This is a genomic window from Staphylococcus sp. MSU001, from assembly GCF_052976705.1.
This window is the reverse complement of sequence record NZ_JBRIKK010000012.1, coordinates 1-57,671: the sequence shown is the minus strand read 5'-3', so window position 1 is coordinate 57,671 and position 57,671 is coordinate 1. Positions and strand designations below refer to the sequence as shown.

Genomic DNA, 57,671 nt, shown 5'->3' with positions numbered 1-57,671 from the left:
TCTTATTTGTTACATCATTCAATCGAATACGACAAAATCATTAGAGCAGATATTGACCGTTTTGTAACATATGAAATGGATGAAATCTTTGATCCTGGTGACAAAGTTTTAGTTAATGTGAATAATGGTGAAGAAGGAAACATTGTAGATATAGTTAAAATGACTGATGAGTTAATGTCTGAATTAGATGATATAAGAATGAGAGAGTTTGTTAAAGATGTCGCAAAATATGACGAAGTATACGGATTGACAAACAAAGGTGAAAAGAATTTTATTATGATTTCAGATGATGACCATAATAAACCTCACATCATGCCTGTTTGGAGTATTAAGAGTAGAGCGCGTAAAGTACGTGATCAAGATTTTGAAGAATGTGATTTAATTGAAATTGAAGGTAAAGTCTTTAGTGAATGGTTAGACAAGTTACGCGATGATAATAAAGCAGTAGCGATTGATTTGAAATCAGGTGTTGTAGGTACTGTTGTATCAGCGCAAAAATTGTCAAATGAAGCAACATTTTAATTGATTATATTAGAAAAAGTCTGCAACATGTTTATAGTATATACACCCCAAAAGTTAGATTTTAGTTTAACTTTTGGGGTGATTTTTATAAACGAATATTATAAATTTGATAGTAAAATGATGTTTGAAGCTAACACTGAGAAAATTCAACGTATAAAGTAAGTTAGATGGTAAGGTAAGTAACAATCAATACCAATTTGCTTCCACTCATCTTCCTATTAGAGGTAAAGTGCTCCTAAAGCGCCTGAAAAAGCACCATTCTCAATATAGTATGGTTTAAATCCTCTTAGAACAGTGTAATTCTCAACAACTTCACGTAGTAATTGATTGTTATTAAATGATGAACCGATATATACAACGTGCTTAGTCTTATATTCACGTGCTAAAGTAATAGCCATAGTTGTTATAACTTCACCAACGACACCAATTGCAGAGGCAAGTTTGTTAGCTGAAGTAAACTGATTATCTAAGTGATGTAATACATTTCCAAAATTTGCTGCTGTTAAATCTCCAGGAATTGGTGGTTCAGTATCTTTATAAATATGTTTTACTTTTAAATCAATGGCATCACGATCACCATTTTGAGCTAAATTCGTTAATTCTTTATAATCTGTTATATTGGACAATAAATAGCCTAAACCTTGTATCATCCCACCTCCGGTACCTACACCTCCAACACGTTGTTGCTCTTTTCCGTCAAAATAGTGGAAAGAAGTACCTGTTCCTACATTAGCAAAAATGTAATGTTCAATTTGATGACCTTGTTCATCCAATAAAATTTCTAAACCTTTTGATGATGCATCGAACTCTACAAATATTTCAGGTGATTGATGAATTTGATCTGCTATTACTCCAGCATTTCCACCTGTAAGCTTTAATGTTTCAATTTCTTCATTGTTAAGCCAATCTATGACTTTTTGGATGTTAGTTGTTAATTCAGTTCTGTAATATCTGCGATTGTCATGCTCTTGTACAATTTTAATTAAAGTGCCTCCAGCATCAATTCCAATCTTCATATGTCTATCACTCCATAACAATTATTGTCACTCATTATAGTATAGTAAATTAACTGAAAAACAAGTGAATATTTATAGAAAGCTCTTATTAAGATACACTTATTTTAATAATACAGTTAATAATAAATATAAGGTAGTCATTATAGTGATGACATACATATTGATAAAATGAGGTTGTAATGAGTTGAATTAGGGTAAAATGATGTTGAGCAAGAGAAAATGTTATGCATAACGAGTCCGATAGTCATAATTATTTAATTCATATATAATATAAATGGTAATTAATAGATAGGGGTAAAGCAATGTTTATAAAAAGGGATTTTGATGATATTACAGTTCAAGTATATGAAGAAAAATATAGAAATGCACTTAACCAATTTGAATTAAGTGAAAGACAACAAATATATTCTTCATTACCTCAAACTGTTTTAGATGATGCATTAAAAGATGAAAATCGAATTGCCAATGTAGCTTTAAATAAAGAAGGAAAAGTAGTGGGGTTCTTCGTATTGCACCGTTATTATCAACATGAAGGTTATGATACACCAAACAATGTTGTTTATGTACGTTCATTGTCAGTTAATGAAAAGTTTCAAGGCCATGGATATGGGACAAAAATGATGATGTTTTTACCAGAGTATGTTCAAGCATTATTTCCTGATTTTACACATTTATACTTAGTAGTAGACGCTGAAAATCAAAGCGCTTGGAACGTTTATGAACGTGCAGGTTTTATGCATACAGCTACAAAAGAAGAAGGACCTATCGGGAAAGAAAGACTCTATTATTTAGATTTAGATTCAAAACATGTGTCTTCTTTAAGGTTAAAAGAGGGGGAGTCAGCATATAGTGATGATATTCATGTGATTAATTTGCTTAAAGATGATGTAAAGGTAGGCTTTATTGCACTAGAACAAAATGATAATAAAATGAATATTTCTGCAATCGAGGTTAATAAGCAAAATAGAAATGAAGGAATTGCAGAAAGTGCTTTACGTCAATTAGCAACGTATATACGTAAACATTTTGAAAACATTGAAGTTTTATCAATTACTTTATATGGCGAACGTAATGAGTTAAAACCATTGTGCTTGAATAGTAATTTTGTAGCAATAGAGGAAACTGAGGATTATACACGTTTTGAAAAATATATTAATTATTAACAGTGATTGCTAAATCACAACTTGTCATTTATAATTTATTTTTGTTACTATTAATAAATGATTATTTGACGTTAATTTAAAGAAAATCCTTTGAAAGGAAGTATTTTTATATGAAAATTCAAGATTACACAAAAGAAATGGTTGATGAGAAATCATTCATCGACATGGCCTATACTTTATTAAATGATAAACAAACAACGATGAATTTATATGATATTATTGATGAATTTAAATCTTTAGGTGGATATGAGTATGAAGATATTGAAAATCGAATCGTCCAATTCTATACCGATTTAAACACAGATGGTCGTTTTTTAAATGTAGGAGAAAATCTTTGGGGTCTACGTGACTGGTACTCTGTAGATGATATTGAGGAAAAAATCGCACCAACAATTCAAAAATTCGATATTCTAGATGACGAAGATGAAGAAGATCAAAACCTTAAATTATTAGGTGATGACGACGCTGATGAAGATGACGATATTCCTGCTCAAACAGATGATCAAGAAACATTAGACGAGTCAGATAATGATGAAGATGATGTTGAAATGAATGATACAGATATCGTTATTGATGAAGACGAAGACGAAGATATTGCTGAAGGTGAAGAAGAAGCCTTTGAAGACGCCGAAGACTTTAATGATTAATCAAGTAACTATATTTTAATTTAAAAATATGTCTCGCTTTATAACAGAAACATTAAAGTGGGACTTTTATTTTTATTTAAAAGGTGGTAGTATTTTATTTGGGCTCCTTTAATTAGGACACGTGTATTAAATAGATACGCTCCCCTTACAATTGCTGTGAGAGGGAGCGATTTTTTTATTTTTAATATTCATAATGAAATGTAAAAGTGAATCAAATTGTTGAGTAATATACCAAATTTATTTCATTATTATTGTTAAATACATAGTTTACTCACAGTTTTTAATAGATTTTATCAATCATTAAATAGTTTACTAAATTATACAGGAGGTCAGACAATGACAAAGTTTATTTTTGTAACAGGCGGGGTTGTGTCATCATTAGGAAAAGGGATAACAGCCGCTTCTCTAGGAAGATTACTTAAAGATAGAGGACTTAAAGTTACAATACAAAAATTCGATCCATATTTAAATGTAGACCCAGGTACAATGAGTCCTTATCAACATGGTGAAGTGTTCGTTACAGATGATGGTGCTGAGACTGATTTAGACTTAGGACATTATGAACGTTTTATAGATATTAATTTAAATAAATATTCAAATGTTACTGCCGGAAAAGTATATTCACATGTGTTGAAAAAAGAGCGTCGTGGTGATTACTTGGGTGGTACTGTACAAGTTATTCCTCATATTACAAACGAAATTAAAGAAAGATTGCTATTAGCTGGTGAGAGTACTAATGCGGATGTTGTAATTACTGAAATTGGTGGAACAACAGGTGATATAGAGTCTTTACCTTTCTTGGAAGCCATTCGTCAAATTAGAAGCGACTTAGGTCGTGAAAATGTAATGTATGTACATTGTACTTTGCTTCCATATATTAAAGCTGCTGGGGAAATGAAAACAAAACCTACACAGCATAGTGTTAAAGAATTACGAGGCCTAGGTATCCAACCTGATTTAATAGTCGTACGAACAGAATACGAAATGACACAAGATTTGAAAGACAAAATCGCGCTATTCTGTGATATCAAAAAGGAAAGTGTTATAGAATGTAGAGATGCAGATTCTCTTTATGAAATTCCGTTACAACTTAGTAAGCAAAATATGGATGACATTGTTATTCAACGTTTACAATTAAATGCCAAGTATGAAACGCAACTGGATGAGTGGAAACATCTATTGGATACCGTTAATCATTTAGATGGTAAAATTACAATTGGTTTAGTTGGTAAATATGTGAGCTTACAAGATGCTTATCTATCAGTTGTTGAATCACTTAAGCATGCTGGTTATCCATTTAAAAAAGATGTTGTGGTAAAATGGATTGATTCAAGTGAAGTTAATGATCATAATGTTGAGGCTTATTTATCCGACGTTGATGGTATTTTAGTTCCTGGTGGATTTGGATTCAGAGCAAGTGAAGGTAAAATTGCAGCTATTCGTTATGCCCGTGAGAATAACATACCGTTCTTTGGCATTTGTTTAGGTATGCAATTGGCAACTGTTGAATTTGCGCGTCATGTTTTAGGCTATGAAGGTGCGCATTCAGCAGAATTAGATCCAAGTACACCTTATCCAATTATAGATTTATTACCAGAACAAAAGGATATTGAAGATTTAGGTGGAACCCTAAGACTTGGTCTTTATCCTTGCCACATTAAAGAAGGTACATTGGCAGAGAAAATTTATAATAAAAATGATATTGAAGAACGTCATCGTCATAGATATGAATTCAATAACGAATTTAGGGAACAATTAGAAAGTAACGGTATGGTCTTTTCAGGGACAAGTCCAGATGGTCGTTTAGTAGAAATTATAGAAATACCTAAAAATGATTTCTTTATTGCATGTCAATTCCATCCTGAATTCTTATCAAGACCTAATCGTCCACAGCCTATATTTAAATCATTTGTAGAAGCGGCGTTAAATTACCAACAAAAATAATTGTTTTGATGCACAAACAATATAAAGCTAAATAAAAATGGTCATTTCCTTAAAAGCAAAAGGAAATGACCATTTTTTAATTGTCCATTAAACTTTATCAGTGTACTTTATTTATCATTATACATTAGATGTTTTGGTTATAATTATTATACGTTCTTGCTTCATCAGTTAATTACACGGATGAAATTATTTTATAGAAAATAATTGAACGACTACACACATATTCTACAAATCCAAATCTCTAGTCATTTCAATCATTTGAGTATAAATATCATAATAAATATAATTTAAGGCCATCGGATGTGGTTGAATGATTTTATCATAATCTTCTGTGTAAACAATGGGCCTAGGTGTTGATAAATTAACATAATGAATTAAATGATTTGGAAAATCATCTCGTTTAGGGTTATTACAAATAAGCACTAAATCGACATCTAAATCAATAAGTTGAAGTACATCACTTTCAACTTCCGAAGTGTAGTATGGTGAAAATAACAGTACCCTATCTGTAGTATCTATATCGTTAAAATTTTGTAAATCTTCAAGTGGTAAACTAGACGCTAATTTTTCATGGCTTTGTAATATGAATGATTCATAGAATTTTAAATCATCGTACCCTTTGATATAGACATGTCCTTCTCCACCAATTGCTTGAATGAGGCATTGAGCTGCCATTTGAATATCTAACTCTTGTTTTTCAAGCCGATTAAAAATACCAGTTAATTGTGTGTTTAAGATTTTTGACATTGTAAACCTCCAATCTCTTTACTGAAATATTGTAAATAATCCTAGGTAGATATGCAATATGTGAACATTTTTCGAAATGTATTCGCTTCCAAAAACGTAAAAACAATTAATTATGAAAAATATCAATATTAAATAAAATATTCGAATGCAATCAGTATATATTTTTGATATAATGACGTTGAAAAAAACGTGCACTGATGCACTCAAGGAGGAACTTTCATGCCTTTAGTTTCAATGAAAGAAATGTTAATCGATGCGAAAGAAAACGGTTATGCGGTTGGTCAATACAATCTTAATAACCTCGAATTTACACAAGCTATTTTAGAAGCGTCTCAAGAAGAGAATGCGCCAGTTATTCTAGGTGTTTCTGAAGGGGCAGCTCGTTATATGAGTGGCTTTTATACAGTTGTGAAAATGGTAGAAGGTTTAATGCATGACTTAAACATCACAATCCCAGTAGCAATTCATTTAGACCACGGTTCAAGCTTTGAAAAATGTAAAGAAGCAATTGATGCTGGATTCACATCTGTAATGATTGATGCATCTCATAGTCCTTTTGAAGAAAATGTTGAAATCACTTCTAAAGTAGTTGAGTATGCTCACGATAGAGGCGTTTCTGTAGAAGCTGAATTAGGTACAGTTGGTGGACAAGAAGACGACGTAGTTGCTGATGGCGTTATCTATGCAGACCCTAAAGAATGTCAAGAACTAGTAGAAAAAACTGGAATTGATACTTTAGCACCAGCATTAGGTTCTGTACATGGACCATATAAAGGCGAACCTAAATTAGGATTTAAAGAGATGGAAGAAATTGGTGCTTCAACTGGATTACCTTTAGTACTACACGGTGGTACAGGTATTCCGACTAAAGATATTCAAAAAGCTATTCCTTATGGTACTGCTAAAATTAACGTGAATACTGAAAATCAAATTGCGTCTGCTAAAGCAGTTCGTGAAGTATTAAACAACGACAAAGATGTGTATGATCCACGTAAATATTTAGGACCAGCACGTGAAGCTATTAAAGAGACAGTTAAAGGTAAAATTAGAGAATTCGGTACTTCCAATCGCGCTAAATAATTTAAATATCTTTGTTATTGGTCATTGAACATAAGTTCAGTGACCTCTTTTTATGCTATAATAATGACAGACAATTACATTTTATGGTTACAATATTCAATATTGGGAAGATTTCATATAATAAAATAGCTTACAAACGAATAATTAACAAAATAAATGATTAACTGAAAAGATAAGTGGTATTAGTTCATTGACTATTCTTAGTCGTAATTAGCAATCTTTATAAAAAGCAAAATGATGCTATAAATAAATTGTATTTATTGTAAAAATAAGTATTTTACAAATAAAGTAAAATTATCTTATAATGCTAATAATGTGATATTTTAAAAAGAAGGAAACAAAGGAGAAAAGTGATATGGCTCAAGAGGTAATAAAAATTAGAGGTGGACAAACACTAAAAGGAGAAGTAGAAATTAGTGGAGCAAAAAATAGTGCAGTTGCTATTATCCCCGCAACTTTATTAGCTCAAGGACAAGTAAAGTTGGATGGCCTTCCTCAAATCTCTGATGTCGAAACTCTAGTAAGTTTGTTAGAAGATTTAAATATTAAAGCAAGATTAAATGGTAAACAATTAGAAGTGGATACTACACAAATAGAGAATGCACCTCTACCTAATAATAAAGTTGAGTCTTTACGTGCTTCTTATTATATGATGGGTGCAATGCTTGGTCGTTTTAAAAAATGTGTAATTGGATTGCCGGGTGGATGTCCACTCGGACCAAGACCTATTGACCAACATATTAAGGGGTTCAAAGCATTAGGTGCAGAAATTGACGAATCTAGCAATACATCCATGAAATTAGTAGCAAAAGAACTTAGAGGCGCTCATATATTTTTAGATATGGTAAGTGTTGGAGCGACGATTAATATTATGCTTGCGGCAGTTCATGCTAAAGGTCAAACTGTTATTGATAATGCAGCCAAAGAACCTGAAGTTGTAGATGTTGCGAACTTTTTAATGAGTATGGGTGCTGATATTAGAGGAGCTGGTACAACATCAATAAAAATTAATGGTGTTGAGGAACTAAAAGGTTCAGAGTATCAAATTATTCCAGATAGAATTGAAGCTGGTTCTTATATGTGTATGGCCGCAGCAATGGGTGAAGAGGTCATTTTACATAATATAGTCCCTAAACATGTTGAAGCTTTAACTGTTAAGTTAAAAGAGTTAGGTGTAGATATTGAAATAGAAGATGAAAAAATTATCATTCGTAAACAAACACCGTATAAAAATGTAGATATAAAAACGCTTGTTTATCCAGGTTTTGCAACTGATTTACAACAACCTATTACACCATTATTATTCATGACAGAAGGGCCTTCATTTGTGACTGATACTATTTATCCAGCGCGTTTTAAACATGTAGAAGAATTACAGCGTATGGGCGCTAATATTAAATCGGACGAGGGAACAGCTGTAATTAAACCTTCGACACTTAATGGCGCTGAAGTATATGCAAGTGATTTACGCGCAGGCGCTTGCTTAATTACTGCAGGTTTAATAGCTGAAGGTGTGACAACAATATTTAATGTAAAACATATTTATAGAGGATATACTAACATCGTTGAACATCTTAAAGCACTTGGTGCTGATATTTGGACGGAAACGGTTTAATTCTTAACACAATTTTTAAATTAACAACATTTATATTTGAGTGATATGAAATAGTGAGTGTATCAGAATTCAAGTTAAATACGTTGTTTCTCTGCAACAAATCCCAAACTTATAATGTTTGTAAAATGATCTGATGAATTAATCTAATTTAGGATGTTTAAATAGAGTACAATAAAGATTGATTTAAGCGCAATTTAAATTTAGTGATTGACTTACTTATAAGTTAAGAAAGTCTGGGACATTATTGTCTCAGGCTCTTTTTGATTCGAAATCAAATTTGAGAAATGTAATTTCATATTTCAATTATAGTAAGCGCATTTTAGTAACTAGTATTTATTTAAATCAACCTGTGAGCAAGTTATGTTTATTATCTGTAAAAATAGGATAGTATATGTATATAAGTTTTCTAAGGAGTGAATATAATAAGATGAGAAATTTCACTAAACAATATATAAACGGTGAATGGGTTGATAGTGCAAGCGGCGAAACTATTGATGTTATTAATCCTGCAACTGAAGAAGTAATGGGTAAAATTGCTAACGGTAACGAAGAAGATGTTAATAAAGCTGTAGATGCTGCAGATAAAGTATATTTAGAATTTAGACATAGTTCTGTTGATGAAAGAAGAGAACTTTTAGATAAGATTGTAAAAGAATATCAAAATAGAAAAAATGATTTAATTGAAGCAATTACCGATGAACTAGGAGCGCCTTTATCAGTTTCCGAGAACGTTCATTATCAAATGGGATTGAATCACTTTACAGCTGCAAGAGATGCTTTAGATAGCTTCCAATTTGAAGAACAACGTGGCGATGATTTGGTTGTTAAAGAAGCCATTGGAGTTGCTGGACTTGTTACACCTTGGAATTTCCCTACAAACCAAACTTCACTTAAATTAGCTGCTGCGTTTGCTGCTGGAAGTCCTGTTGTTCTAAAACCATCTGAAGAAACACCATTTGCTGCAATTATTTTAGCAGAAATTTTTGATAAAGCAGGCGTACCTAAAGGTGTGTTTAACTTAGTTAATGGTGATGGATCTGGAGTAGGAAATCCTTTAAGTGAACATCCTAAAGTAAGAATGATGTCATTTACAGGTTCTGGTCCTACAGGTTCAAAAATTATGGAAAAAGCTGCAAAAGACTTCAAAAAAGTGTCTCTTGAATTGGGTGGGAAATCACCTTATATCGTATTAGATGACGTTGATGTTGAAGAAGCTGCTAATGCAACAACGAAAAAAGTTGTTAACAATACAGGGCAAGTTTGTACTGCAGGAACACGTGTACTTATTCCTGAAAGTATTAAAGAAGACTACTTAACAGCAGTTAAAGAAGCATTTAGTAAAGTTAAAGTAGGTCAACCAAGAGAAGAAGGAACTCAAGTAGGTCCTATTATTAGTAAAAAACAATTCGATCAAGTTCAGGATTACATTGATAAAGGTATCAATGAAGGAGCAGAGTTATTCTACGGCGGTCCTGGTAAACCAGAAGGATTAGATAAAGGTTATTTTGCGCGTCCAACTATATTTATTAATGTAGATAATCACATGACGATTGCACAAGAAGAAATTTTCGGACCTGTTATGTCTGTAATCACTTATAATAATCTTGACGAAGCTATTGAAATTGCTAATGATACGAAATATGGTCTTGCTGGCTATGTTATTGGTAAAGATAAAGATACATTGAGACATGTCGCTCGTTCAATCGAAGCTGGTACAATTGAAATTAATGAAGCTGGTAGAAAACCAGACTTACCATTCGGTGGTTATAAAGAATCTGGCTTAGGTCGTGAATGGGGCGATTATGGTATCGAAGAATTCTTAGAAGTAAAATCAATAGCTGGATATTTTAAATAATTAGTAAATTAAATTAAAAGTTGCAATTAAACAAAACACGGAACTAATTTTGTTCTGTGTTTTGTTTTTTATGTTAAAATTCCTAAAATCATTTTGTAATTAAAATGAAAATTTGCTATAGTTAGTCTAGTAATTAGAAGGTTGAGAAATATATAAACGTATAAATATAGCTATAATGTGACTTTTTATTATTGACAGTCACATAAGTATCAAGATAAACATCTATTATTTGGTTAAGCTAACTATACGTTTATTATTTTTGAACTTCGTAAAATAAATAATTAATGAAATGGGTGCAAGTCTATGCCTGGTAGAGAACGAACATCTCCGCAGTATGAATCTTTCCACGAATTATATAAAAACAATACTACTAAAGAGCTCACTCAAAAAGCCAAATCTTTAAAATTAACTAATTACAGTAAATTAAATAAAAAAGAATTGGTACTTGCCATTATGGAAGCACAAATGGAAAAAGATGGTAATTACTATATGGAAGGAATATTAGATGATATTCAACAAGATGGATATGGTTTCTTAAGAACCGTTAACTATTCTAAAGGTGAGAAGGATATTTATATTTCTGCAAGCCAAATTCGACGTTTTGAAATAAAACGTGGTGATAAAGTAACGGGTAAAGTTCGTAAACCAAAAGATAATGAAAAATATTATGGTCTACTTCAAGTTGATTTTGTGAACGATCATAATGCAGAAGAAGTCAAAAAGCGTCCTCACTTCCAAGCTTTAACACCTCTTTATCCTGAAGAAAGAATCCTATTAGAAACGCAATCTACAAATTATTCCACTCGTATAATGGATTTAGTCACACCAATAGGTCTTGGTCAACGTGGTCTTATTGTTGCACCACCTAAAGCTGGTAAGACAAGTTTATTAAAAGAAATCGCTAATGCAATAGCGAGTAATAAACCTGAAGCGAATTTATTTATCTTACTAGTAGGTGAGCGTCCAGAAGAAGTGACGGATATTGAAAGATCGGTTGAATCTGCAGAAGTCGTTCATTCGACTTTCGATGAACCACCAGAACATCATGTTAAAGTTGCTGAATTATTATTAGAGCGTGCAAAGCGATTAGTTGAAATTGGAGAAGATGTAATTATACTTATGGACTCCATAACACGTTTGGCTCGAGCATATAATTTAGTCATACCACCTAGTGGACGTACATTGTCAGGTGGGCTTGATCCCGCTTCATTACACAAACCTAAAGCGTTTTTTGGTGCAGCACGTAACATTGAAGCTGGGGGAAGTTTGACAATTTTAGCTACTGCTTTAGTTGAGACAGGATCTCGTATGGATGATATGATTTATGAAGAGTTCAAGGGTACAGGTAATATGGAATTACATCTTGATCGCAAGTTATCAGAACGTAGAATATTCCCAGCGATAGACATAGGTCGTAGTTCAACACGAAAAGAAGAGCTATTAATCACTAAAGCGGAATTAGATTCATTATGGCAATTACGAAATTTATTTACCGATTCAACAGACTTTACAGAACGTTTTATTAGAAAACTTAAGCGTTCGAAAAATAATAAAGAATTCTTTAAGCAATTGCAAAAAGCAGCTGAAGAGAGTACTAAAACAGGAAGACCAATTATTTAAACTCGTAGATTAAGGGTTGCGTTTTCCATATATTACTATTATAATTACACAGTATTGGGTAAAAAAACTCACAAATAACTCTGTTCCAGATGGTTCAGGGCAAAGGAGCTGAAAAAAATGAAACAAGGAATTCATCCTGAATACCACAAAGTTATCTTTTTAGATACAACAACAAACTTTAAATTTTTAAGTGGTTCTACAAAAACATCTTCAGAAACTATGGAATGGGAAGATGGAAATGAATACCCAGTTATTCGTTTAGATGTATCATCAGATTCTCATCCATTCTATACTGGACGTCAAAAATTCGCAGCAGCGGATGGTCGTGTGGAACGTTTCAACAAAAAGTTTGGACTCAAATCAAACAACAACTAATTTTGGATTTCAACTGTCTACTTTCCCGTTTGGGTATTGTAGACAGTTTTTTATTATAGAGTTTCGTTGAATCATCAACTCTATATCAAAGCTCTTTATATCTATAAAATCTATCGATAAGTATAAACATTTATAGAGATGTGTAAAATCTTTTATAGATTATTCGTTTAATTATTAAATTTCATAATACACCTGTAAATTATGATTCTTACTTTGAAAATACATTTATATACATAAAAAATATGATATAATTAAGCGATTATGTTTTGAAAAAGGTGGAACTATCAATGTATGAAACGTACCATTCAGGTTGGATTGAAACCATAACAGGAAGTATGTTTAGTGGAAAATCTGAAGAACTTATACGTCGCTTAAGACGTGGAATCTACGCTAAACAAAAGGTGGTTGTTTTCAAACCAGCAATTGATGATCGTTACCATAAAGAAAAGGTCGTCTCACATAATGGTAATGAGATAGAAGCGATTAATATATCTACAGCTCAAGAAATTTTAAATCATAAGCTAGAAGAAGTAAACGTCATCGGAATTGATGAAGTGCAATTTTTTGAAGATGATATTGTCAACATAGTTGAAAAATTAGCCGAAAACGGGCATCGTGTTATTGTAGCAGGTTTAGATATGGACTTTAGAGGAGAACCGTTTAAACCTATGCCCAAGTTGCTCGCAGTTAGTGAACATATTACAAAGTTGCAAGCAGTATGTTCTGTATGTGGTTCACCCTCGAGTCGAACACAGCGGTTAATAAATGGTGAACCGGCAAAAGAAGATGATCCCATCATATTGGTTGGTGCAAATGAAAGTTACGAGCCACGTTGTAGAGCACATCATATAGTTGCGCCTAGTGAAAATGAGAAGGAGGAAATGTAGTGTTTGATCAATTAGATATAGTAGAAGAACGATATGAACAATTAAATGAATTACTGAGTGATCCTGATGTAGTGAATGACGCTGATAAATTAAGAAAATATTCAAAAGAACAAGCTGACTTACAAAAGACTGTTGATGTGTATAGAAGTTATAAGACCAAAAAAGAAGAATTACAAGATATTGAGGATATGTTAAGTGAAACATCTGATAAAGAAGAAGTTGAAATGCTAAAAGAAGAAAGTAGCGCTTTAAAAACAGAATTACCTGATATGGAAGAAGAATTAAAAATCTTACTTATACCTAAAGATCCTAATGATGATAAAGATGTTATTGTCGAAATTCGTGCAGCTGCAGGGGGAGATGAAGCTGCAATATTTGCTGGGGATTTAATGAGAATGTATTCAAAATACGCCGAGGCAAACGGATTTAAAACAGAAATAGTAGAAGCTTCAGAAAGTGATCATGGTGGATATAAAGAAGTGAGTTTCTCAGTATCTGGTACAGGTGCTTACAGTAAATTAAAATTTGAAAATGGTGCACATAGAGTCCAACGTGTGCCTGAAACAGAATCAGGAGGGCGAATTCACACTTCCACTGCAACTGTTGCTGTATTACCTGAAGCTGAAGATGTCGAAATTGAGATACGTAATGAAGATTTAAAAATTGATACTTATCGTTCTAGTGGTGCTGGTGGTCAGCACGTTAATACGACTGACTCTGCAGTACGTATTACACACTTGCCGACGGGTGTTATAGCAACTTCTTCTGAAAAGTCTCAAATTCAAAACCGAGAAAAAGCAATGAAAGTTTTAAAAGCGCGATTGTATGATATGAAATTGCAAGAAGAACAACAAAAATATGCTTCTCAAAGAAAATCAGCTGTTGGTACAGGCGATCGCTCTGAAAGAATAAGAACTTATAATTATCCTCAAAGTCGTGTGACAGATCATCGGATTGGTTTAACGCTTCAAAAGTTAAATCAAATTATGGAAGGACATTTAGACGAGATTGTGGAGGCACTCACACTTTCAGAACAAACTGAGAAATTGAAAGAATTAAACAATGGTGAATTATAAAGAAAAGTTTGCAGAAGCTAAGACAATTGCTATAAATGAAGGGTTTGAATCAACTCGTGCCGAATGGTTGTTTTTAGATGTTTTTGGTTGGTCAAAAACAGATTATTTAATTCATAAAGATGAACAAATGTCTTTGACATCGATTAACAAATTGGATAAAGCGTTGGATAGGATGGTCACTGGAGAACCTATCCAATACATTGTTGGATTTCAGTCATTTTATGGTTATCAATTTAAAGTGAATCAACACTGTCTTATACCAAGGCCTGAAACTGAGGAAGTTATGCTGCATTTTTTAGAATTGTGTAAAAAGACTGATACCATAGCAGATATTGGAACTGGAAGTGGTGCTATAGCAATTACGCTTAAGTTACTGCAACCTGAATTAAATGTTATTGCAACAGATTTGTATGAAGATGCTTTAAGTGTAGCTAAGCAAAATGCAAGTCACTATCACCAAAATATTCAGTTTTTGCGTGGAAATGCTTTAAAACCGCTAATTGAAAAAGATATAAAATTGGATGGGTTAATATCTAATCCACCATACATAGGTCATAGCGAAATAATAGATATGGAGTCAACAGTACTAAATTATGAGCCGCATCATGCTCTATTCGCTGAGAAAAACGGATTTGCTATTTATGAGTCAATATTAGAAGATTTACCATTTGTAATGAAACAAGGTGGACATGTTGTTTTTGAAATTGGTTATCAACAAGGAGATATCTTAAAAAGAATGGTTCAAGATTTATATCCTGAAAAAGAAGTAGAGATTTTCAAAGATATCAATGGAAATCAGCGAATTTTATCTATTATTTGGTAGTTAAACAATTTATACGATATTGTTTTTATAGTTGTTTTGTTTATGAAAAACATGACTTTCGATCAGCAACATAGCACGGGTGGAATTTTAATTCAACTTTTTGAAAATGAATTAAATTCTGCCCTTATTTCTTTACAGCATACAATCACAGAAGAGGTGAAAACATGCACACACAAATATGGGATTTAAGAATGTATAAAAATAATGTTAGTCAATATCCACATATTGATGAGATAAAACAAACTTTCCTAGATGGAGGTTTAGTAGCGATACCTACTGAAACAGTATATGGTCTTGGGGCGAATGCTAGAAACGAAGAAGCAGTCGAAAATATCTATGTTGCAAAAGGACGTCCGTCAGATAATCCGTTAATCGTCCATATTCACAGTATTGAACAACTCGATGATTTTGTAGAGCATATCGATGATAAGGTTAAAGTATTAATGGATGAATTTTGGCCGGGACCTATTTCTTTTATATTACCACTTAAACAGGGTTATCTTTGCAGTAAAGTGACTGGTGGATTAGAATCTATCGCTGTTAGAATGCCTAGTCATAAAATAGGGAGAGCATTACTTCAAATTGTAGATGAACCCATAGCAGCTCCTAGTGCTAATATTAGTGGTCGTCCGTCACCAACAACCTTTGAACATGTGAATAGAGATTTAAATGGCAAAGTCAACGGTATAGTTAATGGTGATCAATGTGAAGAGGGGCTTGAAAGTACTGTGATTGATTGCACACAGTTTCCGTTTCGTATCGCGCGACCAGGTTCAATTACACAAGATATGATAGAAACTAAACTACCGCATTCGATAAATCGTCAAATATATGAGGAAAATGAAAAGCCTATCGCACCTGGGATGAAATATAAACATTATTCTCCAGAAACCCCATTAACAATTGTTAAAGATTTAAATAAAAAAATAGCTAATGATGATAAATGGTCAAAAGTAGCATTTGTATTTCCACAGAGTCAAAGAAGTTTGATTCCCGAAAATAGCATTTTTATATCATTATGTGAAAATAAGGAAGATTTTAAATCAGCAGGCCATAATTTATATGAAATTTTACATGAACTTGACCAGAATGAAGAAATAGAAGAGGCATATATTTATGGATTTGAAGATAATCATCATACTGAAGCTATCATGAATCGAATGTTAAAAGCAGCAAGTTATAAACTAGTTAAAGGTGAAAAGCTATGAAAATAATTTTTGTATGTAGTGGCAACACTTGTCGAAGCCCACTGGCTGAAAGTATAGCCAAGTCCCTTTTACCAAACGATAGCATAGCTTCAAGAGGACTATTCGCAGTTGAGGGACAGGCCATATCTAAGGAATCGTTAGAATTAATTCATAAGTACGGTTTACCTGAACCATCGCTAGCACAAACTTTTCGTATAGATGATCTTGATGCTGATATTATACTTACCATGACGCAAGATCATAAAGACTTGATATTTTCTATGTATGGACGACAATCTAATGTCTTTACATTAAATGAGTATGTAGGTGACACACAGGAAATTGATGACCCATTTGGTGGCTCATTCGATGTTTATGAACAAACTTATATCAAAATTTATGATTTAGTCGACAAAATAAAATTTAAACACGAGTAAAGTAAAATATATATAATTAGTATATGTTAAGCTTTAAATAAGTTATAATTAAGGAGTATAGCAAGTTTGCTATGTTCCTTTTTATTTTTTACAAAGGGGTGGGTTCAAATGCGTGATTTACAGCAACTGCTTGATGAATTGAAAGATATGTCATTCTTTAACCCAGGCGAAATGTGTATCATTGGTTGTTCAACTTCTGAAGTTATAGGTAAACGTATTGGTTCTGTTGGATCGATGGACGTAGCTAAAGAAATTTATGAAAATTTGAAACAACTAGAGATTGATACAGGCGTGACATTTGCTTTTCAAGGATGTGAACATATTAACCGGGCAGTAACGATAGATAGAGCAAATTTCAACCCATTGACTATGGAAGAAGTTACTGTCATTCCAGACGTTCATGCAGGTGGTAGTTTATCCACTTACGCTTATCAACAAATGGAAGATCCTATTGTTGTTGAGCATATTACTGTTTCAAAAGGTATAGATATAGGTCAGACCTTAATTGGAATGCATATTAAACATGTGTGTGTTCCTGTAAGAACAAGTGTTAAACAAATTGGAGAAGCTATCGTTACCATAGCGACATCTAGACCTAAGAAAATTGGTGGCGAACGAGCTAAATATCAATAAATATTGTGGAAGAAGGGGATTCAAATGTCTTATATCGAGAAGAAGGATAAAGTTGTTTACGATGCTATTCAAAAGGAGTTTCAACGACAAAATAGTAATATTGAACTTATTGCATCAGAAAATTTCGTATCACAAGCAGTTATGGAAGCTCAAGGTTCAGTATTAACGAATAAATATGCTGAGGGTTATCCTGGACGTCGTTATTATGGCGGGTGTGAGCACGTAGATGTAACTGAGGCCATTGCCATTGATAGAGCAAAATCTTTATTTGGAGCAGAACATGTTAATGTCCAACCCCATTCAGGTTCTCAAGCTAATATGGCTGTGTATTTGGTTGCTTTAGAAATGGGCGATACTGTGTTAGGTATGAATTTGAGTCATGGTGGGCATTTAACTCATGGGGCACCTGTCAATTTTAGTGGTAAATTTTATCATTTTGTTGAATATGGTGTGGACCAAGAAAATGAATTAATTAACTATGATGAAGTGAGACGTTTAGCAATTGAGCATCAACCTAAATTAATTGTAGCTGGTGCTTCAGCATATTCAAGAACTATTGACTTTAAAAAATTTAAAGAAATTGCAGACGAAGTAGGAGCTAAATTGATGGTAGATATGGCACATATTGCTGGTTTAGTAGCTGCTGGTTTACATCCTAATCCTGTAGAATATGCTGATTTTGTGACTACTACAACTCATAAAACTTTACGTGGTCCACGTGGTGGTATGATTTTATGTAAAGAAGAATATAAAAAAGATATAGATAAAACAATCTTCCCAGGTATTCAAGGTGGTCCACTAGAACATGTCATCGCTGCAAAAGCTGTTGCATTTGGAGAAGCTTTGAACGACGATTTTAAAGATTATCAAAATCAAGTCATTAAAAATGCACAAGCTTTAGCTCAAACATTAATTGAAGAAGGGTTCAGAGTTGTATCTGGCGGAACAGACAATCATTTAGTTGCAGTTGATGTTAAAGGTTCTATCAATATGACTGGTAAATTAGCTGAAGAGACACTTGATAAAGTAGGAATTACATGTAATAAGAATACTATTCCATTTGATAAAGAAAAACCGTTTGTAACAAGTGGTGTTAGACTAGGAACACCTGCAGCTACAACTCGTGGTTTTGATGAATCTGCATTTGTGGAAGTAGCAAAAATTATTAGTTTAGCATTAAATAACTATGATAATGATACTAAACTAAATGAAGCTAAAGAGAGGGTTCACGCACTCACATCTAAATATCCATTATATAATTAATAGATATACACATTGGAGGAAAATGATTATGAGTAAAGTACATGTTTTTGATCACCCATTAATACAACACAAACTAAGTTATATTAGAGACGCTCACACTGGAACAAAAGAGTTTAGAGAACTTGTAGATGAAGTCGGTATGTTAATGGCCTATGAAGTAACTAGAGACTTAGAACTGCAAGATGTTGAAATACAAACGCCTGTGACTAAAATGACAGCTAAACGTTTGGCAGGTAAAAAGTTAGCAATTGTACCTATTTTAAGAGCTGGTTTAGGCATGACAGATGGTGTGTTAAGTCTTGTTCCTGCTGCTAGGGTAGGACATATAGGACTTTATAGAGATCCAGAGACTCTTGAAGCGGTAGAGTACTTTGCGAAAATGCCTCAAGATATCGATGAACGTCAAATTATTGTGGTTGATCCTATGCTTGCTACTGGTGCTTCAGCTATTGAAGCAATTTCTTCATTAAAAAAACGAGGAGCTAAAAGTATACGTTTTATGTGTTTAATAGCTGCCCCTGAAGGCGTTGAAAAAATGCAAGAAGCACACCCAGATGTAGATATATACATTGCAGCATTAGATGAAAAATTAAATGACAAAGCGTATATTACACCTGGTTTAGGTGATGCAGGAGATAGATTATTCGGTACTAAATAATAGATTCGGAGATAGATATTTTTGAAGAAAAAAGTTATGACCATATTTGGAACTAGGCCTGAAGCTATAAAAATGGCTCCGTTGATTAAAACGTTAGAAAAAGATTCTAACCTGGAACCCGTTGTTGTAGTCACCGCCCAACATAGGGAGATGCTTGATTCAGTGTTGAATACTTTTAATATAAGTGCAGATTATGATTTGAATATTATGAAAGCTGGTCAAACACTGTCTGAAGTAACATCTGAAGCAATGAAAAAGTTAGAAGATATCATACAAAAGGAAGTGCCTGATATGGTACTTGTTCATGGTGATACAGTGACAACCTTTTCTGGAGCATTAGCTGCATTTTATAGTCAAACACCTATAGGACATGTTGAAGCTGGATTAAGGAGTTATAATAAATATTCACCTTATCCAGAAGAAATAAATAGACAAATGGTTGGGGTAATGGCAGATTTGCACTTTGCCCCAACCTATAATGCTGCACAGAATTTAGTAAAAGAGGGTAAATTAGCCAAACATATAGCTATCACTGGTAATACAGCTATTGACGCAATGAAATATACAATCGATTACCAATATTCATCATCTATTATACAAAAACATAAAAATAAAAACTTTATTTTACTCACAGCACATAGACGTGAAAACATAGGTAAACCTATGATAAACGTGTTTAAAGCGATTAGAAAGTTGATTGATGAATATCATGATTTAGCGTTGGTCTATCCTATGCATATGAATCCCAAAGTAAGAGATATAGCGCAAAAATATTTAGGAAATCATCCTAGGATTGAATTGATAGAACCACTTGATGTGGTTGATTTTCATAATTTTGCTAAACAAGCATATCTCATTATGACTGACTCTGGTGGAATACAAGAGGAGGCACCATCATTACATAAACCTGTTTTAGTATTGAGAGATAGTACTGAAAGACCGGAGGGTGTAGATGCTGGAACTTTGAGAGTCATTGGTACGAATGAAGAAGATGTCTATAATGAAACTAAAAAATTATTAGAAAAACCAGACCTTTATCAAAAAATGAGTCAAGCTGTTAATCCATATGGCGATGGACAAGCTAGTGAGAGAATTGTGCAACATATAAAATATTATTTTAATTTGACAAATGACAGACCCAATCATTTTGAATATACAAAAGATTTATAAAATGACAAATGTGAATTTTTTGTGACAAAAACCAGTGAAAATTTAACAAGAATTTGAATAGAATTGACACCATACAACCGGCTATATTATCATTTAGATTGTATGAGTGGAACGGTTTACATGATTGGTATAGGACACTCGGAGGCTATAAAATGCGTCGTTTCAACATCATTTTCAAACAATATTTGCAATATTATCTTTATTTATTGGTAATAGTTGGAATATTGTACTCAATTTCACCCCGCCCATTTTTTTTGGGTCTTATGATAGGTACATGTGGTTCTTTAGTAAATACATACATCTTTGAGATTTATTTAGCTAAATCCATGCATAAAGAATCGACACAAATGTCTACTGGTAGTACTTGGAGGTATTTAGTGGCAATTATTGCATGTGTATTATGGTTATTCTTTAAAGAACACATTAATATTATCGGAGTTTTAATTGGATTAATGATTTCTTATATTGTAATCATATTGCGCCCTCTACTACAAAGGGAGTAAAAATTTAATAGAAAGAGGTGAGTTTATGGATCACAAATCCCCACTCGTTAGTTGGAACGTCTTTGGTTTCGATATTGTTTTTAATCTGGCCAGTGTTTTAATGGTAGTGATTACAGCAATTTTAGTTTTTATTTTAGCTATAGTTTGCACTCGAAACTTAAAGAAACGACCAACTGGAAAACAAAACTTCATTGAATGGGTATTTGATTTTGTTAGAGGTATTATTGAAAGTAATATGGCCTGGAAAAAAGGTGGGAATTTCCACTTCTTAGCAGTGACATTAATTCTTTTCATTTTTGTAGCCAACATGCTTGGTTTACCGTTCGCAATTGTCACTCATGACCATACGCTATGGTGGAAATCACCAACAGCAGACGCTACGGTAACTCTAACGTTATCTACAACTATGATTTTGTTAACGCACTATTACGGTATTAAAATGCGTGGAACAAAAGCTTATGCAGCTGGATATTTTAAACCTTTCTGGCCATTGGCTATTATTAATGTATTCGAAGAATTCACTTCTACATTAACTTTAGGTCTACGTTTGTACGGTAATATTTTTGCAGGTGAATTATTACTCGGTTTACTTGCATCATTGTTCTTTGAACAACCTGCATGGGGTTGGATAATTAGTATTCCTGGATTAATAGTTTGGCAAGCGTTCTCTATATTCGTGGGAACGATTCAAGCATATATCTTTGTAATGCTTTCAATGGTTTACATGTCACATAAAGTGGCAGACGGACATTAATATAATTTAGTAACTATATAAATATTAGGAGGAAATTTTATTATGAATTTAATCGCAGCGGCAATCGCAATTGGTTTATCAGCATTAGGTGCAGGTATTGGTAACGGTCTTATCGTATCTAGAACAGTTGAAGGTGTAGCACGTCAACCAGAAGCACGTGGTCAATTAATGGGTATCATGTTCATTGGTGTTGGTTTAGTTGAGGCATTACCAATCATCGGTGTTGTAATTGCATTCATGACATTTGCTGGATAAGACATTTTATAAGGCGAAGTCTAACGAGAGACTATCGCCGTTCGTTTTGTTTTTTATAGCTTAGTGATTATTTTGACGAAAGGAGTGTCATGAGCCCGTGACTGCAACAGCTAATACATTTATTCTCGGTGCAGGAGTTGAATGGGGGACAACAATTGTAACACTCGCAACATTTGTAATCCTCATCATACTTTTGAAGAAATTTGCTTGGGGTCCATTAAAAGAAGTAATGGATAAACGTGAACGTGATATCAATAAAGATATTGACGACGCAGAACAAGCTAAGATAAATGCTCAAAAACTTGAAGAAGAAAATAGAAAGACACTTAAAGAAACTCAAGATGAAGTTCAAAAAATCTTAGATGATGCTAAGATTCAAGCACGTAAGCAGCATGAAGAAATTATTCATGAAGCTAACGAAAAAGCTAATGGTATGATTGAAACTGCTCAAAGTGAAATTAATAGTCAAAAAGAACGTGCAATTTCTGATATTAATAATCAAGTTTCTGAACTATCAGTACTTATTGCATCTAAAGTTCTTAGAAAAGAAATTTCAGAGCAAGATCAAAAAGAATTAGTTGAAAAGTATTTAAAAGAGGCAGGGGATAAATAATGGCAAAGGTAGCAAAAAAATATGCCAAAGCATTATTTGATGTCGCTCTAGATACAAATCAACTAGATGTTGTCTATGAAGATTTAGAAACAATTAGCCATTCATCGTTTGATTTCATAAAAGAACTTAAAGCAATTGATAGTAATCCAAGTTTAACTGCAAATCAACGTAAAGAATTTGTAGAAAGAGTTTACAACGAAGCAAATCCATATGTGGTAAATACTTTAAAAGTATTAGCAGATAACCGACATATTTCAATTGTAGAGAATGTTTTTAAATCATTCCAAAATTTATATAACAAACACTACAAACAAGATTTTGCTATTATTGAATCGACTTACGAGTTAAGCGAAGATGAATTATCAAGAATTGTAGAACTTATAAAAAAGCAAACTGAATTGTCAAATGTAATTGTTAACACTAAAATCAATCAAGATCTAATTGGTGGATTTAGAGTTAAGGTTGGAACTACAGTTATGGATGGTAGTGTTAGAAATGACCTTGTTCAATTACAAAGAAAATTTGAAAGAGCTAACTAATATTTAAAGAGGAGTGACATAGATGGCCATAAAAGCTGAAGAAATCAGTGCATTGCTTCGCTCACAAATTGAAAATTATGAGTCAGAAATGTCCGTTACAGATGTTGGTACAGTACTCCAAATTGGTGACGGTATCGCATTAATTCACGGACTTAACGACGTTATGGCTGGTGAGCTAGTAGAATTCCATAACGGTGTTCTTGGTTTAGCACAAAACCTTGAAGAATCTAATGTGGGTGTGGTTATTTTAGGACCATATGAAGAAATTAGTGAAGGTGACGAAGTTAAACGTACTGGCCGAATTATGGAAGTACCAGTCGGAGAGGAAATGATAGGAAGAGTTGTTAATCCTCTTGGACAACCTATTGACGGGCAAGGTCCAATCAATGCGACTAAAACCCGTCCTGTGGAGAAAAAAGCAACTGGCGTAATGGATCGTAAATCTGTAGATGAACCATTACAAACAGGTATCAAAGCAATTGATGCTTTAGTACCTATTGGTCGAGGTCAACGTGAATTAATCATTGGTGACCGTCAAACTGGTAAAACAACAGTTGCAATTGATTCTATCTTAAACCAAAAAGATCAAGATACAATTTGTATTTATGTTGCAATAGGTCAAAAAGATTCAACTGTTCGTGCAAATGTTGAAAAATTAAGACAAGCAGGTGCTTTAGACTACACAATCGTTGTATCTGCATCCGCAGCTGATCCAGCACCATTACTTTATATTGCGCCATATTCTGGTGTAACTATGGGTGAAGAGTTCATGTTTAATGGAAAACATGTTCTTATCGTTTACGATGATTTAACTAAGCAAGCGGCAGCATACCGTGAGTTATCATTATTACTACGTAGACCACCAGGTCGTGAAGCATATCCTGGGGACGTCTTCTACCTACACAGTAGATTATTAGAAAGAGCTGCAAAACTTAACGATGATCTTGGAGGCGGTTCAATTACTGCTTTACCAATCATTGAAACTCAAGCTGGCGATATCTCAGCTTACGTTCCAACAAATGTTATCTCAATTACTGACGGACAAATATTCTTGCAATCTGATTTATTCTTCTCAGGTGTTAGACCAGCGATTAATGCTGGACAATCAGTATCTCGTGTTGGTGGTTCAGCTCAAATTAAAGCGATGAAAAAAGTTGCAGGAACATTACGTTTAGACTTGGCTTCATATCGTGAGTTAGAATCATTTGCGCAATTTGGTTCTGATTTAGATGAATTCACAGCTAAAAAGTTGGCGCGTGGTGAACGTACTGTTGAAGTCTTAAAACAAGGTCAAAACAACCCACTGCCTGTAGAACATCAAGTACTTATCATTTTTGCATTAACTAAAGGTTACTTAGATGATATTCCTGTACAAGATATCACTCGTTTTGAAGAGGAATTTAACCACTGGGCTGATTCAAATGCAACTGAGTTATTAAATGAAATTAGAGAAACTGGTGCTTTACCAGATGCTGATAAATTTGATTCTGCTATCACAGAATTTAAAAAAGGCTTTAATAAATCAGAAGAATAAAATCTAATTTAATCGTAATATAGAGAGTACATTCTAAATCTTATAAATCGTTAAATTAAGATTAATACTCCAAAGGTGGTGAGATAATGGCCTCTCTTAAAGAGATAGACAGTCGTATTAAATCGACAAGTAAGATGAAGCAAATCACTAAGGCGATGAACATGGTTTCTAGTTCAAAATTACGTAGAGCTGAGAAAAATACTAAATCATTTAGACCTTATATGGAAAAGATGCAAGATGCTATTACAGCTGTAGCTGGTTCAAATAGTACCTCTAATCATCCAATGCTTAAATCTAGAGATATTAAAAGAAGTGGTTACTTAGTAATTACTAGTGATAAAGGCTTAGCCGGTGCCTATAGTACAAATGTTTTAAAAAGCTTAGTAAACGATATCAAATCTAAACACAACGACAGTAGTGAATATAGTCTAATCGTTTTAGGTCAGCAAGGTGTAGATTTCTTCAAACATAGAGGATATGAAATTGAAAGTTCTTTAGTTGAAGTTCCAGATCAACCGTCATTTAAGTCTATTCAATCTATAGCTAAACATGCTATTGATTTATTTAGCGAGGAAAACATAGATGAATTGACTATTTATTACAGTCATTATGTTAGTGTCTTAGAAAATAAACCTGCAACTAAACAAGTTTTACCATTATCTCAAGAAGATTCAGGTCAAGGACATGGTCAAATGTCTTCATACGAATTTGAACCAGATAAAGAATCTATATTAAGCGTTATTTTGCCACAATACGTTGAAAGCTTAATCTACGGTACAATTTTAGATGCAAAAGCTAGTGAACATGCTTCACGTATGACAGCAATGAGAAATGCTTCAGATAATGCGACAGAACTAATCGATGATTTATCATTAGAATACAATAGAGCGAGACAAGCTGCGATTACTCAACAAATTACTGAAATTGTTGGTGGATCATCAGCTCTTGAGTAATAATAAAAGGAGGAAATCAACATGGGAATTGGCCGTGTAACTCAAGTTATGGGTCCAGTAATAGATGTTCGTTTTGAACATAACGAAGTACCTGAGATAAATAATGCATTACACATCGAAGTTCCTAAAGAAGATGGAACGCTTCAATTAACGTTAGAAGTTGCACTTCAACTAGGTGACGATGTAGTTCGTACAATTGCAATGGACTCAACTGACGGCGTTCAAAGAGGAATGGAAGTTAAAGATACAGGTAGAGACATTAGTGTACCTGTCGGTGACGTAACTCTAGGAAGAGTGTTTAACGTACTAGGAGAAACTATTGACTTAGATGAAAAAATTGATGATTCAGTACGACGTGACCCTATCCATAGACAAGCTCCAGGATTCGACGAATTATCAACAAAAGTAGAAATCTTAGAAACTGGTATTAAAGTAGTAGACTTATTAGCACCTTACATAAAAGGTGGTAAAATTGGATTATTTGGTGGTGCCGGTGTAGGTAAAACCGTACTGATCCAAGAACTTATTAATAACATCGCTCAAGAACACGGTGGTATTTCAGTATTCGCTGGTGTTGGTGAACGTACACGTGAAGGTAATGATCTTTACTATGAAATGAGCGACAGTGGTGTTATCAAGAAAACTGCAATGGTCTTTGGTCAAATGAACGAGCCACCTGGTGCACGTATGCGTGTAGCATTATCCGGATTAACAATGGCTGAATATTTCCGAGATGAAGAAGGCCAAGATGTGTTATTATTCATTGATAACATTTTCAGATTCACTCAAGCTGGTTCAGAAGTTTCTGCGTTATTAGGTCGTATGCCATCAGCTGTTGGTTATCAACCTACACTTGCTACAGAAATGGGTCAATTACAAGAACGTATAAGTTCAACAAATAAAGGTTCAGTTACATCAATTCAAGCTGTTTTCGTACCAGCCGACGACTATACTGACCCTGCGCCAGCAACAACGTTCGCTCACTTAGATTCAACAACAAACTTAGAGCGTAAATTAACAGAAATGGGTATTTATCCTGCTGTAGACCCACTTGCTTCTACATCTAGAGCTTTGGAACCTTCAGTAGTAGGTCAAGAGCATTATGATGTGGCACGTGAAGTTCAATCTACTCTACAAAAATATAGAGAGTTACAAGATATAATTGCGATTCTTGGTATGGATGAATTATCTGATGAAGATAAACAAACTGTGGAACGAGCACGTAGAATTCAATTCTTCTTATCACAAAACTTCCACGTTGCAGAACAATTTACTGGACAAAAAGGTTCATATGTACCTGTTAAAACAACAGTTGCAGACTTCAGAGATATTTTAGATGGTAAGTATGACCATATTCCTGAAGACGCATTCCGTTTAGTAGGTAGCATGGAAGACGTAATTGAGAAAGCAAAAGATATGGGTGTTGAAGTCTAATAATTAGGAGGTATGGATAATGAATACACTTAGACTAAATATTGTCACTCCTAATGGTTCTGTCTATGAACGTGAAGACGTTGAGATGGCTGTCTTACAAACAACAGCTGGAGAAATGGGGATTATGTATGGTCACATTCCAACTGTTGCTGCATTAAAAACAGGTCATGTGAAAGTTAATTTTCACAATGGAAATGAATTTATTGCTGTAAGTGATGGCTTTATTGAAGCAAGACAACATCAATTATCAATTATCGTCCAAACGGCCGAACCTGCTAGTGAAATCGATGTTGAAAGAGCTAAGTTAGCTAAGTCGAGAGCAGAATCACATTTAGAAGATGATGATGATAATACAGACATAAATAGAGCTAAAAGAGCACTTGAACGAGCAAATAATCGTTTACGTGTTGCAGAATTACAATAATTAAAAAAGGTTCGATAGTATATTTTAATGACTATCGAACCTTTTTTTAAATTCTAAAATATTAAAAACTAATATCCATTTTTATAAGTATCTTTATTGCCTCTTTTCGTGTACAATGTTATACAGTAATCTTACGAAGGAGCTTAATATGGATTATCTTGGTCAGTTCGCAATTGTACATTTAATCTTACATGTTGTTTGTATTTGCGTAGCTTATTGGGCTTTAAATTCCATAAAATTAGATCAACTTTTTAAAAAGGGCTACCCATTACAAGTTCAAGTTTGTATGATTTTTATTTCTATTTTACTGGGTACGGCAGTCAGTAACTTTATAGTTGATTTATTGCAATATTCAACTCAAGTGAAATACTTGATAAAATAACTTTGTAATTGTTATTTAATTTATAGGTTAAATGTGATCATATGACGAATATTTAATTATAATGTTGGGAAATGAATAACTGATTAGAGTTTTAAGTGGAGGATTAAAGATGGATAAAATAGTAATAAATGGTGGAAATCGTTTAACAGGTGAAGTAAATGTTGAAGGAGCTAAAAATGCTGTATTACCTGTACTTACAGCGTCATTACTTGCTTCAGAAGGACAAAGTAAACTAGTTAATGTCCCAGAGTTAAGTGATGTTGAAACAATCAATAATGTATTATCTACACTCAATGCAAATGTAGAGTATGATAAAGATAAAAATGCAGTTAAAGTTGATGCAACTAAAACTTTAAATGAAGAAGCCCCTTATGAATATGTGAGTAAAATGCGAGCAAGCATCTTGGTTATGGGACCATTACTCGCTCGATTAGGGCATGCTATTGTTGCTTTGCCAGGAGGATGTGCGATTGGAACACGTCCTATTGAGCAGCACATTAAAGGATTTGAAGCTTTAGGTGCAGACATTCATTTAGAAAATGGAAATATTTATGCAAATGCTAAAGATGGATTAAAGGGAGCACATATCCATTTAGATTTTCCGAGTGTAGGTGCAACTCAAAATATTATTATGGCAGCGTCCTTGGCATCAGGAAAATCTATCATTGAGAATGTCGCTAAAGAACCTGAAATTGTTGATTTAGCTAATTATATTAATGAAATGGGCGGTAAAATCACAGGTGCTGGTACTGATACCATTACGATACATGGTGTTGAAAAACTTTACGGTGTTGAACATGCAATTATACCAGATAGAATTGAAGCTGGAACGCTACTTATCGCAGGTGCAATAACTCGTGGTGACATATTTGTACGTGGTGCAATTAAAGAACATATGGCTAGTTTAATATATAAGCTTGAAGAGATGGGGATAGATCTTGAATATAATGAAGAAGGTATAAGAGTTACAGCAAATGGAGATTTAAATCCAGTAGATGTAAAAACTTTACCTCACCCAGGTTTCCCAACTGATATGCAATCTCAAATGATGGCTTTATTATTAACAGCAAATGGACACAAAGTGATTACTGAGACAGTTTTTGAAAATAGATTTATGCATGTTGCAGAATTTAGAAGAATGAATGCGAATATAAGTGTTGAAGGAAGAAGTGCTAAAATTGAAGGAAAAAGCCATTTACAAGGTGCTCAAGTTAAAGCCACGGATTTAAGAGCTGCTGCAGCCTTAATCTTAGCTGGTTTAGTTGCCGAGGGAACTACGCAAGTGACTGAGTTAAAGCATCTTGATAGAGGATACGTCAATTTGCATGGAAAACTAAAAAGTCTAGGTGCAAACATAGAACGAGTTAATCAATAATATTATTACAGCTTAAGCACGGAGGTTTTAAAAATGGAAACGATTTTTGATTATAATCAAATTAAACAAATTATCCCACACAGACAACCTTTTTTACTAATAGATAAAATTGTAGAATATGATGAAGGTAAAAGATGTGTAGGACTAAAGCAAGTATCGGGTAATGAACCATTTTTCCAGGGACATTTCCCTAATTACGCTGTGATGCCTGGTGTTCTCATAACGGAGGCTTTAGCGCAAACTGGTGCAGTAGCTATGTTAAATAGCGAAGAAAATAAAGGAAAAATAGCATTATTTGCAGGCATTGATAAGTGTCGCTTCAAAAAACAAGTCGTACCTGGAGATACATTAATGTTGGAAGTTGAAATAACTAAAATAAAAGGTCCTATAGGTAAAGGTTCGGCTAAAGCGACTGTTGATGGCCAACTTGCTTGTAGCTGTGAACTTACTTTTGCTATTCAAGATGCTTAACCTTAGATAATTAAACTCTTAAGGTAAAATAATTCGTATTGTGATAATAAAATAGTAAAAACATATTTAAAGAAAGTTGCACAGATTATTGACCTAACTTTTCATGTCTATTGAATTTCTGGTTGAAATGCTCTAAGTCAGGTCTCGTCTGAAAATATAAGTATCAATAGTAGTGCTTTTTAATATAGCAATTAGTGTTCGTATAGAGCCTGGAACAATGGTTAATTCATGTTCTAGGCTTTATTTATGTTCAACATTTAAATTTGTATATGATTTAAATATATGAAAATTAAATGTTTTATAATTACCCTATGTGTTTATCTTTCGATTTTCTCATCTTTCAACTTAGGTTTTGATTGCATCATACGATTAAATGTTTTTTTTAACTTTTCACCAGTAAGTCCTTCATCAACTAATTCTTCTAATAAACTCTCAGCGTATTCTTGTCTCAAAGTGTAGATGTGACATTCTAAAACGACTGACATTGAATATTTAAAATTTTTAACGCTTTTAACTGTTGCATTAAATAACGCTGGATCGTTAGCAGGTCTTGTAATAACTACTCTAATATCTAAAAGTTGTTTGTTTTCCTTATATTGATTAAATGTTTCATAGTGTTCATTTGAAATAACTATTTCTAGTAACCACCCAGTGCCACTTCCCTCTTTATTTATAATCACACCATCTTCAATGGCGTATTCGGATATAGCACCATGTTCATTCACAATTTGAAATCTTACTGCCTTAAAAGTTTTCATAATATCACTTCTCCAAATTTTTTTATTCATACAAAAATATAAATTTATGTCAGATTTAGATATAATACTTCAATATTTTCTTTAAATATATCAAAATCTCATCATCATTTACTAACAATTTCAATAAAATTGTGGTTTTGACCAGTGAACTAAGCTCAGTTATGATTAGAGCATAAGAAGGAGGTGACACATGTTAAATAAAATAGTCATTGTTGGTAGAATGACGAAAGATGCTCAAATATATGAAAAGGAGGATAACAAAATAGCAACATTTTGCGTTGCTACAGAAAGAAACTACAAAGATGATAATAACGAAATTTCTTCAGATTATTTGCTTTGTAAAGCTTTCGGTAAAACTGCCACTAATATTGAAAAGTACACTAGTCAAGGTACTTTAGTAGGTATAACTGGGCAAATGCGTTCAAGAAAATATGAAAAAGAAGGCCAAACACATTTTGTTACAGAATTATACGTTGAAACAATTAAATTCATGTCCCCAAAAAATAAAAACAATGAAACTCCCTCTGATAATCAATTTGAAAACAACACTTATCAACCTGATGATTTAGAAATAATTCATATTTAAACAACTAACTTTTCCTTTAAAACTCCATCCTATATTTAATAAATTAATTTATCCTTTCTTTCAATTATACTCGAGCGGCCTTTGTTAATCATAAAACATTAATTAAAGGTCGCTTTAAATACATATCAAAGGCCTATAATTTTGATAATTATCTGATAAATTTCATTTATATTACAACGATATTGTGATAATGTGACTCGAAAAAACTATCATGATAGGAATCATTACGGTTATTCATTAGAATTAGTATACTATTTAATGTAATTGCAGTGTAAAAAACTGGCGTTTATTTTTATTTCAGTGTAACCTGCACGATTTTTATAGATGTTACAGTAGGTTACGTAAACAAATTAAGAAAACAAATCACTTTTAGGAGGATTTTTAATAATGAAAAAAACATTAGTTGCATCATCATTAGCTATAGGACTAGGCGTTGTAGCAGGCAACGCAGGACATGACGCACATGCAAGTGAGACTACAAATGTTGATAAAGCAGAATTAGCTCAAAAAGCGTTAACTAATGATCAATCACTAAATGAAAGCCCTGTTCAAGAAGGTGCTTATAACATTAATTTTGATTACAATGGCAATTCTTATCATTTTGAATCTGATGGTTCTACTTGGAGTTGGAGTTATGAATCAACAAACAATGCTACGCAACCTGTTCAACCAAGCCAATCTCAAGTAGCAACACAACAACAACCTGTACAAGTATCAGCACCACAAAATGAGCAAACAGCGCAACCACAAACAAAATCAACATCTGCAAGTCAAACTTCTTCAAGTAAAGCTTCAAGTGGTTCATCAGTAAATGTAAATTCACATTTACAACAAATTGCTCAACGTGAATCAGGTGGCGATATTCATGCAATAAACCCATCTTCAGGTGCAGCAGGTAAATATCAATTCTTACAATCAACTTGGGATTCTGTTGCTCCAAGTCAATATAAAGGTGTATCACCTGCAAAAGCTCCAGAAAGCGTACAAGACAAAGCAGCAGTAAAATTATATAATACTGGTGGCCCAGGTCATTGGGTAACTGCTTAATTAAAATATGAAGTATGTACCATCTTCTCGAATTTGAGAAGATGGTTTTTTATTATACGACTTATTTGATTTACATGTAATCGTTTGCTATGGTTGATAATGAATCATATATTATTTACTACTAGGGGAGCCAAAAGGCTGAGATGAATGTATTCAGACCCTTATAACCTGATTTGGTTAATACCAACGTAGGAAAGTAGTTATTAACTATTCGTCATTAAGATGTCTTGGTCTAACTACTTTCCTCGTTGGGAAGTAGTTTTATTTTTTGAGGAGGCTAATTATGACATTTTCAAAAGAGTTGAGGGAAGCATCAAAACCTATTATTGATGACATTTACAATGATGGTTTTATTCAAGATTTACTAGCAGGTAAGTTATCTAATCAAGCTGTAAGACAATACTTAAGAGCAGACGCTTCTTATTTAAAAGAGTTTACAAATATTTATGCAATGCTCATACCCAAAATGAGTTCCATGGATGATGTTAAATTTCTAGTAGAACAAATTGAATTTATGTTAGAAGGAGAAGTTGAAGCGCATGAGGTTCTAGCTGATTTCATTAATGAACCATATGAAGAAATAGTAAAAGAAAAAGTATGGCCACCAAGTGGTGATCATTATATTAAACACATGTACTTCAATGCATTTGCACGTGAAAATGCAGCCTTCACGATTGCAGCGATGGCACCATGTCCATACGTTTACGCTGTCATTGGTAAACGTGCGATGGAAGATCCAAAATTAAATAAAGAATCAGTGACTTCTAAATGGTTCCAATTTTATAGTACTGAAATGGACGAACTTGTTGATGTGTTCGATCAATTGATGGACCGTTTAACTAAACATAGTAGTGAGACTGAAAAAAATGAAATTAAAGAAAATTTCTTGCAAAGTACTATTCATGAGAGACATTTCTTCAATATGGCATATATTAATGAAAAATGGGAATATAGGGGAGATAATAATGCATAAACCTAAAATTGCACTAACAATAGCAGGCACAGACCCCACCGGTGGGGCAGGTGTTATGGCGGATTTAAAATCATTTCACGCGTGTGGCGTTTATGGTATGGCCAGTATAACAAGTATCGTTGCTCAAAATACTCTAGGAGTTCAACATATTCATAATTTAGAAACTTCATGGGTAAAGGAACAACTTGATAGTGTGTTTGATGATGAATTACCACAAGCTATCAAAACGGGTATGATTGCAACAAAAGAAACGATGGAGTTGATTCAAAGTTACTTAAAGGAACATTCCAATATTCCTTATGTGATTGATCCAGTTATGCTTGCCAAAAGTGGTGATTCATTGATGGATGACAATACTAAAAATCATTTGCAATCAACATTATTACCTTTGGCTGATGTTGTCACTCCGAATATACCTGAAGCTGAAGAAATTACTGGTATTAAAATTAACGATGAAGAAAGTATACGTAAAGCAGGTCAAATCTTTATTAATGAAATTGGTAGTAAGGGCGTTGTAATTAAGGGTGGACATTCAGCCGATTTAAATAATGCTAAAGATTTTCTTTTCACTAAGAATGAAACGTATACATTTGAGAACAGACGCTTTGATACTAAACATACGCATGGAACTGGTTGTACTTTTTCAGCAGTCATTACAGCAGAATTAGCTAAAGGTCGTTCCATAAATGATGCAGTAAAAAAAGCAAAAGAGTTTATTTCATTAAGTATTGAACATACCCCAGAAATTGGCAGGGGAAGAGGACCTGTAAATCATTTTGCTTATATGAAGAAAGTAGGTTTAGATGATGAATAATTTAGAACGATTACGTTCAGAAAATCCACTCGTAATTTGCTATACCAATGATGTTGTGAAAAACTTTACTGCGAATGGTTTACTAAGTTTAGGTGCTAGTCCCGCAATGAGTGAGGCACCAGAAGAAGCTGAAGATTTTACTCGAATGGCTAGTGCGCTTTTAATTAATATCGGTACACTCACACGTGAAAATGAGGAAGATATTATCAAAATAGGTAAAATTGCTAATCAGCAAGGTACACCAATAGTTTTTGATCCAGTGGCAGTTGGTGCATCTACATATCGTAAAAATTTTTGTCAACGTTTTCTTGATGAAGTTAATGTCACAGTTATAAAAGGCAATGCATCAGAAATATTGACATTAATTGATTTTAATACAACTATGAAAGGTACTGACAGTGATAGCGAATTAGATTCAGTAAATATTGCAAAAAAAGCGGCAAATACTTTAAACACTGCTATTGTCATTACTGGGGAAGATGATATTATTGCAAAAAATGAGAAAATAATTAAATTATCTAATGGTTCTCCGCTTCTTACTAAAATTACAGGGGCTGGATGCTTGTTAGGTGGTGTATTAGCAAGTTTCTTGTTTAGAAATACTCAACCTTCAATTGATTTATTAGTTGAAGCGGAAAGTGTCTACAACATCGCAGCAGAATTTGCTGAACAAGCACCTCATGTAAATGGACCTGGTACTTTTCTATCTGAACTACTAGATCAACTTTATCAAATAAATGATATTGCTTATAAAAATCAAGTAAAAAAGGTAGAGATATAAATATGATGTTTGATTCAAAACAATTATCAGTCTATTTTATTTGCGGAACACAAGATATACCTAAAAATAAATCAATTGAGCAAGTTCTCAAAGAGGCATTAGAAGCTGGAATCACATTGTATCAATTTCGTGAAAAAGGCCCTAATGCACTAAAAGGAGAAAAGAAAAAACAGCTAGCCTTAAAACTTAAACAATTATGTCATTCATATCACGTACCTATGATAGTTAATGATGATGTTCAATTAGCCCAAGAGATTAATGCTGATGGCATTCATGTAGGTCAAGATGATATGGAAATTCAACAATTTGCAAGCCAATTTAAAAATAAGATTATAGGTTTAAGTGTAGGGAATTTGAAAGAGTATCAACAATCTGATTTGTCTAAAGTTGATTATATTGGAGTAGGTCCAATGTATACAACATCATCAAAAGATGACGCTAGTAAACCTGTTGGGCCATCTATGATATCTCAATTAAGATTATATATTCATGATGTTCCTATAGTTGCCATTGGAGGTATTAATGAAACTAACGTGCAGCCTATTGTTGACGAAGGTGCAGATGGTATTTCTGTCATCTCAGCAATTACACGTAGTACCAATATAGACAAAACGGTTAAATACTTCTTAAGATATTTCACCTAAATCTCTATTTTTTCTACTTTTTGTTTTCTACTATTGTATTAGTATGATAAAATATACTCTATGTGAATATAACATTAGAGGTGGAAAAATGAAGAAAAAAGCGTTACTACCTTTGTTTTTGGGAATAATGATTTTTCTAGCAGGTTGTGATTACTCTACACCTGAGAAGCAAGATGGATTCTTCTTTAATACTTTTGTTCAACCTATGAAACATCTCTTACAGTGGTTAGGAAATGATGTTTTTCATAATAATTTTGGACTAGCAATTATTGTATTAGTTCTTTTCATTCGTTTAATCTTGTTACCATTTATGTTATCTAACTATAAAAATAGCCACATGATGCGTGAGAAAATGAAAGTGGCTAAACCTGAAGTAGATGGCATTCAAGAAAAGGTTAAACGTGCGCGTACACAAGAAGAAAAAATGGCTGCAAACCAAGAACTTATGGAAGTTTATAAAAAATATGATATGAACCCTATGAAGAGCATGTTAGGATGTTTACCTATACTTATTCAAATGCCAATTATTATGGGATTATACTTTGTATTAAAAGATAAACTTGTAAATGGTTTATCTGAACATCCGCATTTCTTATGGTTTAATTTAACTAAACCTGACATTTGGATTACAGTTATTGCCGGTGTGCTATACTTTATTCAAGCTGTAGTTTCAAGCAAAACGATGCCTCAAGAGCAACGTCAGATGGGTTATATGATGATGGTTATTTCTCCAATAATGATTATTTGGATTTCTTTACAAGCATCATCAGCTTTAGGTTTATACTGGTCTGTCAGTGCATTATTCTTAGTAATTCAAACGCATTTTGCTAATATTTATTACTCTAAACTTGCTAAAAAAGAAGTTCAACCTTTTATTGAAAAGTATGAAAGAGAACATAATCCTTCTTCAAAGAAAAAAGGGAAAAATACTCAAGTAGTATCAAAAAAGAATAAAAAATAATAAACAATAACCTGAGACACCAATCGTTGTCTCAGGTATTTTTTATGTGGTAGATACTAATGATTTTGGTTAAAACATGAAATAACAATTTATCTCTTATTTGAATTTACTCTTTATTAAAATTCCACTCTGACATAAATTGTTTGAGAAATTGAATCATAAATTGATGTCTTTCTTCTGCAAGTTTTTTTGCAGTAGGTGTGTGCATTAAATCTTTTAATTTAAATAATTTTTCATAAAAATGTTTTATTGCTGAATTGTCTAACTCTTCAATGTGAGACGTATGTAACGCTTCATTTGAAAACTTCGTTTCAGTCCACATAGGTTCACCAAAGTGTCCTGAAAATTGGAATGTTCTAGCAATGCCGATTGCTCCTATGGCATCTAGGCGATCAGCATCTCTAACGATTTCACCATCTATCGAAAGTTTAACGTGATTATTTTTACCAGCTCGATAGCTCATATGTTTAATAATGTAGAGGACTTGTTGTGATATTTCATCGCTTAAATCTAGAGTAGATAAGAACTGTTTAAGCTGATCATATGCTAAAATTTCATCAGTTAATTTACTATCAACAGTATCATGCAATAAAGATGATAGTTCTATAACGAATGTATCTGTTATATTTTCTTGTTTAGCGATATAACAAGCGTTGTTATAGACACGTTCCACATGTGCAATATCATGTCCAGTAGTATCATGTTGATGGAAACTTTTCATATATTCATAAGCGTTTTTAATCTTCATTCTTGAGTTCATAGATAGACTCCTTACTTAATTTAAAAGTATCAAAGTATTTCATTTTTTAACATTTAGTATTTAATAATATCTTTGACATCATTATAATGGTTTAATTAATGATACTACATATTTTGTTACATTAAAGAAGATATAAATGAAGAAGTGAACCTGTCGTTAAGCGTTCACTTCTTGCAAATTTCTATAAAATTGGAGAAAGTAGTTGTGAAATCCCTTCTTTGAATTTAACTAGTATATTTCGTTTAGCATATGCTTCAGAAGTGAGCTTGTTAGATAATTTCATATCATTAATGAAAGCTTGTTTTAATGATCGCGCTACACCTTCATCATAAATAAAAGCATTGACCTCAAAATTTAATGTAAAGCTTCGATTATCCATATTGGCAGTTCCTACACTTGCTACCTCATCATCAATGACAAGTGTTTTTGAATGTAGAAAACCATTATCATAATGATAGACATTTACGCCAGCTTCAAGTAAAGACGCTACGTTTTTAAGCGTAGCCCAATAAACAAAGGGATGGTCACGTTTGTTAGGAACCATGATGTTAACATCCACACCACCAAGAGCTGCAATCTTAATCGAATCTAAAAAAGCTTGATCGGGAATGAAGTATGGTGATTGAATGTATATAGATTCCTTAGCTGAAGAAATCATTTTTAAATAACCATATTTAATTTGTTCCCAATCTTCATCAGGCCCACTTGAAGCAATTTGTATGCCTATCGTACCACCAGAGTCAACATCAGGAAAATATCGAGATTCATAAGTTAAATTGTCACGAGTTGATTGTGAGTTCCAATCTAAGATGAATCTGAGTTGAAGGGCATTTACCGCGTCACCTTTAATACGTAAGTGTGTGTCCCTCCAATAACCAAATTTCTTAGATTTACCTAAATATTCATCTCCTACATTAAAACCACCAACATATCCAATCGTACCGTCAATGACTACTATTTTTCTGTGATTTCTATTATTCATTCTTAAATTAATAAGTGGTAATTTTGATGGGAAGAAAGATTCAGCATGGCCGCCTCTTTGACGAAATTTTTTTAAGTCCTTCTTTCGTAAATCTCTTGAGCCCATATCATCGTAAAGCATTTTAACTTCTATACCTTCTTCAGCTTTTTTTTCTAGTTCATGTAACAACTGCTTTCCGAGATTATCACTATGAATAATGTAGTATTGGATGTGAATATATGATTGTGCGTGTCTAATATCATTAATTAAATCATCGAATTTCTGATGACCATCTGTATAAATTGTTAAATCGTTATCAGTTGTTAAAAAAGCAGCATTATTATAAAGTAACATTTGTACCATTTCTTTAAATTTAACAATTTGATGATTACCCTTAGAAAAGTCTTGCTTTTTCAAAGCCTCTAATTGCTCGTCAACAATCATTTCAAGACCAACTTTATCCTCTTTGGCGAGTTTAAATATATGTTCTCTCTGTATTTGGCGACCTAATAATAAATACAATATGAATCCTACTAAAGGTAAAAAAACTAAAACCAATAACCACGCCCATATAGAATTTGCTGTACGCCTCTCCATGAAGATAATAATGAATGCAAAAACTAAATTTAATAAAAAGGCACTAACTAATAAAATATTAATTATAATATTAGATTGATGAAGTGCCATAGTAAAGACTTCTATCATAGGTTACCTCCTTTATGATTGTTTATTCTCACTCAGTTTTCATTTCAGTGATTTTTAAATATAATTATAGCATGAAGAAATACGAATATCATGGTGAGATGATATTTAATTAACTGAATCATTGACGAGTGAATTTATGAATAATACGATATAATATGAACAGAGGTGACTTTATGGCAGACATGGAGAGTGCACATCACTCAGAGCAAATAAAAACAAATTTAAAATCAAGATTAAATAGAATAGAAGGTCAAGTAAGAGCAATCAATCGTATGATTGATGACGATGTTTACTGTGATGATGTACTAACTCAAATTAGAGCAACACGTTCAGCATTGAATAGTGTAGCTATTAAATTACTAGATCATCACATGAAGGGTTGTATTATGGAAAAAATAAACGACGGTGCGCAAGAAGAAGCAATGGATGAATTGCTCGTGACATTCCAAAAATTAATAAAAGATTAAGAGGGTATGAAATTGAAAAAAGGATTGATACATGTTTCAGGTATTAAAACAACTGAACAAGAGAAACAGCTCAAAGATCATTTATCTAAGATGATAGGCATCAATAGTGTGGATATCGATTACCAAATGAATGAGATTCGAGTGGAATTTGACACTCCCGCAAATTTAAATAACATTGAAAAAGAAATTTACGATTGCGGATTTCGTATTTTATAATTAAAGGATTGTGTTTAATTCGTTTTTTTCTTTGAATTATTATAACTTTTAGAAATATTTAAAAATATTTCTTGGATGATGTAGTAAAGTAGAAGTAATTAGGGTATGATGGATATGAAGCTATTTCTAACGAGGTGATAATTGTGAAGAATCAGGATAAGATTCAAAATGTAGTCAAATTATTATCATCATTGGGTGTGAATATTAAGAAAACTAAATCTCGTTTAGATATTATTAATACTTTGCCTACATCTAATCAAGTAAGTCATGAATTAAAATGATTTGCATGATAATATAATATTTTATGTATTGATTATCTAAATTAATATAAAAAAGAGAGACACTGTTCAATGTGAATAGTGTCTCTTTTTTATATAGGTTAAATTGTATTAGATTTTTTAGATAATGCGGGTATTTGATATCGTTGAGGTTCATGATAATAAATTGAAAGAACTACTCCTATACCAGTCATTAAACTCCATAAAGAACTTCCGCCGTAACTAATAAACGGAAGTGGTATACCTGTAATAGGTAGTAATTGAACCGTCATGCCGATATTTTGTAACACGTGAAAGACAATCAACGATACATATCCTATGATAAATACTTTGTTAAACTGATTATCAATTTTACTAGCTAATCGTATAAGGTGGAATATTAAGAATAAGAAAAGTAATATCAATAATACTGAACCTATAAAGCCCATTTCTTCGCCAATCACTGAAAAAATAAAGTCGGTATGATTCTCAGGAATATAAACTTCGCCATGGTTATAACCTTTACCTAATAATTGACCAGAACCAATAGCTTTTAAAGATTCTGTTAAGTGATATCCATCCCCACTACTGTATGAATAGGGATCTAACCAAGAATTGATACGTCCCATTTGATACATTTTTATTCCTAATAGGCTCTCTATTAAGGATGGTTTATAAATGATAGCTAATATAATACTAGAGCCACTTACAAATGCAACAATAAAAAGAGGGGCTAATATTCTCCATGTTATTCCACTTACTAACATGACACCAGCTATAATTGCACATAACACCAAAGTAGTACCTAAGTCATTTTGCAATAGAATTAATGCCATAGGTATAATGGATACACCTATAATTTTAAAAAATAACATTAAATCAGACTGAAAAGACTTATTAAATGTAAATTGGTTATGTTTAGATATCGTTTTAGCTAAAGCAAGTATAAGTATAATTTTCATGAATTCGGAAGGTTGGATGCTTATAGGACCGAAACTGTACCAACTTTTAGCACCATTAATAATTGGGGTGATTGAAGTTTCAGGTAAAATAAGTAATCCTATTAATAGAATGCAAAATATACTATATAAAATATAAGTATTACTTTTAATTTTCTTCGGTGAAATTATCATAATTAAAAGTGCAATAATAGCTCCGAAAATATAATAAATGATTTGTCTAATACTGAAATTTGCACTATATTGTCCGCCACCCATAGCGGAACTGATTAAAATAACACTTGTTAGTGCTAATAGCGATATAACTAGTACGAGTATCCAGTCGACTTTACGTAACCAGTTTCGTTTAGGTTGTTGACGAGAAGAATAATTCATTGCTTACTCCTTTATGTATATGGATCACTTTTCAAAATTGCTGTAGATACTTTTACAATATTTTAATTATCGGTATTCATTCAAATTTTCTAATCAAATATATATTAATTTTACATGACTTCTTTTAAATTTGCTAGAATATCAAAGAATGATAGCACCTTTTTAACTTTTAATATGTAATAGTCATAATAAAAATATGTATATTGACCCAAATTGTCACTAAAATTTAGTTCTATATTTAGATTATCAAATGCAATTGAATTTCAAAATATGATAATATTAAGTTTCAGAAGTCGTTATGAACTTAAAGTAGCAAATAAAAAGATCAATTAAACAATTACGTCAAAGAAAAAGGCTAAAAGAACTGTAATTGTAATGGAGGAAAACGAAATGACAAAAGAAAATATTTGTATCGTTTTTGGAGGTAAAAGTGCAGAACACGATGTTTCAATTTTAACTGCACAAAATGTTTTAAACGCAATTGATAAAGAACGATATCAAGTTGATATCATTTATATAACAAACGATGGTGAATGGAAGAAAAAAGATAATATTACACAAGAAATAAAAAATACTGACGAACTCGTCATTAACGATGTAGAAACTGGAGAAATCTCACAATTACTCAGTAAAGGTAGTTTAGGAAGATCATATGATGCAGTGTTCCCGTTATTGCATGGTCCAAATGGAGAAGATGGAACTATCCAAGGTCTTTTTGAAGTACTGGATATACCATATGTAGGTAATGGTGTGTTAGCTGCTTCAAGCTCAATGGACAAACTCGTGATGAAACAATTATTTGAGCATAGAGGTTTACCTCAATTACCTTATATTAGCTTTTTAAGAAGTGAGTATGAAAAATATGAAAATAATATCATTAAATTAGTTAATGATAAGTTAACATATCCGGTATTTGTAAAACCTGCTAATCTCGGTTCAAGTGTTGGTATAAGTAAATGTAACAATGAAGAAGAATTAAAATCTGGGATAGCTGAAGCATTCCAATTTGATCGTAAACTTGTCATTGAACAAGGAATTAATGCTAGAGAGATTGAAGTAGCTGTCTTAGGTAACGATTATCCCGAAACAACATGGCCTGGTGAGGTAGTTAAGGATGTAGCATTTTATGATTATAAATCAAAGTATAAAGACGGTAAGATTAAATTAGATATTCCAGCAGATTTAGATCAAGATGTTCAAATGACATTAAGAAACATGGCATTAGAGGCCTTTAAAGCTACTGATTGTTCGGGATTAGTTCGTGCAGATTTCTTTGTTACTGATGATAATCAAATTTATATCAATGAAACAAATGCCATGCCAGGATTTACTGCATATAGTATGTATCCAAACTTATGGAAAAATATGGGCTTATCTTACCCTGATTTAATTGCTAAATTGATTGATTTGGCTAAAGAACGTTATGAAGATAAAAAGAAAAATAAATATAAAATTGATTATTAGAGGTTTTAGTTATGATAAACGTCACATTAGAGCAAATTAAAAACTGGATAGATTGTGAAATTGATGAAAAATATTTAAAAGAAACAATAAATGGGGTTTCAATTGATTCACGGGAAATCAACGAAGGGTCGTTATTTATACCGTTTAAAGGCGAGAATGTTGATGGCCATCGTTTTATTACACAAGCGTTGAACGATGGTGCTGGAGCTGTTTTTAGTGAAAAAGAGAATAGGTATTCTGAAGAGATCCAAGGTCCTATTATTTGGGTAGAAGATACTTTAATAGCCTTACAGCAATTGGCAAAAGCATATCTAAATCATGTAAATCCTAAGGTGATAGCGGTCACTGGTTCTAATGGAAAAACAACCACAAAAGACATGATTGAAAGTGTATTATCAACTGAATTTAAAGTTAAGAAAACACAAGGAAATTATAATAATGAAATTGGAATGCCGTTGACTTTACTAGAACTTGATGAAGACACTGAAATTTCTATTCTAGAAATGGGAATGTCAGGTTTTCATCAAATAGAGTTGTTATCTAACATCGCACAACCTGATATAGCGATCATCACAAACATTGGTGAGTCACATATGCAAGATTTAGGATCGCGAGAAGGCATTGCAAAAGCTAAATTTGAAATAACAACTGGTCTCAAAACAAATGGTATATTTATTTATGACGGAGATGAACCTTTATTAAAACCTCATGTTACTCAAGTTAAAGATGCGAAATTAATCAGCATTGGATTAAATTCAGACAATACATATACTTGTCATATGAACGATGTGAAAAACGAAGGTATTCATTTTACTATCAACCAAAAAGAACATTATCATTTACCAATTTTGGGCACGCATAATATGAAAAACGCTGCTATTGCAATTGCTATTGGACATGAATTAGGCTTAAATGAAACAATAATTCAAAATAATATTCACAATGTGCAATTAACTGCTATGAGAATGGAAAGACATGAATCATCAAATAATGTAACAGTAATTAATGACGCATATAATGCAAGTCCAACAAGTATGAAAGCTGCCATTGATACATTAAGTGTCATGAAAGGTCGAAAAATTTTAATATTAGCAGATGTACTTGAATTAGGACCTAATAGTCAAGTGATGCACAAACAAGTTGGTGAATATTTGAAAGATAAAAATATAGATGTTTTATATACATTTGGTAAAGAAGCCAGTTATATCCATGATAGTGGTAAAATTTTTGTTAAAGAAGCAAAACACTTTGATCAAAAAGAACAGTTAATTCAGACGTTAATATCTCAAGTTAAACCAGAGGACAAAGTCTTAGTTAAAGGTTCACGGGGTATGAAGCTTGAGGAAGTTGTTGACGCATTGTTGTAATATAAAATCTAATTTTAAAGCATGCAATGAATGAGCATCTGTAAATTAATTTGGGTGTTACTTTCAACGCATGCTTTTATTTTTTTAGTAAATTATGCAAAACGCTTACATTACATATTGCACGACCTTTTTGAAAGTTAAATTGTTTGATGAATTACATTGAAAACAGTAAATGTGTGAAATTGCTTTATTGCTATAATATTTTTAAGGTGGTACTATATAGAAGTTGATAAAACATAAGTGACCATATATGTAAAAAAGCATATTAAGAAATATACACGTAAAAGGAGAATTATTTTGCAAAATTTTAAAGAACTAGGGATTTCGGATAAAACGGTTCAAACATTGGAAACAATGGGGTTTAAAGAACCGACACCTATCCAAAAAGATAGCATCCCTTACGCGTTAGAAGGAGATGACATCCTTGGACAAGCCCAAACTGGTACTGGGAAAACAGGGGCGTTTGGTATACCTTTAATTGAGAAAGTTGTAGGCCAACAGGGTGTTCAATCATTAATTCTTGCGCCAACGAGAGAGCTTGCTATGCAAGTAGCTGAGCAATTAAGAGAGTTCAGTAAAGGTCAAAAAGTACAAGTTGTTACAGTCTTTGGCGGTATGCCTATTGAAAGACAGATTAAAGCATTAAAAAGAGGCCCTCAAATTGTAGTAGGTACGCCAGGAAGAGTTATTGATCATCTTAATCGTCGTACACTTAAAACTCAGGGAATTCACACGCTTATTTTAGATGAAGCAGATGAAATGATGAATATGGGATTCATCGATGATATGAGATTTATTATGGATAAAATTCCAGCTGAGCAACGTCAAACTATGTTATTTTCAGCTACGATGCCAAAAGCAATCCAAGAATTGGTACAGCATTTTATGAAAGCTCCTAAAATAATTAAGACAATGAATAATGAAATGTCAGACCCTCAAATTGATGAATATTATACAATCGTTAAAGAATTAGAGAAATTTGATACATTTACAAACTTTTTAGATGTTCATCAGCCTGAATTGGCGATTGTCTTTGGTCGTACTAAACGCCGCGTAGATGAATTAACAAGCGCGCTATTATCTAAAGGATACAAAGCAGAAGGTTTACATGGCGATATTACCCAAGCGAAACGTCTAGAAGTATTGAAGAAATTTAAGAACGATCAAATAGATATTTTAGTTGCTACAGATGTTGCTGCACGTGGTCTTGATATTTCTGGTGTGAGTCATGTTTATAATTTTGATATCCCTCAAGATACAGAAAGTTATACTCACCGTATTGGACGTACCGGTCGAGCAGGAAAAGAAGGTATTGCAGTTACTTTTGTAAATCCAATTGAGATGGATTATATTCGACAAATTGAAGATGTCAATAATCGTCGAATGAAAGCATTAAGACCTCCACATCGTAAAGAGGTGCTTAAAGCGCGTGAAGATGATATTAAAGATAGAGTTCAAAACTGGATGTCAAGAGAGAACGAGCCGCGTTTACAAAGAATATCAAGTGAATTACTTAAAGAATATGATAGTACAGAATTAGTAGCCTCTTTACTTCAAGAACTTGTAGAAGCTAACGATGAAGTGGAAGTACAATTAACATTTGAAAAACCGTTAGCACGTAAAAATCGCAGTAGTAAAGGCGGTTTTAGAAGAAGTAATCATAAACGTGGTAATGGTAAGTTTGATAATAAAAATAGACGATCAAAAGGTTCTAAAGGTCAATCAAGTAAAAAGAAAAATTCAAAGAAATTTGACCGTAGAGATAAGCAACAAAAAAGTGGTAATCAATCACTAAAAGGTCGCACATTTGCAGATCACCAAAAATAAATTAATTAACTAGCCTGAGATAATATTTTTTGTCTCAGGCATTTTTATTTATACGGATTAAAAAGTACATATGTATTGAGCATAAATCTTATTATATATTAGGTGTGACGTGTCGATATGAATTTTTTCATTTTTGTATGGAAATAAATTATTTTTTAATAAATAATACATTGGAAATATTGGTCGCTGTTATTTTTTAGACTTTATTATCACTATGCTATAATGTGGGTAAATCTTGAAAAGGAGTACATTTATGAAAAATGATAGTACGTTTCATAGAAGTCCAATCCAAGCGCTAAAGTACTATTACATCACTAGTTGTATAGGTTTATTTATTTTGCTTATAATATTCAGTTTACTTTTGTATTTTAGTTTTTTAAATCATTGGTGGCCTTTTACATCATACATCTTTCTTGGGCTAGGTTTGTTATCGATTTTAAACACTTGTATATCTCCACTAATTAAATATAGATATCGTTATTATAAAATTCACGAAGATTTTGTCATTTTAAAAAGATTATTTATTTTTAAGAAAGAAGAATTAAGCAAAATAGAGAGAATACAATTTATTGATATTGGAACTAATCCGTTATCAAAAAAATTAAATCTTAATTCTGTAACTTTATTTACTGCAGGTCATACAATCTCATTTCCAATAATATCTGAGAAAGAAGCACAAAATATTCAACAACAAATACTATTGAGATTGAGAGGTGCCAATGACGATGTATAGTCCGCAAAAGCTACATCCAATTTCTTATATTGATGGTTTGATTAGTGTGATTAAATCAAATTTCATTGTAATTATCATCTTTTTATTTAATATAAAAGATTTTAAATATGATGATTTTTCGTCTTATATTATTCCAGGTATAATGACTTTGATATTTTCTATCGGCTTCATTCATAATATTATTAAGGTTTATAATACACGATATTGGATTGAAGAGGATCATTTTATATTAACTACTGGTGTTTTTAATAAGGAACGAAAAGAACTTAATATTAGTCGCATACAATCTGCAGATACGTCTCAAGGTTTGATTAATCAGATTGTTGGCGGTGTTGAACTCATCATTAAAACACCTAGTGATGGCATAGAGTTAGGGACAATTTCAAAAAAGCAAAGTGAAGTTATTGAACAAGAATTGCAATCTATTCAAGAACGCATGAATAACCAGGTAAATCAAGAAGCTAAAGAGTTAAATGAAGAGAACCATACTCAGACATATCAGCAACATGCCAAGCCCCAATATGCCATATTTAAAATGCCTTTTAAGCAACTATTATTTATGTCTATGACAAGTGGAGCTATAGCGCTTGCTTTTGTGACGCTATCCCCTATTATTGGCAGTCTCTCAAGTGTTATTCCATGGGATAAATTTGGTGAAGAAATATCTTCAGTATTTAAAACGATATATTTCATTGTCATTTTTATTGTCATACTAGTGTTATTATTAAGTTATATAATCGGAACTGTCATGTACTTAATTAAGTTTTATGGATATCGAGTTATTCAAGAAAATCATCAACTTAAAATTCAATATGGATTATTTACGAAGAAAAATATCACTGTACCAACTGACCGACTGCAAGGTATACTTGAACATCAATCTTTTATACGAAAATTATTTGGTTATACATCTATACATTTCTATATTACAAGCGATATAGATGCCACTGAAGGGGAACCCACTGATAATGACGGAAGAATTATGATTTTACCGTTTATTCCAAGAAAAGAGGCATATAAAGTGATTAGGCCTTTAGTTCCTGAGATGACATTTAATCATGCTAAAATTGGTATGCCTTTAAAAGGATTTCATCGTCACTTTTTAATTCCTTCCTTGTGTCTTATTGGTATGGGCATTATTGGATGGTATATGTGGTCTTTATGGTCTTTAATTATAGCTTTATTACCAATCTCATTATTTTTTGTTTACGCTATACTTTATACACGTTTTAGTGGTTTTTCTTTTAGCGAATCAGAGCTAGTTGTACAAAAAGCGTCTATATTAAATATTAAGAGATTTTATGTTAAAAAAGAAAAAGTCTTAGGAATGGCTATTAGTCAACATCCCTTTCTTGAAAGAAGCCAACTCGCAAATTTTCAATTTGTTATTGCTAAAGGTAGTAGTAGGCAAAATATTGGCTTGAAGTTTAGTGAAGTAGATAATGTTCTTAAACTCAAAAATTGGTACATGAAAGGTGATACTCATGAAGTCTTATAAATATATGCACCAAAATGGTATTAAAGTAATGAGAATTAGTGGTGCTTTTTGGACACTTTTACTAGTGATAGCATTGTCTATTTTAATATTGCTTAATGAATTAAAATTCCATTTTATTAATACTAAAAATTTAATAATTGGAGCAATAATTTTAACTACAATAGTTTGTATTTTATTCATGATTCTAGTGCCTTGGTTTAAGTTTAAACATCTTAGATATTTTTTAGATGATAAAGAAATACATATTAGAGAAGGTATCATTTTTATAGATGTGCACGTCATCCCATACTTTAGAATACAAAATATAGATATTGTTGAGGGATTTATCATGAGAAAGTTCCAACTCGCTTCGCTGTCTTTATCAACTGCTGGGGGGAATTCTGAAATAGCTTTGATAGATATTCGAGAAGCACAAAGATTAAAAAAACAAATTAAACAACAAAAATCAATAACGACAAATGTAGCTTCATCAGAAAAAATAAACGATGATATATTAAAGACTTGATAAAAGATTATTGATGATATACTAAAGAGGCGATACAAGTGATTTATGGAATAGGTATAGATCTAATAGAAATTAAACGAATTAAAAATCTTCAGAATCAAACAAAATTTATTGAAAGAATACTTACTATAGAGGAAAGGGACAAATTAAATCAGTATACACATGAGCAACGTAGGTTAGAATTTTTAGCTGGTCGCTTTACTGTGAAAGAGGCATTTAGTAAGGCCTTAGGTACTGGGTTGGGGAAATCAGTATCGTTTCAGGATATTAACTGTTACAACGATGCACTAGGTAAACCATGTATTGATTATCCTGGTTTTGATACACATGTGAGTATTACACATACTGAGAATTATGCTATGAGTCAAGTTATTCTTGAAAAAAACGAATGAAAATTAGATAGAATTTTTAATCATCAGAAATAAGATAAAGTAAGTAGTTTCAAGGAGGACATGTATATGTCAGAGAAGTTTTATAGAGCAACATATTTAAATGTGAATTTAGATGCAATTTTAGCAAATTATCAAAATTTCAATCAATTACACGCTAATAAAACTGTCATTTCAGTTATTAAAGCTAATGGATATGGATTAGGAAGTGTGAAAATAGCACAACATTTAATGCGTCATGGTGCAACATTTTTTGCGGTGGCTACACTTGATGAAGCAATAGAATTAAGAATGCATGGAGTTGATGCTAAATTATTAGTTTTAGGTGTTGTTCCAACAGAAGACATTGAGAAGGCTATACAGCATCGTGTTGCTTTAACAGTACCTTCTAAAGCATGGTTGAAGGAAACTATCAAGCAAATTCCTGATGATAACCAAAAAAATTTATGGCTACATGTAAAATTAGATACTGGTATGGGCCGAATTGGAATGAAAGATATATATGAATATAAAGAAGTGGTTGACCTAATTAATAAAAGAAATCATTTAGTTTTTGAAGGCGTTTACACACATTTTGCGAGTGCAGATGAACCTGAAAGTTCTATGAACGAACAATATACTTTGTTCAAAGAGATGGTTAATCAAGTTGAGAAACCAATCTATATTCATTGTCAAAATTCTGCTGGATCACTACTCATGGATGGTCAATTTTGTAATGCAATAAGATTAGGAATCTCTCTTTATGGATACTATCCTTCAGAATATGTTAAAGATAATGTAAAAGTTCATTTAAGACCGAGTGCGCAGTTAGTATCAGAAACGGTTCAAGTCAAAACGCTAAAAGCTGGTGAAACTGTTAGTTATGGACGTACATATACTGCTGCTGAAGAAATGACAATTGCAATTTTACCTATTGGGTATGCCGACGGATATTTAAGATCGATGCAAGGTGCGTTCGTCAATGTTAACGGGAATCAATGTGAAGTCATTGGACGTATTTGTATGGACCAAATGATAGTTAAGGTTCCTTCTCATGTAAAAACGGGTGAAAAAGTAATACTTATGGATAATCATGTTGATTCACCACAATCAGCTGAAGCAGTAGCGAATAAACAAGGTACAATTAACTACGAAGTATTATGTAATTTATCAAGACGTCTTCCAAGAATATATTATTATGATAATAATGAAGAGGTTACAAACGAATTGTTAAAATAGTATAGTCACTGATTAGGAAATTTGTTATTATAAAACTAAATTGATGCTAATATAACAACTTTTGGAATCAGATGGAGGTTCTTTTCATGTTATCTTTTAATCAAAATAGAAACCACAGTCTTGAACAATCTTTAAAAGAAGGTTATGCACAAATGGCCGATTTAAACCTCTCCCTAGCAACAGAAGCTTTCCCGATAGAGTGTGAAGCTTGTGATTGCAACGAATCACATTTAATATCTAATTCCAAGAATGAATGATTAGAAGAGGAGATGTTTATTTAGCGGATTTATCACCAGTTCAAGGGTCTGAACAAGGGGGAGTAAGACCTGTAGTTATCATTCAAAATGATACTGGTAATAAATATAGTCCAACTGTAATTGTAGCTGCGATTACTGGTAGGATTAATAAAGCGAAAATACCAACCCACGTAGAAATTGAAAAGAAAAAGTATAAATTAGATAAAGATTCAGTTATTCTTCTTGAACAAATTAGAACACTAGATAAAAAGCGTTTAAAAGAAAAATTAACATTTTTATCAGATAGTAAAATGATAGAGGTTGATAATGCCTTAGATATTAGTTTGGGATTAAATAACTTTGATCATCATAAATCTTAAATAAATATATGTAGTAAACATAAAAAAATATTGAAATAAAAGGCAATAACTTTATAATAATTAAGTGTTTAAGTAATATTAGGATATTTAAACACTCGTATAGGTGTCGGTATGTCTATTTATCTTTGATTTAAGACGTATCACTATAGTTATTATGAAAATGTATTTATTATAAAAGGATGTCTTGAGTTTTTAAGGCTTTAGGTTATCCATTCCTAAAGTCTTTTTTAGCTATCAACAAAGTTTTAACACCAAAAATTATGCTATTCGCAGAAAGTAAATAAAGGTTTCGTATTTTTATAAAACTGATGGGATATTGAAGTGGAAGTAAGGAGGCACATTTAGTGGAAGAATTCACAAAAAGTTATAAAGCCCTTGTTAAAGAAAGTTTAATAACTAACAATAAAACATTATTAATTAAGAAATGTGAAGCATTCACAAATGAAGTTATAAAGAAAGACGTTTTACCTGAAGATATAGTTGAGATACATAAAGATTATATTAATACATTAGATTTAACAGAAGAAGATATTTTAGAAACGCTCAATGTGTTACAAGAAGTCGTTAAAGGATTTGGATACAGTTATCGAGATTACCAAAGACTTGTTAATAAGCTTCAAGTCCACGATAAAGAAATGGATTTAGCCTCAAGACTTCAACAGACTATGCTGAAAGCTGATATTCCACAATTTGATAGCATTCAAATAGGAGTGATATCTGTTGCTGCACAAAAAGTAAGTGGGGATTATTTTAATCTTATTGATCATAAAGATGGCACAATGAGTTTTGCTGTGGCAGATGTTATAGGTTCAGGCATTCCAGCAGCTTTAGCTATGAGTATGATAAAATTTGGCATGGATGCTTATGGACATTCACAACTTCCTAGTGATGGTTTGAAGCGTTTGAACCGTGTTGTTGAAAAGAACGTTAACCAAAATATGTTTGTCACAATGTTTTATGGGCTGTATGAAGAGATGAATCATCTTCTATACTGTAGCTCAGCTGGGCATGAACCTGGCTATATATATCGCGCAGAAACTGAAGCGTTTGAGGAAATTGGTGTGCGAGGAAGAGTTCTAGGTGTGAGCCCCAAAACACGTTACAGCCAACAAGAGATTCCTATTTACCTTGATGATTTAATCATTATTTTTACTGATGGTGTCACAGAGGCACGTGATGTAGAGGGGAATTTTATTGATAAAGATAAGTTGTTAGACTTAATTCAAAAATATAAGCATATGCATCCACAGGATATTGTGCAAATTATTTACGAAGCTATTTTAAAATTACAAAATCCTGCGAGAAAAGATGATATGACTATTTTAATTATAAAAAGAGTAAACTAAATTATAAAATGTAGATTAAATTTAATTCATGTAGGGTATAGGTAATTTTGAGTACATATGTAGGATAAAAACATCTGATAAAGACTAGGAGTGTATTAAATGAATCTAAATATTGAAACAATAACTCATGATGATTTTTATGAGGTTAAAGTTGGTGGAGAATTGGACGTATATACTGTACCTGAATTAGAAGAGGTACTAGTACCAATGAGACAAGAAGGAACACATGATGTTCACGTTAACTTAGCTAATGTGAGCTATATGGATTCAACAGGCCTCGGTTTATTCGTAGGCACATTAAAAGCATTAAATCAAAATGATAAAAATCTCTATATCTTAGGTGTCTCAGAGCGGATAGGTAGATTGTTTGATATTACAGGGTTAAAAGATTTAATGCATGTTAATGAAGGAACGGAGGTAGAATAACATGCAATCTACACAAGATTATATTGAAATGCGGTTGCCAGCTTCTGCAGAATACGTAAGTTTAATACGTTTGACGCTTTCAGGGGTATTTTCAAGAGCTGGCGCATCTTACGATGATATAGAGGATTCTAAAATAGCAGTGAGTGAAGCGGTGACCAATGCGGTTAAACATGCATATAAAAAAAATTCTGAAACAGGTATGATTAATCTTTGTTTTGAAATATTTGATGATAGAATTAAAATCGTTATTTCAGATCAAGGAGAAAGTTTTGATTATGAAGCTACAAAATCACATTTAGGTCCATATAATGATAACGAAAATATTGATTTTCTACGTGAGGGTGGTCTGGGATTATTTTTAATTGAGTCTTTAATGGATGAAGTTACTGTTTATAAAGAATCTGGTGTAACAATCAGTATGATTAAGTATATAAAAAAAGAGCAGGTGCGAAATAATGGCGAAAGAGTCGAAATCAGCTAGTGAAGTATCACCTGAACAAATTAACCAATGGATTAAACAACATCAAGAAAACGAAGATAGCCTAGCTCAAGATAAATTAGTAAAACATTATCGTAAGCTAATTGAATCTTTAGCTTATAAATATTCTAAGGGACAATCACATCATGAAGATTTAGTTCAAGTGGGTATGGTTGGTCTAATAGGTGCTATTAATAGATTTGACTTATCATTTGATCGTAAGTTTGAAGCCTTCTTAGTACCAACAGTTATTGGTGAGATTAAAAGATATTTACGAGATAAAACATGGAGTGTTCATGTACCTAGACGTATTAAAGAAATCGGTCCAAGAATAAAAAAAGTTAGTGATGAATTAACAAATGAACTTGAACGTTCACCATCTATTAGTGAAATCGCACAACGCTTAGAAGTTTCAGATGAAGAAGTTTTGGAAGCGATGGAGATGGGTCAGAGTTACAATGCCCTGAGTGTGGATCACTCTATAGAAGCAGATAAAGATGGTTCGACAGTTACATTATTAGATATTATGGGACAACAAGATGATAATTATGATTTAACGGAAAAGCGTATGATATTAGAGCGTATTTTACCTATTTTGTCGGAGAGAGAAAGACAAATCATACAATGTACTTTTATTGAAGGTCTTAGCCAAAAAGAGACTGGTGAAAGAATTGGTCTTAGTCAAATGCATGTTTCACGTTTGCAACGTACTGCAGTAAAAAAATTACAAGAAGCTGCAAGACAATAAACGAGTTGTTAACAGTGTTGGTAATTAAATCCGTTATAATAGCCTGGAATGAATTTAAAAAATAGTTCATTTCAGGTTTTCTTATATTTGTATTTGTAAGGTTTGATAAAATTAAAAATTAGTATTAGTTATATGAAACGTTTGATACTATTCGAATGAATTTTATCAATTTGAATTATACCTCTATTTTTACTAGGCACTCTGATTAAAATAAAGCGCTAGAAAATCAAATTTAATTATTATGTTAAGATAAATAAGTAATTTTAAAGAAAAGCGTGGTAGAAAAAACAAATGGATAACAGTTTAATTGAAACAATTGTAAGTAAATATCAATTTTCGGAAAAACAAATTAAAGCAGTTTTAAAATTGTTGAAAGAAAACAATACGGTTCCATTTATAGCGAGATATCGTAAAGAAGCTACAGGTGGACTTGATGAAGTAGAAATTAAACAAATCAATGATGAATATAACTATATGTTAAATCTTCAAAAACGTAAAGAAGAGGTAATACATAATATTGATCAACAAGGTCTATTAACTTCAGAATTAAAGCAAGACATATTAACACAGACGAAGCTACAAAGAGTTGAGGATTTGTATCGTCCATATAAACAAAAAAAGAAAACACGTGCAACTGAAGCTAAAAGAAAAGGGTTAGAAGATTTAGCAGACTGGTTTTCACAATCAAAATTGGATTCAAAAATTGAAGATAAAGCCCGATTATTCTTAAATGATGAAGTGACTACAATTGAAGATGCAATAGAAGGGGCTAAAGATATTATAGCTGAACGTATTTCGGATAATCCTCAATATCGCTCTAAAATACTTAAAGATGTTTATAATCAGGGACTAATTGTTTCCTCGAAAAAGAAAAAAGCCGAAGATGAGAAACAAACATTTTCTATGTACTATGATTACAATGAACCAATTAAACGTATTGCAAATCATCGTGTTTTGGCGATGAATCGAGGAGAAAAAGAAAAAGTATTATCAATAAAAATTGATTTTGATACGACACGTATTCAAAGAGAAATAGAAAATGTTGAGATAAAAACTCAAAATGAGGCAACTCCGTTTATTAAAGAGGCTATTCAGGATAGTCTCAAGCGATTAATTCTTCCTTCAATAGAAAGAGAAATTAGAGGAGATTTAACACAAAATGCAGAATCTCATGCAATAGATGTATTTAGTGAAAATCTTAGAAATTTATTACTACAACCACCAATGAAGGGTAAACAAATTCTTGGAGTAGATCCAGCATTTAGAACAGGGTGCAAACTTGCTGTCGTCAATCCATTTGGTACCTTTATTGCTAAAGGTGTTATTTATCCTCATCCACCAATATCAAAAATTGAGTCAGCAGAAAAAGAACTAGTCAAGATGATAAGTGACTATGATATTGAACTTTTAGCGATTGGTAACGGTACTGCTAGTAGAGAAACTGAACAATTTGTAGCTCAAGTAATAAAAAAATATCAACTTCAAGCACAATTTATCATAGTCAATGAAGCTGGCGCATCAGTTTATTCAGCATCAGAAATTGCTAGACAAGAATTTCCAGATTTTCAAGTAGAAGAACGAAGTGCAGTTTCAATTGGTAGAAGAGTTCAGGATCCTTTAAGTGAACTTGTTAAAATAGATCCTAAATCTATAGGAGTAGGACAGTACCAACATGATGTCAATCAAAAAGATTTAAGTAGGGCTTTAACGTTTGTAGTGGAGACTGCCGTCAATCAAGTTGGTGTGGATGTGAATACTGCTTCTAAATCCTTATTACAATATGTATCAGGTCTCACATCAACTATTGCTCAAAATATTATTGATTATAGAGAAGAAAACGGACCTATAAAACATCATAAAGAAATTAGTAGGATTAAACGTTTAGGCGCAAAAACCTTTGAGCAAAGTATTGGTTTTTTAAGAATTGTTGATGGTAAAGAACCTTTAGATAATACTGCAATACACCCTGAAAGTTACGATGTTGCATATCGCATGCTTCATCAATTAGATTTAACTGCACAAGATATAGGTTCCGTTAAACTCAAAAACACGTTATCAAATGTTAATATTTCAACTCTTGTGTCTCAATTAAATATTGGTGAGCCTACATTAAAAGATATAATACAATCATTGATTGCACCTAATAGAGATCCAAGAGATGAATTTGAAACACCTATTTTGAAGTCAGATGTATTATCGATTGAAGATTTATCTAAAGGCATGAAATTGAATGGCACAGTAAGAAATGTTGTTGACTTTGGAGCATTTGTAGATATCGGTGTTAAACAAGACGGGCTAGTACACATATCAAAATTATCTAAGAAATTCGTTAAAAATCCAATGGATATGATAAGTGTAGGAGATATTGTAGAAGTTTGGATTTTAGATATAGATGAAAATAAAGGCAAAGTTTCATTGACAATGGTTGACCCAAATGAATAATTTAGCATTACAAAGCCTTACTGAAAGTATAGCGATAAAATATTTTGGCAAAGCTTTTAAGCACGAGGTATATTATAATAAGCGTTTACGTACCACTGGTGGTAGGTATATATTAAGTAGTCATAATATAGAAATAAATCCAAAACAGTATGAAATGTTTGGAGAAAAAGCTGTCATTGATATCATAAAACATGAACTGTGTCATTATTTTCTTCATTTATCTGGTGAAGGATATCAACATCGTGATAAAGCATTCAAAATTTTGAGCGCTAAAGTAGGAGCACCTAGATTTTGTACTCCGACAGAATCTTATCAAGATAGAGCTAATTATAAATATAGATGCATCTATTGTGAACAAGAATTTATTCGTATAAAGCGTGTGAATCTGGAAAAAATGCGCTGTGGACGATGTGGAGGTATTTTAAAACTTCTTCAAACAAGAAAGTGATAGAATTTAAATCACCATTTTGTTTTGAAAATAGGTTGTTAAAATTGACAAAAGAGTACTTGTACTAATCCTATATAAATTTAACCTGAGCCATTTATAATGTCTCAGGTTTTTCTATGTTATGTCTTGAAGATATATTTAAAAAGTAGCCGAGTTAGGCGAACAATTATTAAAATAAGATGTAACAGATATGTAATTTTATTTTGAATCATTGAGAAACCTTTAAATTATCTCACAGTTTTTGATTTAATACTGAAAATTGAAATGATAACAATCATAAATTATACGTTTGATAATTGTTGTCTAACAAATTTATTATTAGGTGTCTTAATTAATTGTAAAGTAATAACTGATGATTTGAATATGATGATGTCACATTTTTATATTACTATTCTCCATATAAAAGTATTTTTAGTTAACTTTGACTTACGTTATGGTAGTAAAAAAATTTAAAAGAACATACTTGTATTTGTTAATTGAAGTTTAAGATAATATTGTAGAACGATTTACGATGTAATGCTATATAATTCGTCTTGTGCATAATGTTACAAACAAAATTTAAATTATAGGGTGTAAAAGCATTGACAATGTAATTGTTGTGATATATTATAGTTATCGTTGTCTTAATAAGAGATCCTAATATTAAGTGCTAATTAATTTTATTAATATAAAGTTAAATTATTATTGACAAAACCTAACAAAGCATTTACAATAGTTAATGTTCTCGATAATTAAATTCTAATTATGCGTTTTGCCAGCGGTCGTGGCGGAATGGCAGACGCGCTAGGTTGAGGGCCTAGTGGGAGTTAATCCCGTGGAGGTTCAAGTCCTCTCGGCCGCACCAAATTGAATTTTATATCTACATGCGGGTGTAGTTTAATGGCAAAACCTCAGCCTTCCAAGCTGATGTTGTGGGTTCGATTCCCATCACCCGCTCCATTTTATAC

63 protein-coding genes, 2 tRNA genes and 1 riboswitch (1 of these 66 running past the window's edge) are annotated in these 57,671 nt (G+C 32.4%); of the genes, 59 read left to right on the top strand and 6 right to left on the bottom strand.

Translation table 11 applies throughout. The annotated features are described in order from the left end of the window. Positions 1 to 522: the 3' portion of a DUF2750 domain-containing protein gene (locus tag ACVBFA_RS07130; protein ID WP_002447806.1), read on the top strand. Its footprint begins 144 nt before the window's first position; only the last 522 of its 666 coding nucleotides appear in the window; the start codon falls outside the window, past its left edge; its stop codon occupies positions 520 to 522. Positions 523 to 740: 218 nt separating this feature from the next. Here ACVBFA_RS07130 and coaW read toward each other — a convergent pair whose 3' ends face one another. Beyond that, positions 741 to 1,538, bottom strand: coding sequence for a type II pantothenate kinase (gene coaW, locus ACVBFA_RS07125; RefSeq protein WP_002458722.1), 798 nt, complete (start codon positions 1,536 to 1,538; stop codon positions 741 to 743). Positions 1,539 to 1,840: 302 nt separating this feature from the next. Here coaW and ACVBFA_RS07120 point away from each other — a divergent pair, with 302 nt between their 5' ends. From ACVBFA_RS07120 to ACVBFA_RS07110, 3 genes are all read left to right on the top strand, one after another. Beyond that, the gene (locus tag ACVBFA_RS07120; protein WP_002447804.1) at positions 1,841 to 2,701 is read left to right on the top strand and encodes a GNAT family N-acetyltransferase; all 861 of its coding nucleotides are present in this window, start codon (positions 1,841 to 1,843) and stop codon (positions 2,699 to 2,701) included. 110 nt (positions 2,702 to 2,811) lie between these two features. Beyond that, complete coding sequence (rpoE, locus tag ACVBFA_RS07115; RefSeq protein ID WP_002447803.1) at positions 2,812 to 3,348, top strand: DNA-directed RNA polymerase subunit delta; 537 nt, start codon at positions 2,812 to 2,814, stop codon at positions 3,346 to 3,348. Positions 3,349 to 3,684: 336 nt separating this feature from the next. Next, positions 3,685 to 5,292, top strand: a complete 1,608-nt coding sequence (locus ACVBFA_RS07110) for a CTP synthase (RefSeq protein ID WP_002458721.1) — start codon at positions 3,685 to 3,687, stop codon at positions 5,290 to 5,292. A gap of 225 nt (positions 5,293 to 5,517) precedes the next feature. Here the strand turns inward: ACVBFA_RS07110 and ACVBFA_RS07105 are convergent, their stop codons facing one another. Beyond that, the gene (locus ACVBFA_RS07105; RefSeq protein WP_001829945.1) at positions 5,518 to 6,039 is read right to left on the bottom strand and encodes a DUF2529 domain-containing protein; all 522 of its coding nucleotides are present in this window, start codon (positions 6,037 to 6,039) and stop codon (positions 5,518 to 5,520) included. Between the two features lie 219 nt (positions 6,040 to 6,258). Here ACVBFA_RS07105 and fdaB point away from each other — a divergent pair, with 219 nt between their 5' ends. From fdaB to fabZ, 27 genes are all read left to right on the top strand, one after another. Beyond that, on the top strand, positions 6,259 to 7,119 hold the full coding sequence (gene fdaB, locus ACVBFA_RS07100) for a class IIb fructose-bisphosphate aldolase FdaB (protein WP_001829938.1): 861 nt from the start codon (positions 6,259 to 6,261) through the stop codon (positions 7,117 to 7,119). Between the two features lie 355 nt (positions 7,120 to 7,474). After that, on the top strand, positions 7,475 to 8,734 hold the full coding sequence (locus ACVBFA_RS07095) for a UDP-N-acetylglucosamine 1-carboxyvinyltransferase (protein WP_002447801.1): 1,260 nt from the start codon (positions 7,475 to 7,477) through the stop codon (positions 8,732 to 8,734). A gap of 427 nt (positions 8,735 to 9,161) precedes the next feature. After that, positions 9,162 to 10,589, top strand: a complete 1,428-nt coding sequence (locus ACVBFA_RS07090; protein WP_002475465.1) for an aldehyde dehydrogenase family protein — start codon at positions 9,162 to 9,164, stop codon at positions 10,587 to 10,589. Positions 10,590 to 10,892: 303 nt separating this feature from the next. Further along, the gene (rho, locus tag ACVBFA_RS07085; protein WP_002447799.1) at positions 10,893 to 12,209 is read left to right on the top strand and encodes a transcription termination factor Rho; all 1,317 of its coding nucleotides are present in this window, start codon (positions 10,893 to 10,895) and stop codon (positions 12,207 to 12,209) included. A gap of 117 nt (positions 12,210 to 12,326) precedes the next feature. Next, entirely contained in the window at positions 12,327 to 12,584 is a 258-nt protein-coding gene (locus tag ACVBFA_RS07080) for a type B 50S ribosomal protein L31 (protein WP_001829959.1), read from the top strand. Between the two features lie 287 nt (positions 12,585 to 12,871). Further along, on the top strand, positions 12,872 to 13,471 hold the full coding sequence (locus ACVBFA_RS07075; RefSeq protein ID WP_002447798.1) for a thymidine kinase: 600 nt from the start codon (positions 12,872 to 12,874) through the stop codon (positions 13,469 to 13,471). Beyond that, entirely contained in the window at positions 13,471 to 14,547 is a 1,077-nt protein-coding gene (prfA, locus tag ACVBFA_RS07070) for a peptide chain release factor 1 (RefSeq protein WP_002447797.1), read from the top strand. Before ACVBFA_RS07075 ends, prfA begins: the two co-directional genes overlap by 1 nt. Beyond that, positions 14,534 to 15,370 (top strand): peptide chain release factor N(5)-glutamine methyltransferase, encoded by an 837-nt coding sequence (prmC, locus tag ACVBFA_RS07065; protein ID WP_002496988.1) that lies wholly within the window; start codon positions 14,534 to 14,536, stop codon positions 15,368 to 15,370. The genes prfA and prmC overlap by 14 nt, the downstream gene beginning before the upstream one ends. A 42-nt stretch (positions 15,371 to 15,412) precedes the next feature. Next, a complete protein-coding gene (locus ACVBFA_RS07060; RefSeq protein WP_002447795.1) occupies positions 15,413 to 15,559 on the top strand; it encodes a hypothetical protein in 147 nt (48 codons plus the stop codon). Further along, complete coding sequence (locus tag ACVBFA_RS07055) at positions 15,535 to 16,578, top strand: L-threonylcarbamoyladenylate synthase (RefSeq protein WP_002447794.1); 1,044 nt, start codon at positions 15,535 to 15,537, stop codon at positions 16,576 to 16,578. Before ACVBFA_RS07060 ends, ACVBFA_RS07055 begins: the two co-directional genes overlap by 25 nt. Further along, the gene (locus ACVBFA_RS07050) at positions 16,575 to 16,994 is read left to right on the top strand and encodes a low molecular weight protein arginine phosphatase (RefSeq protein ID WP_002447793.1); all 420 of its coding nucleotides are present in this window, start codon (positions 16,575 to 16,577) and stop codon (positions 16,992 to 16,994) included. Before ACVBFA_RS07055 ends, ACVBFA_RS07050 begins: the two co-directional genes overlap by 4 nt. A gap of 108 nt (positions 16,995 to 17,102) precedes the next feature. After that, a complete protein-coding gene (locus tag ACVBFA_RS07045; RefSeq protein ID WP_002447792.1) occupies positions 17,103 to 17,627 on the top strand; it encodes a TIGR01440 family protein in 525 nt (174 codons plus the stop codon). A 24-nt stretch (positions 17,628 to 17,651) separates the two neighbouring features. Then, on the top strand, positions 17,652 to 18,890 hold the full coding sequence (glyA, locus tag ACVBFA_RS07040) for a serine hydroxymethyltransferase (RefSeq protein ID WP_002447791.1): 1,239 nt from the start codon (positions 17,652 to 17,654) through the stop codon (positions 18,888 to 18,890). A 28-nt stretch (positions 18,891 to 18,918) separates the two neighbouring features. Then, a complete protein-coding gene (upp, locus tag ACVBFA_RS07035; RefSeq protein WP_002458713.1) occupies positions 18,919 to 19,548 on the top strand; it encodes a uracil phosphoribosyltransferase in 630 nt (209 codons plus the stop codon). Between the two features lie 36 nt (positions 19,549 to 19,584). Continuing rightward, positions 19,585 to 20,718, top strand: coding sequence for a non-hydrolyzing UDP-N-acetylglucosamine 2-epimerase (gene wecB, locus ACVBFA_RS07030; protein WP_032602800.1), 1,134 nt, complete (start codon positions 19,585 to 19,587; stop codon positions 20,716 to 20,718). A gap of 152 nt (positions 20,719 to 20,870) precedes the next feature. Then, a complete protein-coding gene (locus ACVBFA_RS07025) occupies positions 20,871 to 21,221 on the top strand; it encodes an ATP synthase subunit I (RefSeq protein ID WP_002491197.1) in 351 nt (116 codons plus the stop codon). A 25-nt stretch (positions 21,222 to 21,246) separates the two neighbouring features. Next, positions 21,247 to 21,975: a F0F1 ATP synthase subunit A gene (gene atpB / locus ACVBFA_RS07020; RefSeq protein ID WP_001829936.1), complete on the top strand. Its 729-nt coding sequence runs from the start codon at positions 21,247 to 21,249 to the stop codon at positions 21,973 to 21,975. Positions 21,976 to 22,017: 42 nt separating this feature from the next. Then, positions 22,018 to 22,230, top strand: coding sequence for a F0F1 ATP synthase subunit C (atpE, locus tag ACVBFA_RS07015; protein WP_001048816.1), 213 nt, complete (start codon positions 22,018 to 22,020; stop codon positions 22,228 to 22,230). 97 nt (positions 22,231 to 22,327) lie between these two features. Beyond that, positions 22,328 to 22,843: a F0F1 ATP synthase subunit B gene (locus ACVBFA_RS07010; RefSeq protein ID WP_002447787.1), complete on the top strand. Its 516-nt coding sequence runs from the start codon at positions 22,328 to 22,330 to the stop codon at positions 22,841 to 22,843. After that, a complete protein-coding gene (locus ACVBFA_RS07005; protein ID WP_070845537.1) occupies positions 22,843 to 23,382 on the top strand; it encodes a F0F1 ATP synthase subunit delta in 540 nt (179 codons plus the stop codon). Before ACVBFA_RS07010 ends, ACVBFA_RS07005 begins: the two co-directional genes overlap by 1 nt. 22 nt (positions 23,383 to 23,404) lie before the next feature. Next, positions 23,405 to 24,916 carry a F0F1 ATP synthase subunit alpha gene (atpA, locus tag ACVBFA_RS07000; protein WP_002475463.1) on the top strand — a complete coding sequence of 504 codons (1,512 nt, stop codon included), beginning with the start codon at positions 23,405 to 23,407 and terminating at the stop codon, positions 24,914 to 24,916. An 86-nt stretch (positions 24,917 to 25,002) separates the two neighbouring features. Continuing rightward, positions 25,003 to 25,869 (top strand): ATP synthase F1 subunit gamma, encoded by an 867-nt coding sequence (gene atpG, locus ACVBFA_RS06995; RefSeq protein ID WP_002447784.1) that lies wholly within the window; start codon positions 25,003 to 25,005, stop codon positions 25,867 to 25,869. A 21-nt stretch (positions 25,870 to 25,890) separates the two neighbouring features. Next, positions 25,891 to 27,303 carry a F0F1 ATP synthase subunit beta gene (gene atpD, locus ACVBFA_RS06990; RefSeq protein ID WP_002447783.1) on the top strand — a complete coding sequence of 471 codons (1,413 nt, stop codon included), beginning with the start codon at positions 25,891 to 25,893 and terminating at the stop codon, positions 27,301 to 27,303. Between the two features lie 19 nt (positions 27,304 to 27,322). Beyond that, positions 27,323 to 27,727: a F0F1 ATP synthase subunit epsilon gene (locus ACVBFA_RS06985; protein WP_002447782.1), complete on the top strand. Its 405-nt coding sequence runs from the start codon at positions 27,323 to 27,325 to the stop codon at positions 27,725 to 27,727. A gap of 148 nt (positions 27,728 to 27,875) precedes the next feature. Continuing rightward, positions 27,876 to 28,109 carry a DUF1146 family protein gene (locus ACVBFA_RS06980; protein ID WP_002495678.1) on the top strand — a complete coding sequence of 78 codons (234 nt, stop codon included), beginning with the start codon at positions 27,876 to 27,878 and terminating at the stop codon, positions 28,107 to 28,109. Between the two features lie 109 nt (positions 28,110 to 28,218). Next, positions 28,219 to 29,484, top strand: a complete 1,266-nt coding sequence (gene murA / locus ACVBFA_RS06975; protein WP_002447780.1) for a UDP-N-acetylglucosamine 1-carboxyvinyltransferase — start codon at positions 28,219 to 28,221, stop codon at positions 29,482 to 29,484. 33 nt (positions 29,485 to 29,517) lie between these two features. Continuing rightward, complete coding sequence (fabZ, locus tag ACVBFA_RS06970; RefSeq protein WP_002447779.1) at positions 29,518 to 29,955, top strand: 3-hydroxyacyl-ACP dehydratase FabZ; 438 nt, start codon at positions 29,518 to 29,520, stop codon at positions 29,953 to 29,955. A 317-nt stretch (positions 29,956 to 30,272) separates the two neighbouring features. Here fabZ and ACVBFA_RS06965 read toward each other — a convergent pair whose 3' ends face one another. Further along, entirely contained in the window at positions 30,273 to 30,713 is a 441-nt protein-coding gene (locus tag ACVBFA_RS06965; RefSeq protein ID WP_002458706.1) for a YwpF-like family protein, read from the bottom strand. 190 nt (positions 30,714 to 30,903) lie between these two features. On the opposite strand from ACVBFA_RS06965, the gene ACVBFA_RS06960 reads away from it, so the two are divergent. From ACVBFA_RS06960 to yidC, 7 genes are all read left to right on the top strand, one after another. Continuing rightward, the gene (locus ACVBFA_RS06960) at positions 30,904 to 31,299 is read left to right on the top strand and encodes a single-stranded DNA-binding protein (RefSeq protein WP_002447777.1); all 396 of its coding nucleotides are present in this window, start codon (positions 30,904 to 30,906) and stop codon (positions 31,297 to 31,299) included. A gap of 387 nt (positions 31,300 to 31,686) precedes the next feature. Then, on the top strand, positions 31,687 to 32,346 hold the full coding sequence (locus ACVBFA_RS06955; RefSeq protein WP_002447776.1) for a transglycosylase family protein: 660 nt from the start codon (positions 31,687 to 31,689) through the stop codon (positions 32,344 to 32,346). A 113-nt stretch (positions 32,347 to 32,459) separates the two neighbouring features. Continuing rightward, positions 32,460 to 32,558: riboswitch (TPP riboswitch) on the top strand. 71 nt (positions 32,559 to 32,629) lie between these two features. Continuing rightward, on the top strand, positions 32,630 to 33,319 hold the full coding sequence (gene tenA / locus ACVBFA_RS06950; protein WP_002490699.1) for a thiaminase II: 690 nt from the start codon (positions 32,630 to 32,632) through the stop codon (positions 33,317 to 33,319). Next, positions 33,312 to 34,133, top strand: coding sequence for a bifunctional hydroxymethylpyrimidine kinase/phosphomethylpyrimidine kinase (gene thiD, locus ACVBFA_RS06945; RefSeq protein WP_447158799.1), 822 nt, complete (start codon positions 33,312 to 33,314; stop codon positions 34,131 to 34,133). Before tenA ends, thiD begins: the two co-directional genes overlap by 8 nt. Continuing rightward, complete coding sequence (gene thiM / locus ACVBFA_RS06940; RefSeq protein WP_447158798.1) at positions 34,126 to 34,914, top strand: hydroxyethylthiazole kinase; 789 nt, start codon at positions 34,126 to 34,128, stop codon at positions 34,912 to 34,914. Before thiD ends, thiM begins: the two co-directional genes overlap by 8 nt. A 5-nt stretch (positions 34,915 to 34,919) precedes the next feature. After that, entirely contained in the window at positions 34,920 to 35,558 is a 639-nt protein-coding gene (gene thiE, locus ACVBFA_RS06935) for a thiamine phosphate synthase (protein WP_002458704.1), read from the top strand. A gap of 88 nt (positions 35,559 to 35,646) precedes the next feature. Further along, the gene (gene yidC, locus ACVBFA_RS06930; RefSeq protein WP_002458703.1) at positions 35,647 to 36,519 is read left to right on the top strand and encodes a membrane protein insertase YidC; all 873 of its coding nucleotides are present in this window, start codon (positions 35,647 to 35,649) and stop codon (positions 36,517 to 36,519) included. A 106-nt stretch (positions 36,520 to 36,625) separates the two neighbouring features. Here yidC and ACVBFA_RS06925 read toward each other — a convergent pair whose 3' ends face one another. Together ACVBFA_RS06925 and cls are read right to left on the bottom strand one after the other, a co-directional pair. After that, positions 36,626 to 37,279: an HD domain-containing protein gene (locus ACVBFA_RS06925; RefSeq protein WP_002475468.1), complete on the bottom strand. Its 654-nt coding sequence runs from the start codon at positions 37,277 to 37,279 to the stop codon at positions 36,626 to 36,628. A gap of 181 nt (positions 37,280 to 37,460) precedes the next feature. Further along, on the bottom strand, positions 37,461 to 38,945 hold the full coding sequence (gene cls / locus ACVBFA_RS06920; protein WP_002447769.1) for a cardiolipin synthase: 1,485 nt from the start codon (positions 38,943 to 38,945) through the stop codon (positions 37,461 to 37,463). A gap of 173 nt (positions 38,946 to 39,118) precedes the next feature. Here cls and csoR point away from each other — a divergent pair, with 173 nt between their 5' ends. The 3 genes from csoR to ACVBFA_RS06905 all read left to right on the top strand — a co-directional run bounded on the left by csoR (position 39,119) and on the right by ACVBFA_RS06905 (position 39,909). Next, positions 39,119 to 39,412, top strand: a complete 294-nt coding sequence (csoR, locus tag ACVBFA_RS06915) for a copper-sensing transcriptional repressor CsoR (RefSeq protein ID WP_002458700.1) — start codon at positions 39,119 to 39,121, stop codon at positions 39,410 to 39,412. A 12-nt stretch (positions 39,413 to 39,424) separates the two neighbouring features. Next, the gene (gene csoZ, locus ACVBFA_RS06910; protein WP_002495676.1) at positions 39,425 to 39,628 is read left to right on the top strand and encodes a putative copper chaperone CsoZ; all 204 of its coding nucleotides are present in this window, start codon (positions 39,425 to 39,427) and stop codon (positions 39,626 to 39,628) included. A 143-nt stretch (positions 39,629 to 39,771) separates the two neighbouring features. After that, entirely contained in the window at positions 39,772 to 39,909 is a 138-nt protein-coding gene (locus ACVBFA_RS06905) for an Lmo0850 family protein (protein ID WP_001829949.1), read from the top strand. A gap of 98 nt (positions 39,910 to 40,007) precedes the next feature. On the opposite strand, the gene ACVBFA_RS06900 is transcribed toward ACVBFA_RS06905, so the two are convergent. Further along, the gene (locus ACVBFA_RS06900; RefSeq protein ID WP_002447766.1) at positions 40,008 to 41,219 is read right to left on the bottom strand and encodes an FtsW/RodA/SpoVE family cell cycle protein; all 1,212 of its coding nucleotides are present in this window, start codon (positions 41,217 to 41,219) and stop codon (positions 40,008 to 40,010) included. 390 nt (positions 41,220 to 41,609) lie between these two features. On the opposite strand from ACVBFA_RS06900, the gene ACVBFA_RS06895 reads away from it, so the two are divergent. The 18 genes from ACVBFA_RS06895 to ACVBFA_RS06810 all read left to right on the top strand — a co-directional run bounded on the left by ACVBFA_RS06895 (position 41,610) and on the right by ACVBFA_RS06810 (position 57,663). Continuing rightward, positions 41,610 to 42,683 (top strand): D-alanine--D-alanine ligase, encoded by a 1,074-nt coding sequence (locus tag ACVBFA_RS06895; protein WP_002458698.1) that lies wholly within the window; start codon positions 41,610 to 41,612, stop codon positions 42,681 to 42,683. Between the two features lie 11 nt (positions 42,684 to 42,694). Then, positions 42,695 to 44,050 carry a UDP-N-acetylmuramoyl-tripeptide--D-alanyl-D-alanine ligase gene (locus ACVBFA_RS06890; protein ID WP_002447764.1) on the top strand — a complete coding sequence of 452 codons (1,356 nt, stop codon included), beginning with the start codon at positions 42,695 to 42,697 and terminating at the stop codon, positions 44,048 to 44,050. 297 nt (positions 44,051 to 44,347) lie between these two features. Then, positions 44,348 to 45,877 (top strand): degradosome RNA helicase CshA, encoded by a 1,530-nt coding sequence (gene cshA / locus ACVBFA_RS06885; RefSeq protein WP_126122681.1) that lies wholly within the window; start codon positions 44,348 to 44,350, stop codon positions 45,875 to 45,877. A gap of 253 nt (positions 45,878 to 46,130) precedes the next feature. After that, a complete protein-coding gene (locus tag ACVBFA_RS06880; RefSeq protein WP_002447762.1) occupies positions 46,131 to 46,610 on the top strand; it encodes a PH domain-containing protein in 480 nt (159 codons plus the stop codon). Continuing rightward, positions 46,603 to 48,108, top strand: coding sequence for a PH domain-containing protein (locus ACVBFA_RS06875; protein ID WP_145450233.1), 1,506 nt, complete (start codon positions 46,603 to 46,605; stop codon positions 48,106 to 48,108). Before ACVBFA_RS06880 ends, ACVBFA_RS06875 begins: the two co-directional genes overlap by 8 nt. Then, positions 48,095 to 48,613: a PH domain-containing protein gene (locus ACVBFA_RS06870; protein ID WP_002447760.1), complete on the top strand. Its 519-nt coding sequence runs from the start codon at positions 48,095 to 48,097 to the stop codon at positions 48,611 to 48,613. Before ACVBFA_RS06875 ends, ACVBFA_RS06870 begins: the two co-directional genes overlap by 14 nt. Positions 48,614 to 48,651: 38 nt before the next feature. Beyond that, positions 48,652 to 49,005, top strand: coding sequence for a holo-ACP synthase (gene acpS, locus ACVBFA_RS06865; RefSeq protein WP_002447759.1), 354 nt, complete (start codon positions 48,652 to 48,654; stop codon positions 49,003 to 49,005). A gap of 66 nt (positions 49,006 to 49,071) precedes the next feature. Continuing rightward, positions 49,072 to 50,220 carry an alanine racemase gene (alr, locus tag ACVBFA_RS06860; RefSeq protein WP_447158797.1) on the top strand — a complete coding sequence of 383 codons (1,149 nt, stop codon included), beginning with the start codon at positions 49,072 to 49,074 and terminating at the stop codon, positions 50,218 to 50,220. A gap of 86 nt (positions 50,221 to 50,306) precedes the next feature. Then, positions 50,307 to 50,477, top strand: a complete 171-nt coding sequence (gene mazE, locus ACVBFA_RS06855) for a type II toxin-antitoxin system antitoxin MazE (RefSeq protein WP_001829931.1) — start codon at positions 50,307 to 50,309, stop codon at positions 50,475 to 50,477. Further along, a complete protein-coding gene (locus tag ACVBFA_RS06850) occupies positions 50,474 to 50,836 on the top strand; it encodes a type II toxin-antitoxin system PemK/MazF family toxin (protein WP_002447757.1) in 363 nt (120 codons plus the stop codon). Before mazE ends, ACVBFA_RS06850 begins: the two co-directional genes overlap by 4 nt. 344 nt (positions 50,837 to 51,180) lie before the next feature. After that, on the top strand, positions 51,181 to 52,182 hold the full coding sequence (locus ACVBFA_RS06845) for a SpoIIE family protein phosphatase (RefSeq protein ID WP_002496969.1): 1,002 nt from the start codon (positions 51,181 to 51,183) through the stop codon (positions 52,180 to 52,182). A 99-nt stretch (positions 52,183 to 52,281) separates the two neighbouring features. Next, positions 52,282 to 52,608 carry an anti-sigma factor antagonist gene (locus ACVBFA_RS06840; RefSeq protein ID WP_001829952.1) on the top strand — a complete coding sequence of 109 codons (327 nt, stop codon included), beginning with the start codon at positions 52,282 to 52,284 and terminating at the stop codon, positions 52,606 to 52,608. Position 52,609: 1 nt separating this feature from the next. Continuing rightward, entirely contained in the window at positions 52,610 to 53,089 is a 480-nt protein-coding gene (rsbW, locus tag ACVBFA_RS06835) for an anti-sigma B factor RsbW (protein ID WP_002447755.1), read from the top strand. Next, positions 53,064 to 53,834 (top strand): RNA polymerase sigma factor SigB, encoded by a 771-nt coding sequence (sigB, locus tag ACVBFA_RS06830; RefSeq protein ID WP_002447754.1) that lies wholly within the window; start codon positions 53,064 to 53,066, stop codon positions 53,832 to 53,834. Before rsbW ends, sigB begins: the two co-directional genes overlap by 26 nt. A 291-nt stretch (positions 53,835 to 54,125) precedes the next feature. Further along, positions 54,126 to 56,276 carry a Tex family protein gene (locus ACVBFA_RS06825; protein ID WP_126122646.1) on the top strand — a complete coding sequence of 717 codons (2,151 nt, stop codon included), beginning with the start codon at positions 54,126 to 54,128 and terminating at the stop codon, positions 56,274 to 56,276. Next, the gene (locus ACVBFA_RS06820) at positions 56,269 to 56,724 is read left to right on the top strand and encodes a SprT family protein (RefSeq protein ID WP_002475018.1); all 456 of its coding nucleotides are present in this window, start codon (positions 56,269 to 56,271) and stop codon (positions 56,722 to 56,724) included. Before ACVBFA_RS06825 ends, ACVBFA_RS06820 begins: the two co-directional genes overlap by 8 nt. 757 nt (positions 56,725 to 57,481) lie before the next feature. Then, positions 57,482 to 57,568, top strand: a tRNA-Leu gene (locus ACVBFA_RS06815). A 21-nt stretch (positions 57,569 to 57,589) separates the two neighbouring features. Further along, a tRNA-Gly gene (locus ACVBFA_RS06810) sits at positions 57,590 to 57,663 on the top strand. Positions 57,664 to 57,671 lie beyond the last annotated feature (8 nt).

Bases quoted from the DNA above. Each gene is read 5' to 3' on its own strand.
- coaW (WP_002458722.1), bottom strand. From the start codon at position 1,538: ATGAAGATTGGAATTGATGCTGGAGGCACTTTAATTAAAATTGTACAA.
- ACVBFA_RS07120 (WP_002447804.1), top strand. From the start codon at position 1,841: ATGTTTATAAAAAGGGATTTTGATGATATTACAGTTCAAGTATATGAA.
- rpoE (WP_002447803.1), top strand. From the start codon at position 2,812: ATGAAAATTCAAGATTACACAAAAGAAATGGTTGATGAGAAATCATTC.
- ACVBFA_RS07110 (WP_002458721.1), top strand. From the start codon at position 3,685: ATGACAAAGTTTATTTTTGTAACAGGCGGGGTTGTGTCATCATTAGGA.
- ACVBFA_RS07105 (WP_001829945.1), bottom strand. From the start codon at position 6,039: ATGTCAAAAATCTTAAACACACAATTAACTGGTATTTTTAATCGGCTT.
- fdaB (WP_001829938.1), top strand. From the start codon at position 6,259: ATGCCTTTAGTTTCAATGAAAGAAATGTTAATCGATGCGAAAGAAAAC.
- ACVBFA_RS07095 (WP_002447801.1), top strand. From the start codon at position 7,475: ATGGCTCAAGAGGTAATAAAAATTAGAGGTGGACAAACACTAAAAGGA.
- ACVBFA_RS07090 (WP_002475465.1), top strand. From the start codon at position 9,162: ATGAGAAATTTCACTAAACAATATATAAACGGTGAATGGGTTGATAGT.
- rho (WP_002447799.1), top strand. From the start codon at position 10,893: ATGCCTGGTAGAGAACGAACATCTCCGCAGTATGAATCTTTCCACGAA.
- ACVBFA_RS07080 (WP_001829959.1), top strand. From the start codon at position 12,327: ATGAAACAAGGAATTCATCCTGAATACCACAAAGTTATCTTTTTAGAT.
- ACVBFA_RS07075 (WP_002447798.1), top strand. From the start codon at position 12,872: ATGTATGAAACGTACCATTCAGGTTGGATTGAAACCATAACAGGAAGT.
- prmC (WP_002496988.1), top strand. From the start codon at position 14,534: ATGGTGAATTATAAAGAAAAGTTTGCAGAAGCTAAGACAATTGCTATA.
- ACVBFA_RS07060 (WP_002447795.1), top strand. From the start codon at position 15,413: ATGAAAAACATGACTTTCGATCAGCAACATAGCACGGGTGGAATTTTA.
- ACVBFA_RS07055 (WP_002447794.1), top strand. From the start codon at position 15,535: ATGCACACACAAATATGGGATTTAAGAATGTATAAAAATAATGTTAGT.
- ACVBFA_RS07050 (WP_002447793.1), top strand. From the start codon at position 16,575: ATGAAAATAATTTTTGTATGTAGTGGCAACACTTGTCGAAGCCCACTG.
- ACVBFA_RS07045 (WP_002447792.1), top strand. From the start codon at position 17,103: ATGCGTGATTTACAGCAACTGCTTGATGAATTGAAAGATATGTCATTC.
- glyA (WP_002447791.1), top strand. From the start codon at position 17,652: ATGTCTTATATCGAGAAGAAGGATAAAGTTGTTTACGATGCTATTCAA.
- upp (WP_002458713.1), top strand. From the start codon at position 18,919: ATGAGTAAAGTACATGTTTTTGATCACCCATTAATACAACACAAACTA.
- wecB (WP_032602800.1), top strand. From the start codon at position 19,585: ATGACCATATTTGGAACTAGGCCTGAAGCTATAAAAATGGCTCCGTTG.
- ACVBFA_RS07025 (WP_002491197.1), top strand. From the start codon at position 20,871: ATGCGTCGTTTCAACATCATTTTCAAACAATATTTGCAATATTATCTT.
- atpB (WP_001829936.1), top strand. From the start codon at position 21,247: ATGGATCACAAATCCCCACTCGTTAGTTGGAACGTCTTTGGTTTCGAT.
- atpE (WP_001048816.1), top strand. From the start codon at position 22,018: ATGAATTTAATCGCAGCGGCAATCGCAATTGGTTTATCAGCATTAGGT.
- ACVBFA_RS07005 (WP_070845537.1), top strand. From the start codon at position 22,843: ATGGCAAAGGTAGCAAAAAAATATGCCAAAGCATTATTTGATGTCGCT.
- atpA (WP_002475463.1), top strand. From the start codon at position 23,405: ATGGCCATAAAAGCTGAAGAAATCAGTGCATTGCTTCGCTCACAAATT.
- atpG (WP_002447784.1), top strand. From the start codon at position 25,003: ATGGCCTCTCTTAAAGAGATAGACAGTCGTATTAAATCGACAAGTAAG.
- atpD (WP_002447783.1), top strand. From the start codon at position 25,891: ATGGGAATTGGCCGTGTAACTCAAGTTATGGGTCCAGTAATAGATGTT.
- ACVBFA_RS06985 (WP_002447782.1), top strand. From the start codon at position 27,323: ATGAATACACTTAGACTAAATATTGTCACTCCTAATGGTTCTGTCTAT.
- ACVBFA_RS06980 (WP_002495678.1), top strand. From the start codon at position 27,876: ATGGATTATCTTGGTCAGTTCGCAATTGTACATTTAATCTTACATGTT.
- murA (WP_002447780.1), top strand. From the start codon at position 28,219: ATGGATAAAATAGTAATAAATGGTGGAAATCGTTTAACAGGTGAAGTA.
- fabZ (WP_002447779.1), top strand. From the start codon at position 29,518: ATGGAAACGATTTTTGATTATAATCAAATTAAACAAATTATCCCACAC.
- ACVBFA_RS06965 (WP_002458706.1), bottom strand. From the start codon at position 30,713: ATGAAAACTTTTAAGGCAGTAAGATTTCAAATTGTGAATGAACATGGT.
- ACVBFA_RS06960 (WP_002447777.1), top strand. From the start codon at position 30,904: ATGTTAAATAAAATAGTCATTGTTGGTAGAATGACGAAAGATGCTCAA.
- ACVBFA_RS06955 (WP_002447776.1), top strand. From the start codon at position 31,687: ATGAAAAAAACATTAGTTGCATCATCATTAGCTATAGGACTAGGCGTT.
- tenA (WP_002490699.1), top strand. From the start codon at position 32,630: ATGACATTTTCAAAAGAGTTGAGGGAAGCATCAAAACCTATTATTGAT.
- thiD (WP_447158799.1), top strand. From the start codon at position 33,312: ATGCATAAACCTAAAATTGCACTAACAATAGCAGGCACAGACCCCACC.
- thiM (WP_447158798.1), top strand. From the start codon at position 34,126: ATGAATAATTTAGAACGATTACGTTCAGAAAATCCACTCGTAATTTGC.
- thiE (WP_002458704.1), top strand. From the start codon at position 34,920: ATGTTTGATTCAAAACAATTATCAGTCTATTTTATTTGCGGAACACAA.
- yidC (WP_002458703.1), top strand. From the start codon at position 35,647: ATGAAGAAAAAAGCGTTACTACCTTTGTTTTTGGGAATAATGATTTTT.
- ACVBFA_RS06925 (WP_002475468.1), bottom strand. From the start codon at position 37,279: ATGAACTCAAGAATGAAGATTAAAAACGCTTATGAATATATGAAAAGT.
- cls (WP_002447769.1), bottom strand. From the start codon at position 38,945: ATGATAGAAGTCTTTACTATGGCACTTCATCAATCTAATATTATAATT.
- csoR (WP_002458700.1), top strand. From the start codon at position 39,119: ATGGCAGACATGGAGAGTGCACATCACTCAGAGCAAATAAAAACAAAT.
- ACVBFA_RS06900 (WP_002447766.1), bottom strand. From the start codon at position 41,219: ATGAATTATTCTTCTCGTCAACAACCTAAACGAAACTGGTTACGTAAA.
- ACVBFA_RS06895 (WP_002458698.1), top strand. From the start codon at position 41,610: ATGACAAAAGAAAATATTTGTATCGTTTTTGGAGGTAAAAGTGCAGAA.
- ACVBFA_RS06890 (WP_002447764.1), top strand. From the start codon at position 42,695: ATGATAAACGTCACATTAGAGCAAATTAAAAACTGGATAGATTGTGAA.
- ACVBFA_RS06880 (WP_002447762.1), top strand. From the start codon at position 46,131: ATGAAAAATGATAGTACGTTTCATAGAAGTCCAATCCAAGCGCTAAAG.
- ACVBFA_RS06875 (WP_145450233.1), top strand. From the start codon at position 46,603: ATGTATAGTCCGCAAAAGCTACATCCAATTTCTTATATTGATGGTTTG.
- ACVBFA_RS06870 (WP_002447760.1), top strand. From the start codon at position 48,095: ATGAAGTCTTATAAATATATGCACCAAAATGGTATTAAAGTAATGAGA.
- alr (WP_447158797.1), top strand. From the start codon at position 49,072: ATGTCAGAGAAGTTTTATAGAGCAACATATTTAAATGTGAATTTAGAT.
- mazE (WP_001829931.1), top strand. From the start codon at position 50,307: ATGTTATCTTTTAATCAAAATAGAAACCACAGTCTTGAACAATCTTTA.
- ACVBFA_RS06850 (WP_002447757.1), top strand. From the start codon at position 50,474: ATGATTAGAAGAGGAGATGTTTATTTAGCGGATTTATCACCAGTTCAA.
- ACVBFA_RS06840 (WP_001829952.1), top strand. From the start codon at position 52,282: ATGAATCTAAATATTGAAACAATAACTCATGATGATTTTTATGAGGTT.
- rsbW (WP_002447755.1), top strand. From the start codon at position 52,610: ATGCAATCTACACAAGATTATATTGAAATGCGGTTGCCAGCTTCTGCA.
- sigB (WP_002447754.1), top strand. From the start codon at position 53,064: ATGGCGAAAGAGTCGAAATCAGCTAGTGAAGTATCACCTGAACAAATT.
- ACVBFA_RS06825 (WP_126122646.1), top strand. From the start codon at position 54,126: ATGGATAACAGTTTAATTGAAACAATTGTAAGTAAATATCAATTTTCG.
- ACVBFA_RS06820 (WP_002475018.1), top strand. From the start codon at position 56,269: ATGAATAATTTAGCATTACAAAGCCTTACTGAAAGTATAGCGATAAAA.